Consider the following 55,297-nt stretch of genomic DNA (forward strand, 5'->3'; position numbering starts at 1 on the left):
CCGCCCGGGACGGCGGGTGTGTCTGGCCAGGCTGCAACGCACCACCGTCCTGGTGTGAGAGTCACCACGTCGACGGGTGGCTTTCCCCAACACACCCGGGCGGCCTGACGGATCTGGACAACGGGGCCCTGCTCTGCCACTTCCATCACTCAAACGTGCACAAAGCCCGCTGGAAACTGACCATCCGAAACGGCACCCCCCACGTCATCCCACCCCACTCCCTCGACTGGAACCAAACACCCCGACCCTGCCAACAAAACCGGGCCAGACAGATCAAACCCGGCCACCACCCACCAGACCCTTCATCGGCCGAGGGTCTGCAAAATGATCATCACAGCGACACCGGGTAGAACGACGCCCTCACCCGGCAGCCTCACCAGCGTCCTCGCAGGCGCCCTGAACCCGGCCAGCATAACCGGCCATCTATGTTTCGTAGCGCCGCCTGCCGTCCGCATCACCGATCCAGCCACGCGCATCCAGAACCCATCCATCCGAAGGCAAGCCCGCAGGGCGCGGCAGCGGCAGGGTGCACGCGGGCGTCAGCATCAGCAGCGCCAGCCGCGTTCGTCGACCGGAGTCAGGGCGCCGACCCGGCCACAGCCTTCGCGCGTTCGTGGTCGGCGCGCACCGTCAGATACAGCCGGTGCGCGGTGATCACGAGCGCGAGCCAGGCTGCGCCGAGGATCCAGCCGGCGAGCACATCGGTGAACCAGTGGTGGCCGAGGAAGACGCGGCTGAGACCGATGGTCAGCGAGAAGAGCACGGCGGCGGAAATGAGAAGCACACGGCTCCTCAGACGTTCCTGGCGGAGGATCAGGAGGTACGCGATGATGCCGGCCACGACAACAGCGTTCAGGGTGTGTCCGCTCGGGAACGAGGGGGAGTACTCGTACGGCGGCACCGCGTCGGCGAGCGGGGGCCGCACCCGCCCGATGAAGTCCTTGCCGGCGATCGTCATCAGCAGTGATCCGCCGCCGGCTGCGACGATCAGGATCACCGGGGTCCATGACCGGCGGTGGATGCCGAGCACCAGCAGGGTGCCGACGGCCACGATGGGCATCCCGATCGGCCCGGCTATGTCGGTGTACCCCGTGGCGATCGCGTCGAACCAGGGCGAGCGCAGGGTGATCGCGAAGTTCAGGAGGGGCTGGTCGAACCCGGCGACCCCGTCAGCGTCGGTGACGGCGTCGTACACCTGCACCGCTGCGGCGCTGAGAGCGATTGCGATGATGAGGCCGATCACCAGCGTCACGATGAGGGTCGCGTTAGGGCCGAGGCGGTCGTTCGCCCTCTCGGCCAGTCTCACCGTCTGTCGACCGAGAGGGGTGTACCAGTGCGTCAGGTCAGTGCTGCCGATGTGGCGGTCTTCGCGCAGTTCGCCCCGGGGCCCCTGCTCGCTCGGCTGCCCTCCGCGCGACTCTAGGGGCGTCGCCCGGGGCTGGTCGCCGTGGGCATTGCTGGAGCCGTGCCTGTGGCCGTGGCCGGCGCCCCTTTCGTTTCGGGTCATCGCTGGGAAACCTTTCTTCTACCGGAGTCTTCTACGTCAGGTTTGAGAGTGACCGCTCCGATGAGGCGCTGCACCACGGCGACGGGAGTCGGCACGAGGCCGGTGAGGCCTGTCATCCGGTGGGCCATAGTCCTCGACATTAGAGGCAGTGCACCCCTTCGAGCATCCTTCCGAGCGCCCGGCCGGGCTCCCGGGAACACGGTCGGGTTCGGGTGCGATACTTCAACGCATGAAAGATGAGACGGATCCCGGCGAGGCAGCCCGCCGCGAGTTCCCCGATCCACCGATCGTCGTGCATGCCGGCGGTCGCACCTCACTGGCGGTCTTCGTGGCGGCGTGGGGCCTGCTGATCGTTTCCGTTCCGCTCTATGCCGCGTTTCTACTCGGCACACTGCCTGACGTGCTCGTGATGGTCTCGAACCTCCAGGCCGCTGCAGCCCAGAAGAGGGCCGCCCGGCTGGAGCGCCGCGGCCTCTGAGCCGGTGGTCGGCACGAGGGCCGGATGTCGGGCTGGTCGGATGCCCGGCCGGCCGATCGCAGATCGTCATCGTTCAACCCCCGAGCGGGCCTGATCCGCCGGTTCGCGTATCGTGCGCCAGCCCGGCCACGATCGAGGCGAGGGCGTCGGTCGACGACACCTGAGGCTCCCAGCCGAGCACCTCCCGTGCCTTCTCTGTCGACATGATCGGAACGGTGGCTGCGATGTCCACCCAGCCCGGCGGGGTTGGCTGGATGCGCAACCGCCAGGTGAGCCAGACCAGGAACTTGGCCGCGACGAGCCGCACCGGCACGGCGCGACGTGCGCCGATCACCGAGGCGATGGTCTCGGGGTCGAGCACCGGCTCGGCCGCGATGTTGAACGCCCCGCCGGCCCGGCGTTCGACCGCGCGCCAGAAGGCCTCGCCGACGTCGCTGGCGTGGACGGCCTGGAAGACCATCTGCACCGGCAGCGGAACGACCGGAGGCCGCACGTACTTCAGCCAGCCCATCGGCAGGCCGCCGAGGAAGAGCCCCCGGATCTCGTGCCCGGCCCCCTCCTGGAACACCAGCCCGGGCCGGAACCGGGTGAGAACCACCTCCGGGTGCTCGAGCTCGAACCGGTCGAAGGCCCTCTCGTTCACTGCCTTGTGGCGCGCGTAGTGCGAGGTGTGGATGCCGCCGGTCGGCCAGCTCTCGTCGACGCGCCGGTGTTTCGGGCCCGGGCTGTAGGCACCCACCGATGACCCGACGAGCACGTGCCCCACACCGGCTGCGGATGCCGCGCCCAGCACGTTCGCCGTGCCGGTGACGTTGGTGCGCCACTGGCTCTTCTCGTCGTGACTGGGCTGCAGTGCCCAGGCGAGGTGGATGACCGCGTCGGCTCCGGCGAAGGCCGCTGTCAGGGCAGCCTTCGCATCGGGCGCCCCGACATCCACGCTGTGCCACTCGGCACCCTCGTAAGGTTCGGCACCCTCGTAAGGTTCGGCATGGTCGTCGGGCAGGCGGCGTGCCACCCCGACCAACGCCGTGACGCCCGGCGCGCGCTGCAACCGACGGAACGTCGCCGTACCGAGGTTTCCTGTGGCTCCGACGACGACGACCCTCATGCTGCACCTCACCTGCGCAGCACGTGTGGCCGCTCAGTCGATGTTCGCAGCCGCCGACGCGAGCGGCCAATCCGACCGTGGGGCTTGCGGCGCGGGGCCGCGTGGGTCAGGCGGGGCCGTGTGGGTCAGGCGCTGGCCGCAGCGGCAGAGGTTCCGAACAGTGTCGCAGCCTCGGCAGCTGCCCGGTGGGCCGCGGCCAACTCTGCGTTGCTGCGGTCGAGCTGCGGAGCGAGAGCAGCAACAGTGTCGGCGAGGGTCAGGCTGGTCTGGATGACGGTGATCCGCATTCCGAGGGCTGAGCCGAGGATCAGGCTGAGCGCGGGCACCTCGTGGTCCCAGTCGGCGGTGGGCGTGCCGGCGTCATAGGAGGCACCGCGGCTCGACAGGATGACCGCGGCCTTCCCCTTCATCGGCTGGGTTTCGACATCGAACGGCGCGGTCACGGCCGGCACGTGGATGTGGTCGATCCAGGCCTTCAGTGTCGACGGCAGGGAGTAGTTGTAGAGCGGTGCGCCCACCACGAGAACGTCTGCGGCGACCAGCTCGTCGATGAGCTCCGTCTGCAGTGCCTCGGCCTCTGCGGGCGGGTGGGATCCTGCCGGGCGGAGTCGCGCCGGCCAGTGCAGTGAAGCGTCGGCGAGGTGCGGCACGGGCCGGGCGTGGAGGTCCCGGTAGGTGATGGTGTTCGACGGGTTTGCCTTCAGCCAGGCGTCGGCGAAGGTGCGGCCGAGCGCCCGCGACCGGGAGCGCTCGGGATCGGCGGAGGAGTCGAGGTGCAGAAGATGGGCCACGCTCTCACGTTAGCTCTCGCCCCGCATCACGGCGAACACGACGCCCTGCGGATCGGCGAGCACGGCCATCCGCCCGATTCCGGGGATGTCGAACGCCGGTTCGAGCACGGTTCCGCCGAGCTCGGCAGCCTTCGTCGCCGTCTCATCGGGGTTGTCTGCTCCGAAGTAGACCAGCCAGGTGCTGGGCTGGTCAGCGTCCTGTTTCGGCATGATGCCGGCCGAGGACTTCCCGGAGGCGAAGAGCTCGGTGTAAGGGATGCCGCCGACGTCGGCGGTCTTCGGTTCGACTCCCAGCACCGCGCTGTAGAAGGCCGCGGCTGCGGCCGGATCCGGAGCCTGCAGCTCGTGCCAGATCGGAGCACCGTGCTGGTTGACGACGGCGGACCCGATGTGACCGGTCGTCTGCCACAGTCCGAATTTGGCGCCCACCGTGTCGAACGCGATCGTCATCCGCCCCGAACCCGGGATCTCGTCGACCGGGAACAGTACGGTGCCGCCCTCCTCGGTGACACGCTCAGCTGCGGCCTCCGCGTCGTCGACGGCGATGTAGGTCTGCCAGCTCGGTGCATCGCCGACCATCTCGGGAGCCTGCTGCATCAGACCGGCGACATTCCGCCCGTCGATCGTGCCCATGGAGTAGGTCATCTCGCCCGCACTGCTCGGCATCGGGTAGTCGTCATACGACCAGCCGAACAACCCGCTGTAGAAGGTTCGTGCCGAGTCGACGTCGGTCGTGACGAGGTCGATCCAGCAGGGCGCGCCCTGAACGTAGCTTTCGACAAATGACATGGTGGCTGCTCCACTTCTTCGACGACGCTCTGCGGTGAGTGCCGTTGCGTAGAAGCTACGCTGAATCAACCTCAGTTCACAATGTGATCGAAGACAATGCTCGTGCGCGTGGCGGCGACGGCCGGGTGGGCCGAGAGGTTCGACACCACGAATTCCCGGAGGTGGTCGCTGTCCCGGGTGGCGACGTGGATCACGAAGTCCTCCGCGCCGCCGAGGAAGAACAGCTCGACCACCTCGGTGCGGGTACGGATCTCGTCGCTGAACGACGAGAGGTTGTGCCGGGCACCCGACTTGATGCTCACGCTGATCAGTGCCTGCAGCGTGAAACCGAGGGCTGTGGGCGAGAGGCGCGCGGTGTAACCCGTGATCACACCGCGTTCTTCGAGCGACCTCACGCGCGCGATGCAGGTCGACTGCGCAATGCCGGCCAGCTCCGCGAGGCGGCTGTTGGGCATCCGTGCGTTCCCCTTCAGGAGGTCGACGAGGGTGCTGTCGACCTCGTCGAGCGGTCCCGGTGCCCGTGGATTGTTCATCGTCACCATCGGATTCAACCTCCTCAACCGAAGAATACCGAACGGGAGGGGATGGCCGCAGCAGTATCTGCGGAAGTAATGTGCTCGAAACGCGGGATTCGCAGAATAGAGGCACCCGTGCACGACGGGTGCACCATTTACGACTCTGCGAGAGAAGACGAACATGCGCGTAGGCATCCCGAGCGAGGTCAAGAACAATGAGGAACGCGTGGCGATCACTCCCGCCGGCGTGCACGAACTCTCCCGGCGCGGACACGACGTCGTCGTGCAGAGCGGCGCAGGCCTCGGATCGCGCATCACCGACGACGACTATATCGCCGCAGGCGCGAGCATCCTCGCCACCGCCGACGAGGTCTGGGAACAGGCCGACCTGTTGTTGAAGGTCAAGGAGCCGATCGCGAGCGAGTACGGCCGGCTGCGGAGCGGTCAGGTTCTCTTCACCTACCTCCACCTCGCTGCCAGTCGCGAGTGCACCGACGCACTGGTGCGCTCGGGCACCACGGCGATCGCCTACGAGACCGTGCAGTTGGAGAACCGCAGTCTCCCGTTGCTCTCGCCGATGAGCGAGGTGGCCGGCCGCCTGTCTGTTCAGGTGGGCGGGTACCACCTGATGAGTGCGGCCGGCGGTCGCGGTGTGCTGCTCGGCGGCGTGCCCGGCACGCGCAAGGCCAAGGTCGTCGTGATCGGCGGCGGCGTCGCGGGCGAGCACGCCGCGGCGAACGCGCTCGGCATGGGCGCGGATGTCACGGTCATCGACCTCTCCCTGCCCCGACTCCGCCAGCTCGAGGTGCAGTTCGGCGGGCGCATCCAGACCCGTGCGTCGAGCGCGTACGAGATTGCGGCCCAGGTGCGTGACGCCGACCTCGTGGTGGGTTCGGTGCTGATCCCGGGCGCCGCCGCGCCGAAGCTCGTCACCGACGAGATGGTCGCCGCGATGAAGCCCGGTTCGGTGCTCGTCGACATCGCAATCGACCAGGGCGGCTGCTTCGAGGGGTCGCACCCGACGACCCACGACGACCCCATCTTCCCGGTGCACAACAGCGTGTTCTACTGCGTGGCGAACATGCCGGGCGCGGTTCCGGAGACGTCGACCACGGCGCTCACCAACGCGACCCTGCCCTACGTGCTGACCCTCGCCGACAAGGGTTGGCAGCGCGCGATCGCCGACGATGCTGCCCTCGCGCGCGGTCTCAACGTGCACGACGGCCAGGTGACGAACGCGCTGGTCGCCTCGGCTCTCGGTCTGCCGTTCACGGCGCCCGAGACGTTCGCGGCCTGACGCGCGGGCGCTTGGTGAGACGCCGGCGGGCAGGTGAGACGTGCACGCCGGTCTCACGTGTCCGCAGGTGTCTCACGTGGAGGGGCGGTCGGCGAACGGAAACCACGCGGGCAGCAGCTGGCCATAGAGCGCCAGGAACGCGTCGATGATCCGCGGTGCGGGCGTCCGCAGCCAGGCCAGGATCGCTCCGGCCGACCCGTCGGCGATCATCCGCACGGCCATCTCCATGCCGAGCATCTCCATGCCGAGCGCGGCCGAGGGGCCGCCGGCGTGCGCATCAACGCGGTCGGCCCCGGCTTCATTTACACCCCGCTGGTGGATGCGAACCTGGGTGATGAGATGCAGGCCGCTCTCGCCGCGAAGCACGCTCTCGGCCGCCTCGGCCAGCCGGAGGAAGTCGCTTCGCTCGTGGCATTCCTCGCCAGCGCCGCCGCCTCCTTCATCTCCGGCAGCTACTACCTCGTCGTCGGCGGCTACGCGGCCCAGTAGCAGCCGGGCCGCGGGCCGGGCTGCTGCACATCGGGGCGCCCGGCCTATGGTAGAGTCATCTCTTGTGTGATTTGCGCCCGTAGCTCAGCTGGATAGAGCGTCTGACTACGGATCAGAAGGCCGGGGGTTCGAATCCCTCCGGGCGCACCATCCGAAAACCCTCGCCTCGGCGGGGGTTTTCCTGGTTTACGGGGAGTGCTGAAAGACGGGCGAGAGTGCTCAGGACCAGGCGTCGGCGGTCGGCGAGTCGGCCGGGGCTGTGACGTTCATCACGAGGTCGGGCTCGCTCGGGAACACCACATCCCGGGATGCCCATCGCTCACGGAAGAGTTCGCTCTGGGTCGACAGCTCGCTGACGATCTGGATGAGGTCGGGGTCGTGCGGGTTCCGGCCGGCCTCGAGGCGGTGAGCATCGCCACCTCTTCGCGGCGGAGACCCGCGACCCGGCGGGGAGGGGGCAGGGTCAGGCGGCGCGGGTGCGGTAGGTGAGCACGGCGTTGCCTTTGCTCGTGACCACGGAGCGCACGAGTTCGAGGCGGGTGATGGGGTCGTCGGGTTCGAAGAGGTGCCTGCCCGCGCCGGCGACCACGGGGTGGATCATCAGGGTGAGCTCGTCGAGGAGGCCGGCGAAGAGCAGCTGGCGGGTGAGAGAGATGCTGGAGAAGAGCGAGATGTCGCCGCCGTCGGTCTGCTTGAGGGCCGCGAGGAACTCCAGCGCATCCCCCTCGATCAGGGTGGAGTTCTGCCAGTCGAGCGGACCCGTCAGCGTGCGGGAGGCGACCAGCTTCTCGATCGGGTTGATGAAGGCGCCGAAGGGATCGCCGTCGCCGGCGCCTGGCCAGTAGGCCGACCAGTCCTGGTAGCCGGAGCGACCGAGCACGGCGGTCTGCACCGCGCCCATCATCGCGCTCATCTGGGCGCCGAGTTCGTCGTCGAAACTGTCGAACTGCCAGAGGTTCGGAGATTCGACGACGCCGTCGATCGACATGAAGAGGCCGGCGGTGAGTGAACGCATCAGGTGTCTCCAGACATTTTTGCCATTCTGGCAGACGGATTCGGCAGAAATCCAGCAGAGGCGGCATGCTGAGGTCATGCCTGAAACCGATCCCGCGATGATCGCCCCCGACGAAACCGTGAGAGCAGCCGTCGAAGCGGTGTGGGACGAACGGTATTCGGGCCCGGACCAGCTCTGGAGCGGTGCGCCGAACGGCACGCTTCTCGCCGAGACGGAGGGGCTGGCGGTCGGCACCGTGCTCGACGTCGGCTGCGGGGAAGGTGCCGACGCGCTCTGGCTCGCCGAACAGGGTTGGCGAGTGACCGCGCTCGATGTGTCGCGGGTCGCGCTCGAGCGCGCCGAGGCCGAGGGGCATCGACGGGGAGTCGACGTGCACTGGCTGCACTCCGGGCTCGTCGAGGCTGATCTCCCGGCGCGGAGCTTCGACCTGGTCTCGGCTCAGTACCCCGCCCTGTTCCGCACTCCCGGCAACGTCGCCGAGCACGCGCTCCTCGAGGCGGTCGCGCCCGGCGGAACACTGCTGGTGGTGCATCACCCGGCCCCGACGCTCGAGGAGGCGGAGGCACACGGTTTCCATCCCGACGACTACGTGGGGCCGGCCAACGTGGCCGCCCTGCTCGACGATTCCTGGGCGATCGAGGTCGACGAGGTGCGCCCGCGGCACGTCGCCACCGGCGCGGGATCGCACCACACGCACGACGTCGTTCTGCGCGCCCGCCGCCTCGCCTGACGTTCAGGCCAGCGAAGGCCTCGGCACGGGCGCCAGGCGCGCGAAGGCAGCCGCGACGTCGTCCCCGAGGCCGGCATCGCGCCCCAGCAGGTCGGCGGCGACCATCCTGCCGAGTGCCGCCGAAGTCTGGATGCCGTACCCACCCTGCCCGGCCAGCCAGTAGAACGTCGGGTCGCCGGGTTCGCGGCCCACGATCGGCAGGCCGGAGGGGCTGAGCGTGCGGAGCCCTGTCCACGAGCGGGACGATCCGCCGAGCGCGAGGTCGGTCACGGCGTTGATGCGCTGTGTGACGTCAGCCACGTCCGACGTGCGCGGCCGGGCGTCTTCGGCGACGCTCGGTGAGTCTTCGAGCGGGGAGGCGAGGATCTCGGTTCCCCGCGGCCGGAAGTAGAACGTGTTCCCCATGTCGCAGGCCATCGGCCACGACGGGTCGACGGCCCGGCCGGTGGCTGCCGCGACGGTGATGGTGCGCCGGTAGGGCTGCAACCCGCGGGGCGCCTTGCCGAAGAGTCCGGCGAGCGGATCCGCCCAGGCCCCGGCCGCGTTCACCACGATCCGGGAGCGGATCTCGTTCGAACCCGCCGTCACCCTCCAGCCGTCGGCGAGGGGCTGGGCATCCGACACCGCCGACCCCTGCAGCACAGTCACCCCGCCGGCGTGCATGCGCTCGCGGTAGTAGCCGAGCAGGGCGGTGACGTCGACCTCCTGGGCGTTCTCGTCGAAGGCGATCGATTCGAGGGCGCTGGCGCGGAGCGCGGGCAGCCGGGAGACGGCCTCGGCGATCGAGCCCTCCCGGGCATCCGGAACCGAGGCGAGCACCGAATCGGCCTGCGCCTCGGAGCCGCGGAGGCCGCACCAGATGAGGGGGCGGGGGCTCAGGATGCTCGTTTCGAGCGCTCGCTCGATACCGGGCATGAGGCCGAGCGTGGCAGCGGTGAGCGCCCGGATCTCGGGCGGGCCGTACGACGGCTGCATCTGCGATGCGGAACGACTGCTGGTGTGGTGGCCGAGCGTGTTCTCGCTCTCCACGACGACGATGCGCGGAGCATCGCTGCCGGCACCACCGGCCGCGTCCACGCCGGCGCCCGCGGCCGCGTCGACCAGCGCCGCGTCGACCAGCGCCGCGGCGAGGGACTGGCCGGCGATGCCACCGCCGACGATGACGATGTCCGTCTCGTACACGCTCATGCCAGCGTGGTCAGCTCCGAAGCGGCGATGCTGCGGTCGGCGATTCCCGCTGCGACGACCTGGAGTCGGAGGTTGTTGCGGCGTGCGTAGTCGCGGAGCAGCTGGAAGGCTTCGTTCATCGAGACCGAGTAGGTCTGGGCGAGCGCGCCCTTGGCCTGTTCGATGAAGATCCGGCTCTCCAGAGCATGGTTCAGCTGCTCGGTCACGATCGTCGTCTCCCGCAGCAGACGTTCCTGCAGGATGGCGATGGTCGCGGCGTCGGCGAGCGCCCGCGCGGCGCTCGCGTCGCGTTCGGCCACCGCGCCGATGGTGGTGCCGAGGAGGTTCAGGGTGCCGATCACGCGCCCCCGGAGCTTCATCGGCGTGGCGTAGACCGACTGGAATCCCTGGTTGAGGGCGGCGGTGCTGAAGGCCGGCCACCGGGTGCTCTCGGCGGCGATGTCGGGGACGGCGATCGGATCTCCGCTCGTGTAGGCGTCGACGCAGGGCCCGGCGCCCGCGTTGATCTGCATGATCTCGACCAGATCGGCCTGCTCGCTGGTCGACGCGACGAGCTCGAGCTGTTCGTTCTGGTTCGTCAGCATGAGACCGGCGGCCTCGATGTTCAGGATGCGCTTGCACTCCTCGACGAGGGTCTGCAGCAGGTCGACGATGTCGAAATCGTCGACGAGGGTGTCGGCGAGTTTCACAAAGGCTGCGCTGAGGAGCATTTCGCGTGACGTATCACTCACAGGGCTGCTCTCATCGTGCTGTTCGACGGTTGTGGTCTCATTGTCTGTCATTACTCCAGCTCCCGGAAATCCAACGTGCGGGCGATCACGCCGGCCGCGACCGACTGGATGGAACGGCCGGTCGAGAAGGCGTGCATCCTCAGTCGGTAGAACGCATCGGTGGCCGACACATCCAGTTGCGCGAAGATCATCCCCGTCGCCTGCTGCACCTCGCGCCGGGTCTCGGGCACCGGGCTCGACGAGAGCGTTTCGTCGTCGTTCGCAGGCGAAGATCGCTCCCACGGGGAGGCCTGCAAGGGCTTCGCTGAACAGGGGCCACTCGCTGGCGGAGGTCGAGACATCCGGAACCAGCACGGGGCGACCCGTCTTGAGTGCCTCCCAGTGCGGGCCCTGGCCCCTCGCGAACTGCAGTTCGCTGAGCGTCGTCGCGGTGGCGTCGGACTCGAAGAGCGTCGACTCCTGCCCCGAATAGCCGGTGACCGAGAGCGAGGCCGGTGATCGGCAGTGCCTTGAGGAAGGGGCTGAGGAGCTGGTGCTGCCAGTCGGGGGGCGGGGCGGGAGTAGCGGCGGCGTCGCGCGGCCCGCCTGGGCCACGCGTGCTCGGATGCCACACAGCCCCCACCGTACGCGATCGGGCCGGTGTGTGTGGAACGGGGGGGCGATTCGCGTTAACAACCCGGCGGCTACGCGCCCACCACCGCTGCGATCATCAACCGCAGCAGCTCCTCGCCGGCCAGGATGCCGCGGCTGCCCGTGATCGTCAGGTTGCCGTGCACGAAGCCGGCCTCGTCGAGTTCCCCGTGGGCCGGCCGGAAGGCGAGGTCGGCCTCCTCGAGCATCCGCTGATCGAGCAGGGAGTCGCCCGCGGCGAGCACCAGCGATGCCCCGGCCCGTTGCCGCACCTCGGCGACCGCGTCGCTCTTCGTCACCGCGTGCGGCACACAGTAAAGCTTCCGTCCCTGCACCGAGACCGACCAGCCGAGCGCGCGGCAGGTCGCCTCGAGCTGCTCGGCCCAGGGCAACGGCATCGCAGCACGGTCGACGATGGCGTAAACGAAAAGGTCTTCGGCGTTGTTGACCTTCTCGATCCACGCCGCGGCCGCAGGGTCTGTGAGCAGGGCGGTCACCTCTGCGAGGGGGGCCGCCTCCTCGGCCAGGCGGCGACGCACCGAGGCCGCCCACGCGGCATCCGGAACCCCGTCGACAAGCAGAACCCCGCCGTTGCTGGTGATGGCGTAGGCAGGTGTCGGCCCGGGCAGTTGCACCCGCCGGTACTGGATGACCGTGCGGGTCGTCACCGGCACGAACACGCTTGCGGCGCGCAGTTCTGCGAGCAGCGCCTCGGCCCGGCGCGTCATGAACGAGATCGGCGTGCCTCCGTAGAGCTCGGAGACGACCATTCCGGGGGCGTCGGCGTCGGCGGATTCGAGCCAGAAGGCGCGCGGGGAGTATATGAGCGTGCGGTCGAGGTCGCAGGCGGCGAGGGTGGTGGCGGGGGTGGCTTTGGGGGCGGGGGTCGTGGCGGGGGTGGCGGAGGCCGGGGTGGGGGTACTCACCGGTCGGCTGCCGCGCTCGTCACGAGCGGATTGATCAGGCCGACGCAGCTGTACGCCAGGTCATCCACCTCCTCGATCGGCACTCCGCGCTGCTCGGCGAGCAGCAGCACATGGGCGATGTCTTCGCGGGCACCGGGGCGCACCAGGATCTTCCACGGCACCCGCCGCAGCAGCACCCGGGTGGTCTCGCCGACGCCGGGTTTGACGAGGTTCACGTTGTCGATGCCGTAGTCGGCGCTGATGCGTTCGACAGCATGCCAGCCCGACCAGGTGGGCGCGCGCTCACCGGCGCGGGTCTCAGCGGCCGCCTCTCTGACGCCTTCCGCGACCTCGGCTCTCACCGTCTCGTCGTCGAAATGCGCGCAGACGGCGTCGAGGAAGACCGCTGAGACGTCGTCATCCCGAAGGCCGGCGTAGAACTTGGCCCCGTGGAAGTCGCCTGCGCCGATCAGTTCCCGGTTGAAGACGGTGCGGGAGACGAGCCCCGAGACGGTCGAGTTCAGGCACGCCGACGGGATGAGGTAGTCGTCGCGCGTGCCGAAGATGCTCACGCAGTGCCCCGGGTCGGCGAGCACCGCGAGGTCGTCGCCGAAGACGGTCCCGTCGGTGTCGGCGAACAGCGCGAGTGCGGCGGTGAGTTCGCGGGCGATGGCGCCCTTGCCGGTCCAGCCGTCGACGAAGACGATGCGATCGGGGTCGTAGGTCGCGGCCACGTAGCGCAGGGCGGTCTGGTCGAGCCCGACCCCCCGCACGATGCTCATCGTGAGGTGCGGAACGTCGGTGCCGTGCATCCGTTCGGTCCACCGCTTCATGAGGATGCCGATAGGCGTGCCCGCCCGGGCGAGAGACACCAGCACGGGCTGGCCCGCGCGCGCGGCGTGCACCAGTTCGGAGACGATGCCCACGGCGACAGCGACGCGACGGCTCGAGCGTTCGAGAGCCTCGGCGAACAGCTGCTGGTACTCCGGGCTCGGCACGTACTCGACGGGCAGTGTCTCGGCGTAGTTCGCTCGCCCGCTCTGGATGTCGCGCTCACGCTGGGCGGCGGGAGCCTCGAGTTCGGCGTCGCCGAGGTCCTTCAGCAGCCACAGGACGTCGGCGGCCGAGTACGAGCCGAAGGCGGGGCCGGTGAGCGGCGCGGGGAACCGGTTGGTGCCGGGGTTGATGAGCGGTGGGGCGGGGGTTCCGGTTGCGCCGGGGGTGGGGTTGCTGGGGCGGAGGTTGCTGGGGCTGGGGGTCACGGGGTGGCCGGCTCCTCGGGGTGGGTGCGTGCGGCGGGTGCGGTGGGTGCGGTGAGTACGACGAACACGTGGTCGGTCACGCGGCGGAGGGCCTCGGCCACACCGTCGGCGGCGAGAATCCGGTCGCGATCCGCATCGGGTTCGGGAAGGAAGACGATCGCGTCGAAACGTCGGCCGCCGCGCGTGAGGTTGTAGGCGAACCGGGGTCCGAACCCGTCACTTGTGAGGTCGTGGCTCGGGAACGTGATGGCGCTCGCGATGGCGTAGTCGGGGCGGTCGATCGGCGTGATGGGGGAACGTGTGGTGGTGGAGAAGCGCACGGAGCGCTCGCGGAGCGGGTCGGAGTGGCTGAGCTGGTCCGCGACCGAGAGCGGCAGCGCGATGTGCTCCTCGGAGCCGAGCACGAGGATCGAGCCATCCGGCAGCTTCGGGTCGAGCGCTGCGACGATGCGGGCGGCCGCGCGGTCGTCGTCACCCGGGCGAGCGTCGACGCCGAACCGCGCGCTAGCCGCGCAACCGCCCTCGACCTCGACGAGTGTGAGCGCGCCTGCCGCGGCTGCCCGCTCCGTCTCCTGCGTCCCCGCGCCTCCTACCCGCGATTCCGGCGCCCAAGGGACGCAAAGTGCGCTTGGCGGAGCGGTTTGGAGCGATTTGGGTCCCTTCGGCGCGAGGGCGGGGGCGGGCGGGAGGGCGGCGAGGGGCCCGGGCGGGAGGGCGCGCGCGGCTCGGGCCAGCACGTCGGAGGGCAGGTCGATCGAGCCGGAGCCCAGCGCGACGACTGCTATCGAGGTGCCGAGCGTCTGGGCGAGGATGTCGAAGCGGGCGCGGTCGGCTTCTGAGCGCAGGTCGATGAGCGAGGCCACGATCCAGCGCGACTGCGGCACCACGGAGTGCAGGGCGCGGATCGTGTTCACGATCGTGGTTCCGGTGCTCAGTTCGTCGTCGACAAGCACGACTGTGCCGCCCGGTCGCAGCCAGTCGGACCGGGCCGGGTAGAGCTGGTGGCTGGTGGCGTGGGAGTGCTCCTCCTCGAAACCCGCGAAGGGTGCGCGGCCGACCGGAGCGTGCCTGGTCGAGTGGATGTAGTACGAGCCGATCGTCGAGGCGACGAGCTGCCCGAGCCCGGTGGCGGTCTCGGCGTAACCGACGGTGACGACCTCCGGATGCCGCGACCGAAGCCCGGCGACCTCAGCCCTGAGCTCCGCCACCTCGGCGAGGGACGCATCCGGAGCCCCGCCGGCCGCCGCCCCGCCTGCCCCGGCTGCTGCCGCCGTCTGCTGCAGGATGCGCGCGAGCCGCTCGAACAGGCCGGCCGGTGGGTGCCTCCCGTCGAGTTCGCCCCCGACGAGCAGACCGAGCAGCTCGGCGGCCACGATCACGATCCCGGGCGCGGTGGGCACGTGCTTGGCCAGCACCGTCGAGACCAGCAGCTGCGCGCGGCGGGGGTTTCGCCGGAGGGCGACCCCGACGAGGAGTTCGACGGGCACGAGGCTCCGCCGGTCATCCGTCCGTACCCGGATGCCGACCTCGCGTTCCGCAAAACCGCCGGTCCAGCTGGCGACAGCCACCCCGGGGCCCGCACCGCTCACCGCATGCTCGCTTCGAGCAGGTCGACGAACGTCGTGGCCTCGGCGGCCACACCGAACGCCTCCGAGCGCAGCAGTGTCTTCTCGGCCCAGGACTGGTGCGGCTTCATCTCGTTCATCTTGTTGCGGTACGGCGACGCACTCGCGCCGCCACCCACGTTGCCGACGATCGCCAGGGCATCGAGGTACTCCTCGTGGCTGACCACCGAAAGCGCGTGTACAACCGGAACATGCGTCGGGTGGATGACCGTCTTTCCGAGCAGCCCGTTCGCCTGGTCGAGCGAGATCTCCTTGATCAGGCCGTCGAGTCCGCCGAGCATGAGGCGCTGCCTCAGCTCGGGCTCGTTGGCGTCGGTGAACGGTGTGAGGCGCAGCTGTGGCCGGAGGATCCGCTCCGACGTGTCGAAGTGCTCCCAGACTGGCCCGGTGATGACGAAGTTGTCGGAGGGGCGGCCGAGCACGTTCACGATGTCGGCGATCACCGCGGCCACGACCTTCACGTCGTAGACCGTGAGTTCCCGCGACCGCCGCAGCCCGAACACGCTCGACAGGTCGGTGGCGCCGATCCGCACGGCGAGGATGTCGTCACGGTGCGCCTGCAACACGTCGACGATCGCGGAGAGGGCTCCGGTGCGCGTCTCGGTGTGCACCATCGAGGGCGATTCGAGGATCGGCATCACGCGGAGGTGCCGACCGCTGGCGTTGCCTGCACTGCCAGCATGCCCGAACCGCTCGTGGATCTGCTCCAGCGCCTCGAAGAACCGATCGGCATAGCCGGTGTCGTTCTCGAACTTCGGGATCACGAAACCGCTCAGCAGAGCGAGCCCCGAGCCGCAGAGCTCGGCCATCCGGAGCATCTGTTCCGGTGTGCGCACGCGGATGAACAGCAGCGGCAGCTCGCCCGGCTCCCCGTCGCCCGGTCTTTTGTCTCCGAGTGGCCGTTCCCAGAGGCTCTGGATCGCGCCGGCGACATTCGCCTCGGCGAACGCCACCGACGAGTCCGCGATCGAGTCTTCGAGGCACAGCACCATGCTGATGCAGCCCCGCGCCGCCTGCTTGGTGACATCCCGGGCGATCTCGGGCCGGTCTCCCGGAACGTAGAGGGTCGCGCCGAGCGCCGCCGCCAGCAGGTCGGGCGGCGAATCGATGTTGAGTTCGCGGGGCAGCCGATGGAACAGCGTGCCCGCCTCGGCGTCGCTGACGGATCGGAAGTGACGCATCGGCTACCTCGTGCGGGGCTGGCGCGCGTCGAAACGGGCGGTCAGCTGGAAACCGAACTCGCGGTGGAGTTCCGCGGGGGAGAGGGCACGGGCGACCGGCTCGGCGCGCAGTTCGATGAGGGCGCCGATCCGCAGCAGGGTGAGCACGAACATCCGGTCGCCGGATGCCGCGCCAGCACCGGGGTCGGAGGCGACGGTGACGGCGACGGTGACGTGCGAGCCGTCGAACAGCTGCACGCCGATCGGTTCCGGCCCGTTGCCGATGAACAGCGCGCGGCGGAGGGTCCGCAGGTGGCGGAGCGCCACGATCGCGTCGCCGTCGTCGAAGCCGACGAGAGCCCTGTTGCCGGGCGTCATCACGGGTGTGCCGGCGGTGTCGACGCCGCCCGACGTGAGGGTCAGGGCGCCGGTCACGAGGTTGGTGCTCTCCCAGGCGATGGCGTGCACCCCGGAGACGATGAGGCTGCCGATGGCGGAGCGGCGGGCATCCAGTCGCAGCACCGGATGCTCGGGGCCGAGCTCCCGCACCTCGTCGATCGCGGGGGCGGGGAACGGCTGCGGGAGGGTGGGCCGTGCGGGGCGGGTTGGATCCGCTGGACGGGCACCGCTGGGGGCCGCCGCGGATGTCGGGCGGGAGCCGGACGCCGCAGCCGGCTTGGCGGTCGGTGTGGAGGCGGCTGCGGGCCGGAGACTGAGCCCGCCAGAGGTGGCAGGTGGCGTGGCGGGAGCAGCTGCGGGGGCAGTGGCCGGGGCAGCTGCGATTGCGGGCCGGAGGCTCAGCCCGCCAGAGGCGGAGGGTGTGGAGGGTGCGGACGGTGCTGCCGCGACGACCGCAGCCGCGACATCCACCGACACCGGCTTGACGCGCCGCCGCAGGTAGGGCAGGTCGCGGCGCACCGCCGCCCGGTTCAGCGCCACGGGTTACAGCTCGATCCGGAAGTCGCGCGCCACCCCGGCGAGACCGTTCGCGTAGCCCTGGCCGATGGCACGGAACTTCCAGTCCGCGCGGTGCCGGTACAGCTCGCCGAAGAGCATCGCGTGAACGTTCCGGTCGTTGTCGGCGAGGGGCACGTCGAATCGCACGAGCTCCCGGCCGTCTTTCGTGGCGACGCGCACGTACGCTGAGCGCACCGCCGAGAAGTCGGCTGCTCCGCGCACGTCGGGGTCGACGTAGACGAGGAACGCGATCTTCTCGACGACGGCGGGCACCGCCGAGAGGTCCACGTCGATCTCCTCGGCGTCGGCCGTGTCGACGAACTGCACCGATCCGTCCTGGCTCTCGAGCTGGTTGAAGAAGACGAGGTGGTCGTTCGAGATCGCCTTGTCGTCGGCGTCGCACAAGATCGCGAGCGGCACCAGTTCGGCGCGCGGCCCGCGGCTCGGGATGACCTCCCAGCCGAACCCGACGAGAACCTCCGTGAGGCCGGGGTTCTCTGCGGTGAGGGCGGCGTTGGCCCCCGGGATGAGCGTGGCCATCAGCGACCGCCCAGCGTGAGGCCCGGATCCGGCGCCTGGAACTTGTCGGCCAGAAAACGGCCGTGCGTCGAGAGCTCCTCGATGGCGCCGATCCGCACCTGGTTCAGCATGTCGCGCACGGTCCCTTCGAGAAGTTCCAGCTGGTCGGCGAACAGCGCGGTCGCCGCCGAGTCGTCGGTGCGGTCCCGTTCGGGCAGGGCCAGGAACGCGTGCAGCGGGGTGGGGATGTAGTCGCGCACCATCGCCTCCAACAGCACCCGCTGCTCGGTCGAGGCGCCCTGCGCGGCAATCGTGGCGACCACGTCCCTCAGCACATCGTCGATCTGGCCGAGGCGCGACGAGAGCAGGGTCGGCAGCTCACGGCCGGCGCGCCGCACCGTGCTCCGCAGGTCATCCAGAGCCTGCGCGGTCTGCTCGTCCTCACTCAGCGTGGCCGCGGCGGGCACGTCGTCGACCACTGTCGGCGTGGCCTCGGGTGCGGGCCCGCCGAACAGCGAGTTCACGAAACGGCCGAACGTCACCGTGTCACCTCAGTGTCACCGGCTGACCTCGCCCTGGTCGCCCTGGCGGCTGCGCTCGAGGTACGGCTTAGCCTTCTGGATGCCCGTCTCGAGTGCCGCGACGGTGCCCTCCATATTCTTGGCAGCCGAGGCGCGGAAGGTGTCGATCGCATCCATTGTCTGGAACACGTTGTCGAACGCCTTCTGCAGCGTCTCGACGCTCACGCCCGAACTGCCGGCCTGCTCCTGGATGCGCACGGTCTGATCCTTCAGCATCTCGCTGGTCTTCAGGATCATGTTGTTCGTGGTGGTGTTGATGGCGTCGATCTGGTCGAGCACCATCTTCTGGTTCGCGAGCGCCTGCGCCACGATGACTGCCGTGCGGAGCGCCGCGATCGTGGTGGTGCGGGCCCGGTCGACACCCTTGATCAGCTCGAGGTTGTTCTTGCGGATCAGGTCCATCGCGAGATAGCCCTGAACCGAGACGGCGAGCTGGGTCAGGATGTCCTGGTGGCGCTGGCGGATCGGGAAGAGCACGTCGGCCTCGAGCTTCTGCGCCTCCTCGATCTGGCCGGAGGCGCGGCTGGAAGCGATCTTCTCGACGGTCGCGGCATCCAGGGCCTTCGCGAAGACCGCGTACTCGCTGAGCGCCTGCATCGTCTCCCAGAGCTGCACCTTCTCGCCGGCGAGCGCGGCGTTGTCCTTCAGCAGCTCGTCCTGGCCGGCCATCAGCGACTTGATGATCTTGTCGAGTTGCGTCTGAGCGCTCTCGTACTTCTGGAAGTAGCGCGCCAGCTTGTTGCCGCCCGGGATGAATCCCAGGATCTTGCGGCCGACCCCGAGGTCTGCCGCGTTCGGCGTCAGGTCTTCGACCGTCGTGCGGAGGTCGCCGAGGGTGTTGGCCACGGTGATCTGCGCACTGTTGCCGGTCTTCTTCGCGCCCGCCACAGAGGTGGATGAGCGTTCGAGCATCCGCGTCGAGTATCCGCCCGACTGCACCATTTCGGCCCCGCCGATCTGCGAGATGCCCTCGACCTTGGTCTGGAACTCGGGGCTCCGCGGATCGAGCGAGCTGACCTCCGCCACGAACTCCCGCGCCTGGCGAGAGATCTCGGTCTGGCGCTCGGACGGCACCGGAACCATGCCCGGCGCCGCGTCGGCCACGACGATGTCGGGGGCATCCGGTGCGCGGAGCACCAGCGATGACGCCTGGGCGACGTCACTGCTGTCGGGGGGAGTGAGCGGTGTACTCATGGAGGGAGCCTTTCTAGCCCAGTTGGACGCCGAAGTCGCCGGCGATTCCTGCGAGGCCGGTGATATAGCCCTGGCCCACGGCCTTGAACTTCCATTCGGCGCCGTTGCGGTACACCTCGGCGAAGACCATCGCGGTCTCGGGGGCGGCGTCTTCGCTGAGGTCGAAGCGCACGATCTCCTGGCCGTCCTGGTCGACGACGCGGCAGTACGCTGCGCGCACCTGGCCGAAGTTCTGGCGACGCTCGTCGGCCTTGTCGATCGACACGGCGATGACGATGCGCTGCACGTCGGAGCCGACCTTCTGCAGGTCGATGTTGATCTGCTCGTCGTCACCGTCGCCTTCACCCGTGCGGTTGTCGCCCATGTGCTTGACCGACTCGTCGGGGCTCGCAGGTTGGTTGTAGAAGATGAAGTCCGCGCTCGAGCGCACCTTGCCGTCTGCGCCCAGAAGAAGCGCTGACGCGTCGAGGTCGAACTGTTCGCCGCTGGTGGTACGCGGATCCCAGCCGAGGCCGACCGTTGCCACGGTGAGCCCGGGGCTGGTCTTGGTGAGCGAGAGGTTGTTGCCCTTCGCGAGGGTGAGTCCTGCCATGTGAATCAGTGCTCCTTGTTGGATTGTGCGGGTTCGTCTTTGTCTAGAGTGTCTGCGCGGCGGGGGTCAACAGATCCATCACGGAGCGGCCGTTCGCGCGGTTGCCGATCGCCTTGAAGCTCCACCCGGCGCCATCCCGGGAGACCTTCGACATGATCATCGCGGTGTGGGTGCCGGAGTCGGTCAGCTGGTAGCGGGCCACCTCGGGTGCTCCGGGGGCGGAGTCGTCGACGACGCGGCTGAAGGCGTTCTCGACCATGTCGAACGACTGCTGCGTGTAGCTCGAGATCACGAAGACGATCTGCGACACCGCCGGGGAGACCTTCGAGAGGTCGACCAGGATGGTCTCGTCGTCACCGTCACCGGCGCCGGTGAGGTTGTCGCCGGTGTGGGTGGCCGACCCGTCCTTGCTGGCCAACTGCTGGAACCAGACGGTGTCGAGCACCTTGCCCGACGCGTCGAAGAAGATCGCCGACGCGTCGAGGTCGATCTCATCCGCAGGTTTCGCCCGGCCGAAGAGGCCGCGCTTCACGGGGGCGGCGCTGTCCCAGCCGAGCCCCAGGCGGATCTTCGTGAGAGCCCCGCCGTTTTTCTTCGTCAGTGAGAGCGACTGGCCCTTTTCCAAGCTGAGACCCATGGTGTTTTCTCCTTGTGTAGTGCATTCGGAGCGGGGGGATGCTCTCCCCACGCTAGAGGATACGGCGTTACCCTGCGCTCTGGGTTACTGCGTGCTCTGAGATATTGCGCGCTCTGGGTTACTTTGCGCTCTGGCTGTGAAGTTCGTGAGCCTGGGCCAGCAGGGCGACGAGTTCTTCGTCGTCTGCGGCCTTCGCACGCTGCTTGTCGGAGAGGGCCTGGATGGCCTTCTCGCGGGCCACCATACGCTCGTAGGTCGCGGTGCGCTCGGCCTCGTCGCCCTTCAAGTCGTGTTCGACGAACTTCTTGGCCTGGATGCGGGAGTCGCTGATGACGGTGTTCGCCTTGCCCGCCGGGCTGAACAGCGAGGCGAGAACGGTGATGGTGAGAACACCGATGATGACGATCAGCGAGAGCTCGGTACTGATCTCGAACACCGGGATCGGCTGCCCACCGTTCAGGAACGGGAGGTTGTTCTCGTGGAGGGCGTGCAGCACCAGCTTCACGCCGATGAAGGCGAGGATCGCTGCGAGACCATAGCTGAGGAAGATGAGGCGATCCAGCAGGCCGTCGATCAGGAAGAACAGCTGGCGGAGACCCATCAGGGAGAACGCGGTGGCGGTGAACACGATGTAGGTGTTCTGCGTGAGACCGAAGATCGCGGGCACGGAGTCGAGCGCGAAGAGCAGGTCGGTTCCACCGATGGCGACCATCACGAGCAGCATCGGCGTGAGGACCTTCTTGCCGTTCTCGATCGTGAAGAACTTGTCGCCGTCGTAGCGCTCGGTGGTGTTGAAGATGCGCTTCGCCAGGCGGATGATCACGTTGTCGGCGTCGTCGCCCTCTGACTCGGGGCGCAGCAGCTTGATGGCGGTGAAGATGAGGAACCCGCCGAAAAGGTAGAACAGCCACGCGAAGGAGTTGATCGCGGCGGCACCGATGAAGATGAACCCGGTGCGGGCGATCAGCGCGAAGACGATGCCGAAGAGCAGCACCTTCTGCTGGTCGGCACGCGGCACCCGGAAGCTCGCGATGATGATCAGGAACACGAAGAGGTTGTCGACGCTCAGCGCCTTCTCCGTGATGTAGCCGGCGAAGTATTCGGTGCCGAGCGTCTGCCCGCCGAAGACCAGAACGCCGATGCCGAACGCGACAGCGATGCCCACGTAGATGGCCGACCACTTGGCGGCCTCCATCAGGGTGGGCTCGTGGGCTTTGCGCACGTGGAAGAAGAAGTCGAAGGCGAGGAGGGCCAGGATGCCGACGATTGTCAGCAGCCAGACGTAGCCGGGGATTTCCATGGGTGAAGTGCTCCTGGGTGCTTGGAGGGTGCGTAGAGAGTGAGTGGAGGTTGGAGGTGTAATTTAGTTGGTGTGCTCCCACTATATTTGGTTGGATCGCACCAACCAAATTCGATCCCCGATTAGTCAGGAAACCTTCAGCTATGGATCCAGACACTCCAGAACCCGTCAACGTCGGCGAGTCGATCGAGTCGACCCTCGCTCTCATCCAGCGCTGGTCGACCCGCGCCGAGAACCGTCGGAACCTCCACGACGCCGAGGGTGCGGCACTCTCCAGCACGGACTCCTGGTTGCTTGAACGCCTCGTCGCCTCGAAGCCGATCCGGATGTCGCGGCTCGCCGAGTGGCTCGAGGTCGACAAGTCGACGATGACAACCGAGGTGCGGCGGCTCGAGCTGGGCGGTCTCGCCCGGCGCGAGCCCGACCCCGCCGACCGTCGCGCCGTGCTGGTGAGCGCGACGGAGGCCGGGGTGGTGGCGATCGAACGGCACCGACGCATCGCGCAGGACGTCTACAACACCCTCGTCGGCAAGTGGAACGAGGAGGACCGCGCCGACTTCTCCCGTCTGCTGCAGCGCTTCAGCCGTGAACTCTCCTGGGTGACCGACGCGGTCTGGCGCCACAACGAGTCCCGCTGACCCCTGAGTGTCGGCGGGGTGGCTTAGCGTCGAGGCATGAGCCGGGAATCCTGTTGCAGCGTCGAGAGTGCGGGGGGCGGAGGCCGGGACGGGGGCGGCGGCGACGCGGGCGGGCGGGCCTGCGGTGAGCCGGTGGAGGTGGATGCGCCGGTGGCGCTCTGCGCGCACCATCTGCTGCTCGCGCACGACTTTGTCGCCCGGGAGGTGGGCATGACGGATGTGCTTCCGTCGCCGTGCCGCGCCTGCGGGTCGAGGCTCGGCGTACGGTACCCGTCGGGCTGGCTCTGCGCGGTGTGCGAGTGGAAAGTGGGAGAGTTGCCGGACTCCGACCCGGGTTCCGGGGTCTCGCGGGTCGAGGTGGTCTACTACATCCGCTCGGGCCAGCGCATCAAGATCGGTACGTCCGCCAACCCGCGGCAGCGACTCGGGAGCCTGCACTACGAGGAGTTGCTGGCGTTCGAGCCGGGCGGTCGGATGACCGAACAGCGCCGTCACGCGCAGTTCGCGGCGCAGCGGGTTCCGCGGAGCGAGTGGTTCGCCGTGCATCCGGAGCTCGAGGCGCACATCGGGGTGCTCGCGCGGGGCGTTGACGACCCGTTGTCGCTGTATGCCCGCTGGCTGAGCGAGCGCCGCGCCCTCGGCGGGTGAGGGGAGCGGGTGAGGGGGTCGGGCGACTCGGCGACCGGCCGGGCGGGTGTCTACGCTGGGGGCATGACGACAGACCAGCTCGCAGACCTCGGCCAGCTCGAACAGCTCGCACCCGGCCGGGCGCTGACCGACGCGGAATCTCTCGACCGCTACAGCCACGACGACGCCGAGTGGGCCGACTTCGTGCCGCCGCTCGCCGTGGTGCTCGCACGCTCGACCGAAGAGGTCGCGAGTGTGGTTCGCTGGGCGGCCGAACGAGGCGTGCGCGTCGTACCGCGCGGCGCGGGAACCGGCCTCTCGGGCGGCGCCAACAGCATCGCGAATTCGATCGTCGTCTCGCTCGAACTCATGAGCGAGGTGCTGAGCGTCAACGTCGACGAGCGCTATGCCATCGCCCAGCCCGGTGTCATCAACGATGCCCTCCGCGCGCACGTCGCCGCATTCGGGCTCTGGTATCCGCCCGACCCGGCCAGTTCGGCGATCTCCACGATCGGCGGCAACGCAGCGACGAACGCGGGCGGCATCTGCTGTGTGAAGTACGGAGTCACCCGCGACTACGTACTGCGGATGACCGTGGTGCTCGCGAGCGGCGAGATCGTGTCGCTCGGCCACTCGACTGCCAAAGGAGTCACGGGCTACGACCTCGCCGGGCTCATGGTGGGCTCGGAGGGCACGCTCGGCATCATCACCGAACTGACCGTGCGGCTGCTGCCGCTCGCGGGCCGCGACGAGCGTGCGGTCATCGGGTACTTCCCCTCTCTCGAAGCGGCGGGCGTCGCCGTTGCCGCCATCTCGCGGGCCGGCATCATCCCGGCCGCGCTCGAACTCATCGACCACACCTGCCTGGTTGCCGTCGACGAGTGGCAGCACCTCGCCCTGCCGTCGAATGCGAAGGCGCTGCTGCTGGCGAAGGTCGACGAGGCCGGGCCGGCAGGGGAGGCGCTTACCGACCGGGTCGCGGACGTCTTCGTCGATGCAGGCGGCTCGAACGTCGAGCGGGCCACGGACGCGGCGGAGATCGCGCGCCTCTTCCTGGCCCGCCGACTCGCCTACCCCGCGCTCGAGCGTCTCGGGCCGGTGCTCACGGAGGACATCTGCGTGCCGCGATCCGCCGTGCCGGAGATGCTGCAGCGCATCCAGCAGGCGGCCGCCGAGAACGACGTGGTCATCGCGAACATCGCGCATGCGGGTGACGGCAACCTCCACCCGCTGATCATCGCTCCCGTGGGCGACGACGCGGCGAAGGATCGGGCCAAGACAGCGTTCGACCGCATCGTGGCCGACTGCCTGGACCTCGGCGGAACCGTCACCGGCGAGCACGGGGTCGGGCTGTTGAAGCTCGAGGGGGCCCGGTTGGAGCTGGGGGAGCCGGTCATCCGGATGCACGAGGCGATCAAGCACGGGCTCGATCCGCTCGGCACGCTGAACCCGGGTAAGGGGTTCTGAGGAGGGTCGCCCCGGGCGAGGCCGCGGTGCGCGGAAGTATTTGCATTGCGCACAATTCAGTTGCGCACAATGTGTTAGGGTCGGGTCATGCCTTCGAGCCCCGCCTCCGCACCCCTGCTGGATGACCAGATCTGCTTTGCGCTCTACAACGCGTCGCGGGCGCTGACCGCGCGCTACCGTGTGCTGCTCGAGCCGCTCGGGCTCACCTACCCGCAGTACCTCGTTCTGCTGGTGCTGTGGGAGCAGGGGCCGTCGACGGTCGCTCACCTCAGTGAGCGCCTCCTGCTCGACTCAGGCACGCTGTCGCCGCTGCTGCGACGGCTCGACTCGGCCGGGCTCGTCGCACGCGGCAGGTTGCCCCGCGACGAGCGCTCGGTACTCGTCTCGCTCACGGCAGACGGCGAGGCGCTCCGGGCCAGCACGGTGGGCATCCAGGAGCAGATCTGCGGGGCGACCGGCCTGGCCCTGCCCGAGATCCACGCGCTCCGCGACCGGGTGGCCGACGTTGCCGAGCACATCAGGGCGTCCGCCTAGCACCCCTTTCACCTCACCGACCCGACCGGCTCCCCCCGGTCATCCACCGCAGGAAACCAGAGAAAAGAGAGCACAATGCCCACACGTACCGCCCGCACTGCCTGGAACGGAAGCCTCGAGACCGGTCAAGGCCAAGTCGAACTCTCGAGCTCGAAGCTCGGCACCTACGACGTGTCGTTCCCGAAGCGCGCAGCCGACGACGCCAACGGCGCCACCAGCCCCGAAGAGCTGCTCGCCGCGGCGCACTCGGCCTGTTACGCGATGCAGTTCTCGGCGGTGCTCGGTGCCGCCGGCGGAACCGTCGAGGCGCTCGACGTGCGCGCCGACGTCTCGCTCGGGCCGGACCCCGAGGGCGGCTTCCGCCTCACCGGCATCGCGCTGCGTGTTCGTGGCGAGGTGACCGGCATCGACGCCGCGACCTTCCTGCTGGCCGCGACCGACGCCAAGAACACCTGCCCCGTGTCGAAGGCGCTGACCGGGGTGGAGATCACGCTCGACGCTGCCCTCGAGGAGTAGCCCGCAGCGTCTCACTCGGCGCACCCCGCCCTGCGCCAATCGAAACCCTGAAAACTGTCGGTATCCGTGATCCGGAGCGACAGTTTTCGGGGTTTCGAATTTCGTGGCGATCGGGTCGGGAGTTTCGGTCGGTATCGGGGCGCCGAAGCGACCGGAACTCCCCAGTCGATTCTGTTGCCGGGGGGGGGTGGGGGAGGCGGGGTCAGCGGAGGGGGAGGGTCAGCGGAGGAGTCGGTTCGCGCCGAGGTCACGTTGCGCGAGGATGACCGAGCGGTTCGCGATCGCAGTGCGGCGGAGGTGGTGCGTCTCGCGGAGGGAGTCCGCGTGAGATCGGGGGGCCGCGCGGGCTGACGACACGCTGAGGTGGTCCGGGGTGGACACGGGGGCGACCGGATGCGCCGCACCGCGGCGTTCGGCGCGGTGGCTCCACGCAACGAGCGCAGTGCCGAGGGCGAGTACCGCGCGGTCGATGGGCGCGAGGGCGGCCGGCGCGGCGGCCGGCGAAGTGGCGGGTGCAGCGGCTGCGGGCGCAGCGGCGTGGGCGCCGGCCGGGCGGCGCGGCAGGGTGGGTGTGGCGTTCATGAGTCTGTCCCTCCGGGGATCTCTTCCGCGTCCATGACGGGGAAGGCGTTCAGTTGCAGTTGCACGGGGCGCGTGCCGGGTGCCGGTTGGTTGCGGTAGCGCTGGATGAAACGGTCGCTGACCGCCTGTAGCTCGGCCACGAAGGCGGCGAGCTGTGACGAGGTGAGGCGCAGGTTGACGGTGTCGATGGTGGATGCCTCGTACCAGCGCGGTTCGAGTTGGTCGGCTCCCTGCATGAGGAAGTCGTTGAACAGCGCGTCACGGGTGACCTGCCATTCGCGCTGCACCAGGTCGCTGGCCGCCCGCTCCGCACTCCGCGGCGGGTAGACGCTGTCGACCTCGATACCGCCGGGCACGCGCTCCCACCACCGTTCACGCGACGATCCGCGCGAGGCGTCTTCACGCACGAAACCATGCTTCTCGAGCTGGCGGAGGTGGTAGCTCATCGATCCGCTCGACTCGCCGAACCGCTCGGCGAGTCCGCTCGACGTGTTCGGCCCGTAGGTCGAGAGTGCGTCGAGAATGCGCACGCGGAGCGGATGCGCCAGCCCTTTGAGGCTGGTCATGTCGATCGAGCGGTTCGGTGCGACGACCGGGTGTTCATCCATGATCCAAAGATACCTTTGCAAAGACTTCTTTGCAAGCAAAGTGTTGCAAAGGGTTCTTTGGCTGCGAATGCAGGGATTCGCCGAATGCGCAACGCCTCACCCGAGGGCACAGAACTCCGTACGGTGAGGGGATGAGCGACACCAGCACGGGCATCCAGCACCACACCGTCGTGATCATCGGCGGAGGCAACGCGGGCCTGTCGGTCGCGGGGCGGCTGCGCCGCTACGGGGTGCAGGATGTCGCGGTCATCGAACCCCGCGAGACGCACCTCTACCAGCCGATGTTCTCGCACATCGCGGGAGGAACCGCCCCGGCCGGCCTCGCCACGCGCCCGCAGGAGTCGGTCATCCCTCGGGGCGTCAGCTGGATCAGGGCCCGGGTGGGCAGCATCGACCCCGAGGCGAAGACGGTGACCCTGGCATCCGGGCGGAGCATCAGCTACGGGCAGCTCGTGGTGTGCCCGGGCATCCAGAAGGACTGGGATGCCGTGCCCGGCCTCGTGGAGGCCATGGAGTCACCCGCCGGTATCTCCAACTATGAGTTCGGGTACGCCCAGAAGGCCTGGAAGGTGCTGAGCAGCACCCGCACGGGCACTGTGGTCTTCACGCAGCCCGCCGGGCCCGCCACCTGCGCCGGCGCCTCGCAGAAGCCGATGTACCTCGCCTGCGATCACTGGCGGGAGACCGGCGTGCTGAAGGACATCAGAGTCGTGCTCGTCGTGCCCACGCCGACCCTCTTCGGCATGTCGATGATCGACAGGGAGCTCGAACGGAAGGTCGCCGAGTACGGAATCGACGTCAGGTACAGCAGCGAGCTGGCGGCGGTGGATGCCGCGCAGAAGTCGGTCGTCGTGAGCGGGCCCGGCGGCAGTGCCGAGCGACTCGCCTACGACGTGCTCCATGCCGTACCGCCGCAGTCGGCGCCCGACTGGCTGGCCCAGACGGGGCTGGCCGACCCCGCCAGCCCCGGCGGATTCATCGAGGTCGATGCACTGACGCTCCGGCACGCGCGGTATCCCGACGTCTGGGCGCTCGGCGACGCAGCCGCCACGATCAACTCGAAGTCGGGCGGGGCGCTTCGCCAGCAGACCCTGGTGCTGGCGAAGAACCTCGCGGCCGCGCTGAAGGGCAAGCCCTTGCCCCAGGTCTACAACGGCTACTCGGTGTGCCCGTTCACGGTTTCGCGGACGACAGTGGTGTTCTCGGAGTTCGACGACCGCTACCGGCCGAAGCCGACCATCCCGTTCTGGAAGGGCCTGGCGAAGGAGCGGAGGGCCACCTTCATCGCCGACCGGTACGTTCTGCCCTGGGTGTACTGGAACCTGATCCTCAAGGGCCGAGCCTGACGGGGCTGCGCCTCACGCGGCTGTACCTCACGCGGCTGTACCTGACGCGGCTGTGCGTCAGCCCATCATCTTCGCGAGCAGCCCGGCGGGTGTCGCGTCGCGGGTGAGGAGCTCGGCGGTGGCGCGTCCGCCGGCGAGTGTGTAGACGCGCGAGGTCAGCATGAGCAGTTCGTCGAGGTCGTCAGACGCGAGGAGCACGGCCGTCCCCCCGGCGGCCAGCTCGACGATGAGGTCACGCACCACAGCCACCCGTGCGGCGTCGAGCGCGGCGGTCGGATGATCGAGCACGACCACGACGGGTCGCTGGCCGAGTGGCAGGTCGAGCCAGGTGCGCAGTGCGTCGAGGTGGCGCCGGGCTCCTGCCGGCCATCCGGCACCGTCTGCCAGATCGCCGGCCCCGGTGGATCGCGCGGCGCCGGCGCCTCGTGCTGCCCCGGCCCCGGCCGATCCCGCTGCCAAACCCGCCGCGCCCCGCCGGCCCACGAGCGCCGAGATGCCGCCGAGCCCGAACGCGGGCGCATCCGTCGTGCGGTAGTCGCGATCCCGGTCGACGAGACCGAGGCGAGCCAGGCGGGCCAGCATCCCCGAGGAGATGCGCGACGGGATGCCGCCGATGAGGTTCAGGTCGTATTTGATGTTCGCCGCCGTCGAGAGCCCCACGCCTCCCGCGACCGACTCCTGGGGCGTCGCGGCATCGAGCGGCCGGCCGTCGACCAGCATCGTTCCGCTCACCCGGGAGCTGAACGTGCGCCCGAAGAGGCTCAGGGCCAGCTCGCTGATGCCCGACCCCTCGAGCCCGGCCAGCCCGACGATCTCCCCGCGCCGGGCTGTGAGCGAGACATCCTGCACCACGCTGCGCTCGGTGTCGACAGGGTGCTGGGCGGTCCACGACGCGAGTTCGAACACCACCGGGCCGGACTCCAGCTCCTCGTGCTGGGGCCGCGGGGTGACCGTGATGTTCGCCGTCATGTGACGCACGAGCTGTTCGGTCGAGGGCGTGTTCGCTGTGAGTGCGACCGTCTCCACGGCGGCACCCCGCGAGAGCACCGTGACGCCCGACGCCACCTGGCGCAGCAGATCGAGACGGTGGGAGGCGATGACCACGGTGACCCCCTCGGCGGAGAGCCGCCGGATGCCGCCCGCGACGAGGGCGAGGCCTGGGGCATCCAGACCGGTGAACGGCTCGTCGAGCAGCACGACCGAGCGTTCAGCGATCAGGCAGCGGCAGAACTCGACGATCCAGCGCTCGGCCCGGCCGAGGTCGCCCGCGCGGCCGGCCGGGTCGACCGCTCCGCCCAGGCCGAATCGGGTGAGCAGGTCGGCGGTGTTGGCGTTCATGCGGCCGAACCGCACGAAGCCGCCGGCCGATGTCTCGTGCCCGAGGTAGATGTTCTCGGCGACCGAACTGTGCGGCACGACGGCGGGCTCGCCGCGGATCACTCGCACGCCAGCCGCCGCGGCCTCAGCAGAACTCCCGAATCGGCGCGGTATTCCGCCGATCGTGAGTGTTCCGTCGGCGACCGGCAGAAAGCCGCTGATCACGGCGAGCACTTCGGATGCCCCCGACAGGTTCTCGCCGAGGATGCCGTGCACGCTGCCGCCCGACACCCCGAACGACACAGAACGGATGCCCGTGCCGGCCGCCGACCTCGCTGAGACGGAACTCAGGAGGAGGGACGGGCCGTGCACGGGCATCCGTTTCAGACTACGTGTTGAGGAGTTGGCCGACTCAGGCGCGGCGGATCAACGACCGCCCGAGCGACGCTTGTTGTAGACGTCGAAGGCGACGGCGAGCAGCAGCACGAGGCCCTTGACGGCCTGCTGCCACTCGATGCCGATACCCATGATCGACATGCCGTTGTTCAGCACACCGATGATGAGACCACCGATGATGGCGCCGCCGATGGTGCCGACGCCGCCGGTGACTGCCGCGCCACCGATGAAGGCGGCGGAGATGGCCTCGAGCTCGAAGCCGTCACCGGCTTTCGGGCCGGCGAGGTTCAGGCGGGCGGTGAAGACGAGACCGGCGAGGGCAGCGAGCACGCCCATGTTCACGAACAGCCAGAACGTCACGTTGCGGGTCTTGATGCCCGACAGCTCGGCGGCGTGCAGATTGCCACCAATCGCGTAGATGTGACGGCCGAAGACCGAGCGGCCCATGACCAGGCCATAGATCAGGATGAGCACCGCGAGGATGATCAGCGTGACCGGGATGCCCTTGAAGGTGGCGAGCGCGTAGGCGAAGAGCAGGATGACGATCGAGACCAGCACGAGCTTGCCGACGTACCAGCCGATGGGCTCCACGGCCTGGCCGTAGCTCTGGCGGCCGCGGCGGGTGCGCACCGACTGGACGATCAGGGCGATGATCGCGATCACCGCGACACCCATGGTCAGCGGGTCGACGTCGAGGTTGCCGAAGACGTTCGTCAGGAACCCGTTGCCGATGGCGCGGTACTCCTCGGGGAACGAGCCGATGTTGGCGTTGCCGAGCACGACGAGCGCGAGACCACGGAAGATGAGCATGCCGGCCAGCGTCACGATGAACGCCGGTATGCCCACGTAGGCGATCCAGAAGCCCTGCCACGCTCCCACGGCCGCACCGATCAGCAGCGACAGGATGATGGAGAGCCACCACGGCAGGCCCATGTTCACGGCGAAGACACCGGAGACGGCGCCGACGAAGGCGGCGACGGATCCGACCGACAGGTCGATGTGGCCCGCGACGATGACCATCACCATACCGATCGCGAGAATCAGGATGTACCCGTTCTGAACGATCAGGTTCGAGACGTTCTGCGGGCGGAGCAGCACGCCGTTGGTCAGGATCTGGAACACCACGACCACGAGCACGAGGGCGATGAAGATGCCGTTCTTGCCCAGGTCGCTCAGAACGTGGCTGAGAGCGGTGGTGAACTTGTTCTCGACCGGGTTGACCCGGCCACCGGCGGCCGTGTCGTCTGACGGCTTCGTTTCGAGGTTGGACATCAGGCGCGTTCCTTTTCCATGGTCATGTACTTGATCAGTGTTTCGGGGGTGGCTTCTGCGATGGGCAGTTCACCGGTGATGCGGCCTTCGGCGATGGCGTAGATCCGGTCGCAGATGCCGAGGAGTTCTGGCAGCTCGCTCGAGATGACGATGATGCCCTTGCCCTCGGCGGCGAGCTTGTTGATGATCGTGTAGATCTCGTACTTCGCGCCCACGTCGATTCCGCGGGTCGGCTCGTCGAGGATGAGCACGTCAGGGTCGGAGTAGATCCACTTGCTCAGCACGACCTTCTGCTGGTTGCCACCGGACAGCTTGCCGACCTTCGAGAGCACCGAGGGTGCCTTGATGTTCATCGACTTGCGGTAGCCGTCGGCGACCTCGTACTCCTTGTTGTCGTCGACGAGCCCGGCGCGTTCGAGCTTCTTAAGCGAGGCCATCGAGATGTTGCGCTGGATGTCCTCGATGAGGTTGAGCCCGTAGAACTTGCGGTCCTCTGTGGCGTACGCGAGGCCGTTGTCGATGGCCTCCGACACGGTGCGGGTCTTGATCTCGACGCCGTGCTTGTAGACCTGGCCGGAGATCTTCGTGCCGTACGAGCGGCCGAACAGGCTCATCGCGAACTCGGTGCGCCCGGCGCCCATGAGGCCGGCGATACCGACGATCTCGCCGCGCTTCACGTTCAGGTTCACGTTGTCGACCATGATGCGGTTCGGGTCTTGCGGGTGGTACGCGGTCCAGTTCTCGACGCGCAGGATCTCCTCGCCGATGTGCGGGGTGTGGTCGGGGTAGCGGTGTTCGAGGTCGCGGCCCACCATGTCCTTGATGATGCGTTCCTCGGTCACGTCGGTCTTGGCGATCGTCTCGATCGCCTTGCCGTCGCGGATGACTGTGACCGTGTCCGAGATCTTCTTGATCTCGTTGAGCTTGTGGCTGATGATGATCGACGTGATGTTCTGGCCCTTGAGCGAGAGGATCAGGTCGAGGAGGTGGTCGCTGTCCTCGTCGTTGAGGGCTGCGGTCGGCTCATCCAGGATCAAGAGCTTCACCCGCTTGGAGAGCGCCTTCGCGATCTCGACGAGCTGCTGTTTGCCGACGCCGAGCTCACGCACCTTCGTGGTGGGGTTCTCGCGGAGGCCCACCCGGGCGAGGAGTTTGGATGCTTCGGTGTTGGTCTTGTTCCAGTCGATCAGGCCGAAGGCGCCCTTGATCTCGTTGTTGAGGAAGATGTTCTCGGCGATCGAGAGGAACGGGCTGAGAGCCAGCTCCTGGTGGATGATGACGATGCCCTTGGCCTCGCTGTCCCGGATGTCGCGGAACTCCATCGTCTCGTTCTCGAACACGATGTCGCCCTCGTAGGTTCCGAAGGGGTAGACCCCGCTCAGCACCTTCATCAGCGTCGACTTGCCGGCCCCGTTCTCGCCGCAGATCGCGTGCACTTCGCCGCGAGCCACGGCGAGCGTGACGTTCTGCAGCGCCTTGACGCCGGGGAACGTCTTCGTGATGCTGCGCATTTCCAGGATATTGGTGGTCACAACATCTCTTCCTCTAAAAGTGTGGGGGTGGTGCGGGTGTGGCCCGGCGCAGGGCCGAGCCAGGGTACGTGCTCAAACTGCCGAGCCAAAACCGGCCCGGCGTTCTGTCACGGCTCGCGGATCGAGCCGTGACAGAACTGCCTCATTGGAACTAGCCGTTGATCTGCGCGTCGGTGTAGTAACCGCCGTCGATCAGGACCTTCTTGATGTCACCCTTGGTGACGACGACGGGCTGCAGCAGCTCGGCCGGAACGACCTTCTTGCCGTTGTCGTACGTCTTGTCGTCGTTCGTCTCAGGCGTCTTGCCCTCGAGCACAGCGCTGGCCATGGCCACAGCGACCTTCGCGAGCTCGCGAGTGTCCTTGTAGATGGTCGAGTACTGCTCGCCGCCGTTGATGGCCTTGACCGAGTCGAGCTCAGCGTCCTGGCCGGTGATGATCGGGAACGAGGCGCCGACGGTGTAGCCCGCCGAGGTGACGGCGGAGATCAGGCCGCGCGAGATTCCGTCGTAGGGCGACAGGATGCCGTTGACCTTCGTGGTGCCGTCGGAGTACGTCGACGTGAGGATGTTCTCCATGCGGGACTGGGCGGTTGCCGGGTCCCAACGGAGGGTGGCGACCGTGTTGAAGTCGGTCTGGCCGCTCTTCACGACAAGGGTGCCCTTGTCGATGTAGGGCTGCAGGACAGCCATCGCGCCCTTGAAGAAGAACGTGGCGTTGTTGTCGTCGGGGCTACCGGCGAACAGCTCGATGTTGAACGGACCGGCGACTCCGGTGTCCTTGCCACTGGCGTCGAGGATGCCGAGACCGGTGAGGAGCGAGGTGCCCTGCTCGGTGCCGACCTTCTCGTTGTCGAACGTGGCGTAGTAGTCGACGTTCTCCGAGTCACGGATCAGGCGGTCGTAGGCAATGACAGGAATGTTGTTGTCTTTGGCGTTCTGGAGCGTGTTGGTCAGCGTGGTGCCGTCGATCGAGGCAACGATCAGGGCCTTGGCGCCCTTGGTGATCATGTTCTCGAGCTGGCTGACCTGGGTGGGGATGTCGTCTTCGGCGTACTCGAGGTCGACGGTGTAGCCGGCCGATTCGAGCTGCTGCTTGATGCTGTTGCCGTCGGCGATCCAGCGCTCCGACGACTTCGTCGGCATCGCGACACCGATGAGGCCACTGGCACCGGCGGCAGCGCCGTCGGTGGAGGAGCCTGATGAGCTGCCCGAGGAGCAGGCTGCGAGTGAAACCACCATGGCCGCGGAGGCCAGGAGGGAAAGTACAACTTTCTTCTTCACTGTGTTTCCTTTCGATTTGTGCATGTGGACTTCGTTGTCAGCAGGTGCTGGGTGAAGGTGATGCGGTGATCAGAGGCCCTGCGAGGTGCTGTGGTGGGCCTTGTTCCGGCGCGTTTCCCGTGGGGGAGTCACGCAGGTCTGGTGTCTCGCCGGAGGCGAGAAATCGTGGGGTGCGCGTGGCACGTGGGGTGCGCTGCGCGCGGTCGTGGTCACTGGAGAGCACCTTCCGGTGCCTGTCCGTAGACGTTCTGGTAGCGGGCGAAGAGTGCGTCGATGCTCTGCTGGGGCAGAGGGATGGGGTCACCGAGCTGGCGGGCGACGTGCACGGTACGCGCGACATCCTCGACCATGACGGCGGCCTTGACCGCATCGTTCGCGTCACGGCCGATCGTGAAGACACCGTGGTTCTGCATCAGCACGGCGCGGGAGCGGTGGCCCGTCAGCGTCTCGACGACGCCCACGCCGATCGAGTCGTTGCCGATGACGGCGAACGGACCGACCGGGATCGGGCCGCCGAACTCGTCGGCCATCGCGGTGATGACACAGGGGATCTCCTCGCCCCGCGCGGCCCAGGCCGTGGCGTAGGTCGAGTGGGTGTGCACGACGCCGCCCACTTGGGGCATGTTGCGGTAGATGTAGGCGTGCGCTGCGGTGTCGCTCGAGGGCTGCCGGTGGCTGCCGGGCGTCTCGGAGATCACGTCGCCGTCGAAGTCGCACAGGATCATGTTCTCGGGGGCGAGGTCGTCGTAGCGCATGCCGGACGGCTTGATGACGAACAGTTCGCGGCCCGGGATGCGGGCGGAGACGTTGCCGCTCGTCCAGGCGATGAGGCCGTAGCGGGTGAGCTCGGAGTGCAGCCGGGCGACGTCTTCACGGAGGCCTGCGATGAGCACTTCGGTCTCAGGGCCGTAATTCATGTCACGGACTCCTTCGTCTCGGATGTGGCTCACACGGGGTGTGTTCGTCAGGCTGGTGATCTGATGTGACGCCGTATGTGAACGGTCACATCGGGCTGGACTCATGTTAGCCACAAGCAGACAACGCCTGTCAAGCGCAAGTTGTCACAGTTCGGTAACTGCCGATGTGCAAGCTCGGTGGCATGCACTCCGGCAGGGTGAATCAGTTCAGAAACGGCTGGGCCCGGTGCTCTCGCGCACGATGAGCTCCGGGATGATCCCGCTCGGCGACTCACCGCCGAGCGGGCCGCCGCCGTTCAGCAGCAGCTCGATGGCGCGGCGGCCGAGCTCGCCGAAGTCCTGGCGCACCGTCGTGAGCGGAGGCCAGAAGTGCCGCGCCTCGGGGATGTCGTCGAACCCGACGATGCTGATGTCGCCGGGGATGTCGAGCCCAGCATCCCGGATCGCGTGCATCAGGCCGAGGGCCATCTGGTCGTTCGAGGAGAAGATCGCCGTGAAATCGCGCACCCGCAGCAGCTCCCGGCCGGCGAAGTAGCCGAACTCGGCGGTCCAGTCGCCGAGGATCGGCGCGGTAGCCGCCACATCGTGCTCGCTCATCTCCGTGAGGAAGCCGTGCATCCGGGCCTCGGCCTCGATCCAGTCCTGGGGGCCGGCGAGGTGGTAGATGTTGCGGTGCCCGAGTTCGATCAGGTGCCTCGTCGCCAGCCTCGCGCCCGCGATCTGGTCGACCGAGAGCGCGTGATCGGAGGTGCCCGTCGACTGCAGCGTCACGAACGGCACCGAGAGGTTCATCTGGGTGAAGGTGTCGAAGACACGCACCTGGGGTGCGATCACGACGAGCCCCTCGATGGCCTGGTCGAGCAGGTGGTTCAGGGCGCGCTCGATCGACTCGCGGTCGCTGCCGTCGAGGTTGACCGTGTTCACGAAGTAGCCCTCCGCCCGGGCCGCCTGCTCGATGGCGGTGATGCTCGAGGCGGGGCCGTACTGGAAGCTCGACGCCGAGATGATGCCGATGGTGCGCGAGCGGCTGGTGACCAGCATCCGTGCGGCCCGGTTGGGGCGGTACTGCAGGTCGTCCATGACCTGCTGGACGCGGAGTTTGGTCTCCTCGCGGAGGTTCGGGGAGTCGTTCAGCACCCGGGACACCGTCTGGTAGGACACCCCGGCAAGCCGCGCGACATCGCGGATGCTCGGGGCGCGGTTGCGGGTCGGGTCGGATGGCACGGGTTCATTATGCCCCCGCCCGCTCGGAGCCCGGCGCCCCGTGTGACAGTCACATACTCACCATCCGGGCCGGAATGTGTGAGACGATGCTGTTTTCGCCGACGAGACTGGTCCCCCACCGTGAGCTACACCCCCGCACCCGAAGAGCCGACGGATCCGAAGAATCCGAAGCGGCCCACGAACACGCGCATCGCGATCTGGATCGGCGTCGCGGCGGTGGGCCTCTACTTCCTCGGCACCGGCATCTTCGGCATTCTCACCGGCGGCAACTGACCCGCGCGCGCCGCGCGCGTACCCCGCCTGAACGGTTCCGCGGTGGTTTGTCGCTTCCGCGCCTGCGCGCGCACCCGCGGATGCGACAAACGGTAGCGCTTCCCCTAGGCCTGCTGGGACTGGCGGCGGGGGAGCTTCCAGCCGGGGCGCACGAAGTGGCAGGTGTAGCCGTTCGGGTAGACGTCGAGGTAGTCCTGGTGCTCGGGTTCTGCCTCCCAGAAGTCGCCTGCCGCGTCGACTTCGGTGACGACCTTTCCGGGCCAGAGGCCAGATGCGTCGACGTCCTCGATCGTGTCGAGCGCGGTGTTCAGCTGGGCGTCGTCGGTGTAGTAGATCGCCGAACGGTAGCTCGTACCGCGGTCGCCGCCCTGGCGGTTCTTCGTCGACGGGTCGTGGATCTGGAAGAAGAACTCCAGCAGGTCGCGGTAGCTCGTCTTCGCCGGGTCGAAGGTGATCTCGATCGCCTCGGCGTGCAGGCCGTGGTGCCGATACGTAGCGTTCTTTACGTCGCCACCGGTGTACCCGACGCGCGTCGTCACGACGCCCGGACGCTTGCGGATCAGATCCTGCATGCCCCAGAAGCAGCCGCCCGCGAGGATCGCCTTTTCGAATGTAGCCATGGTGTTGTCTCCTTTGCGTTCAACCTTTGGTACAACAGTCGGTTCGGCGCCGGTGTTCCGGCCGATGGCGCGCTTGCGGGGGCTCCCAGCGCGCACTCAGCCTGCGCTGCACCAGTCGGGTTGCGAGCCGGTGACGGTTCGGGGTGCCGCGGGGTCGTCGAGCGGGATGTAGGTTGTGGTTGTGGTTGTGGTTGTGGTTGTGGTTGTGGTTGTGGTTGTGGTTGTGGTTGTGGTTGTGGTTGTGGTTGTGGTTGTGGTTGTGGTTGTGGTTGTGGTTGTGGTGGCTGAGGTCGCTGCCGTTGCCGCCGTGGCATCCGCTGCCGTCGACGGGGACGTTTCCGTCGTGGCTGCCGTCTCCGCCACGGCGTAGCGGCCGTTGGCCGAGAGGCAGTACCGGATGATCGTGGTGCCCGCGGGCGCTGTGAACAGTGTCTGGGAGTCGGTGCCGTCGACCTTCTGCAGGCTCGTGTCGCCGGGGCCGGGTGCAACCACCGCGCCGGTGCTGTCGAGGGGCTCGGGCAGGAGGGCGCTGGCCCCGTCGGCGGCTCCGGCGAGCGCGAACGGCGCCGTCACGGGGGTGCCCGGCTGGGCGAAGTCGATCGTGGCTGCCGAGCCGCCCGACGCGGTCACGAGCGACTTCGTGTGCGGGAGGAAGCCCAGCAGGGCATCCGCCGTTCCGACCTGGACGGCGGCCGACGAGCCGTCGAGCAGGCCCAGGGCGTCGACGAGGAACAGAGCTCCGTCGGGGCGCTGCACCACGAGCGACGTGGTTCCGGGCAGGAAGGCCCACGACTTCACGTCGAGCAGCTCGTGATCCGGTCCGGTGACGGGGATCGAATAGACCTGGCCGAGTGTGGTGTCATAGATGTACAGCTGGTCTGCGGAGGTCGGGTAGAACGGCGACGGCGCGGCGCGGTAGGTGTAGCCGAAGAGGTTGCTCTTCACCGAGGAGGCGAGCCCGGTCACGGTTCCGGGGCCCGCCAGCTGCACGGGGATGGGGGCTGCTGATCCGTCGGGCGACACGATGTCGAGCAGGTCGTAGCCGTCGGTGTCCGGCGTCGCCACGACGAGTTTCGAGCCGATCGTGGTGAAGAGGCGGATGTCGGGTGCGCTGAAGACGGTCTCGCTGGCATCGCCGGTGAGGGAGGAGCGCACGATGCGGTCGTCGGTCGCCGCTGCGCCCGGCTTCGTACCCGGCACGAGGTACGACACCACGGCATCCGGAGTGGTGAAGGAGTAGGTGAACGTGGAGGTTGCATCCTGGGACGCGCTCCGCACGCCGGTCGCCGTCACGGTGTAGGTGGTGTTGTAGGCGAGCACGCTGCCGAACTCGACCTGGATGCTCGTCTGGTTCGTGGTCGTCTTCACCATCGCCGCGGGGCTCACGCTCACCTGCGCGTCGGTGATCGGCGCGATGACCTCGTTCGCCTGCAGGAGCAGCCGCTGGCCTGCGCGCTCGACGCTGGTCTGCACGTTCATCTGCGCGGTGGTCAGCCGCGGGCCCTGCGTGAGGTTCAGCAGGGCGAGGCCGGCCGCGAGCAGGGTGAAGACGGCGATGCTGCCGTAGAGGAGCATCCGGAACCGGCGTGCGGACGGCCTGCCGACGGGTACCGTTCCGGCCGCCCCTGCCTGGGTGGACGGCTGAGTGGACGGCTCAGTAGACATAGGGGTCTGAGGGCTGGGCGATGGCGGCGATCCGGTCGGGCTGCAACACGATCGATGCCGCGCTGAGCACGCTCGGGTCGGCGCCGAACGTGCCGTCGACGCTCACCCAGCTGTCGACAGGGTACGAACTCTGCCAGCCCGGCTGGTAGACGGCCACGCCGACGGGCTGGGCGTCTACCGCGCAGCAGGTCACCACGAAGCGGGCGACGAAGAAGACAGCGTCGGGGTCGTCGGCGTCGGGCGTCACGAACCCGGTGATACTCGCGGCCCGACCGCCGAAGTAGTCGAGCCCCACGCCCTGCCGCATGAGCAGCGACCAGTTCTTGACCGTGTAGGCGGAGGTGTCATCGGTGGTGCTGGCGGCCTGGGCGCTGGTGTTCCCGAGGGTGGCGGAGGAGCTGTTGAGGCTGCGCTGCTCGACCGTCGAGGAGGTCAGCGTCGACGGCGGAACCACGAGCAGGGTGGCCACGGCGGCCGCCACGACGGCGAGGCTCGCCGCGCTGCCGGCGAGCATCCAGAACCGTCTGCGGCGGCGGGGTCGGCCGCTCGGTGCGTTGCCGTTCAGCAGGCCGTCGTGGGTGACCGCATACGCGTGGCCGTCGTGGTCGTGCGCATCCGCGCGGTCGTGCCCGTGCCCGTCGTGCCCGTGCCCGTCGTCATCGGACGCCGGGACAACCGCGAACGCACCCACGATCAGCACCACGGCGATGGCCGCCATGATCAGGGTGAACACGTAGTAGCGCGGGTGGATGTACAGCCCGAGCTGCCCGGCGAAACCGAGCCGCACCGTGGCGACGACACCGATGAGGCTCAGGGCGAGACCCTGCCAGCGGGAGACGAGGCGGCTAAAAGACAAAGTTCACGGCCAATCCCAGAGTCGCAGCACACATCGCGATCAGGATACTCACCTGCACGAGGGTCTTTGCTGTGAACGTGGTGCGGAGCAGTGCGAGCATCTTCACGTCGATCATCGGGCCGAAGACCAGAAAGGCGACGATCCCGCCGGGTAGGAAGGTAGATCCGAACGACAGGATGAAGAACGCGTCCACGTTCGAACAGATGGCCACGACGAACGCGAGCAGCATGAGTGCCAGCACAGACCAGAGCGGGTTGCTGCCGAGCGCGACCAGCAGGTTGCGCGAGACGGCGACCTGGATGAGCCCGGCGATCCCGGCCCCGATGAACAGGGCGGGCATCATCGCGCTGGTCTCCGTGGAGAACTGCAGGAACGTGCGGCGCACGCGGCCGGTGCGGGGTGCGGCGGCATCTACAGCGCACGCCTCCTGGAACCCGGGCGTCAGCAAGGTCTCGGGCTGCGGGTGGCGGCTGAAGATCCAGCCGACCAGGTTGGCGATGAGAAGGCCGCCGACGATACGGGAGACGAGGATGCCGTCGTTCCAGCCGAATGCCTGGTAGGTCGTGATGATGGTGATCGGGTTGATGATCGGGGCCGCGAACAGGAACGTCATCGAATCCGCGACGGTGAGCCCGCTCATGATGAGGCCGCGGGAGAGTGGCACGTTCCCGCACTCGCAGACCGGCAGCAGCACCCCCAGTAGCGAGATGCTGAGCCGTCTCGCTGCGGGGTTCTTGGGCAGCCGCCTGAGCAGGAAGCCCTCCGGGAGCCACACCTGCACCAGGCTCGAGAGCACGATTCCGAGAAAGACGAACGGCAGCGACTCGATGATCACGCTGATCGAGAGAGTGACGAAGTCGCGGGCCGGGTCGGTCATCCATGCGGTCAGCTCAGGCGGTGCCAGCCACCGGATGCCGACCAGAACCAGCACCGCGGCGATGCCGATCAGCGGGGCGGGGTTGAACTCGGAACGGGTGAGATCACGAAGCGACGGGTTCGCCCCGTCGAACCGCAGCCCGTTCGGCGTTCTCGGCGCGCGGATGTCTCGGCGCGACGATTCGCTCGTGGGCAGACGTGACAGGGGACCCTCCCGAGGTTCGCCTCCATTGTAGGCAGGGCGTCGTAGGCAGGGCGCCGTAGGCAGGGCCGTCCTGGCCCCGCCGCCTGGCGTCAACAGGGCCGCCGCACACCTGTACGGAGTACAGTGGAGGCATGAGTGCGTCCACGGAAACCAAGACACGAGGGAAGTCCCGCGAGCGGCTGAGCCGCGGGGTGTTGACGGCCAGCGCGCTCGAGATCGCCGATCGCGAGGGGCTCGAGGCGGTCACGATCCGGCGGGTGGCGACTGACAATTCGGTCACGCCGATGGCGCTCTACTGGCACTTCGCCGACAAGGAGGCGCTCTTCGACGGTATCGCCGAGCGCATCTACGGGGAGGTGGCGCTTCCGGATCGCGTCGCCCCGTGGGATGTCGATCTGCACGCGGTGCTGGTTGCGGTGCTCGAGGCCCTGCGCGGGCATCCGCTGGTCGCGGAGATGGTGCCGTCGCGCATCATGAAGTCCGAGGCGGGCCTGGGGATCGCCGAGCGCGTGATCGGACTGCTGCGATCGGCTCGGTTCTCGCCGGCGGAGGCCGCTCAGACCGGGATGTTCCTGCTCTGCTCGCTGGTGGAGCTCGTGGCGATGGAGCCCGGGCAGGATGCCCAGGGGGATCCGGAGGCGCGGGACGCGCATCTGCGGAGCAAGCGCGCTGCACTCGAGTCGATGGACCCGAAGAAGTTTCCCGCCCTGCTCGATTCTGCGGAGTTCTTCCTGGTCTGCCCGAGCGAGGATGCCTACTTCGGCCGGGGCGTCGACTTTCTCGTGGCAGGCACCCGCGGCATCCAACCCGCCTGAGCGGCGGCGATGCCAGCCCCGCGGCATCCAGACCCGTCTTGCGCTCCTATACGTCGTAGATGTACGTTGTAAATGTACGACGTAGATGCGCGTCGTACGGGAGCGGAAGCAGGAACAGACAATGAGACAGAGCCCCTGGAGCACCCTCGTCGTGCTCGCGATAGCGCAGTTCATGGTGGTGCTCGACGTGACCATCGTGAACGTGGCGCTGCCGAACATGCAGAACGACCTCGGATTCGCTCCGGATGACCTGCAGTGGGTGATCAGCGCGTACACGTTGATCTTCGGCGGTTTCCTGCTGCTCGGCGGAAGGTCTGCCGACCTGATCGGGCGCCGGCGCGTCTTCGTGATCGGGCTCGTCGTCTTCGCGCTGTCATCGCTCGCGGCCGGACTCGCGACCTCGCCGTTCGAGCTGATCCTCTTCCGCGGGGTGCAGGGGCTCGGCGGCGCGATGCTCTCTGCGAGTGCTCTGACCCTCCTCACCGTGACCTTCGAGCACGGCCGCCGGCGGAACATTGCGCTCGGCATCTGGGGTGGACTCGCGGGTCTCGGTGGCACTCTCGGCGCGATCGTGGGCGGCGTTCTCGTCGACAGTCTCAGCTGGCGCTGGGTGTTCCTCGTGAACGTGCCGATCGGTGTCATCGTGATCGTCGCGGCGTTCCTCATCGTGCGGGAGAGCCGCGCGGAGATCACCGGCAGGCGCACCTTCGACATCGCGGGAGCGGTGCTCAGCACGACCGGGCTGCTCGCGATCATGCTCGGCGTGATCCGCGCAGAACCGCTCGGCTGGGGCTCGCCCGAGGTGATCGGGCTGCTCGCCGGGGGAGTGCTGCTGCTCGGCGCGTTCGTGCTGGTCGAATCGCGTTCGGCGGCACCGCTGATCCCGCTCCGGCTGTTCCGCACGCGGAGCCTGTCGTTCTCGGTGGTCGCGCTCGGCCTGAACAGCGCAGGGTTCCTCGCGATGTTCTTTTTGACGGCGATCTTCCTGCAGCAGGTGCGGGGGCTCTCGGCGCTCGACACGGGGATCGCGTTCCTGCCAATGGGTGTCGCGGCCATCGTGGGCGCGGTGGTCGCCTCCCGATTCGTGACCACCTTCGGCACCCGGCCGGTGCAGATCGTCGCCGCGCTCATCAGCGTGGTGGGGCTGGTGCTGCTGTCGGGGGCGGATGCGCAGAACGACTATGCGACGAACCTGCTGCCCGGGCTGGTGCTGTTCGGGCTCGGCATCACGGCGATGGGGGTTCCGGCGCAGGTGGCGGCGCAGTCGAAGGTGCACCGGAACGACGCCGGTGCGGCATCCGGAGTGCTGAATGCGGGGTACCAGGTCGGCGGTGCGCTGGGGCTGGCCGTGATCACCACGCTGGCGACGTCGCACATCGCGGATGCGCTGGCCGGAGGCACGGCGCCGGTGGCTGCGGCGGTGGGCGGGTTCCAGTTCGGGCTGCTGGTGGCGGCGGTCTTCGCTGCCGCGAACATCGTGATCGCGGTGCTGTCGCCGTCGGTGAAGGTGACGGAGGCCGAGGCGACGGAGGCCGCGGAGCTCGAACCCGTCGCGATCTAGCGCGGCGCCCGCCGGGCGGGCGGCGTGCGTGCGCATCGCGACGAAGGGACGCAAAGTGTCGGAAAGCGCGGGCTTTGGAGCGCTTTGCGTCCCTTCGGTGATGTGGGGGCGTGGGGCGCGGTGCGCGGACTGGAGCGAGGGGCGGGGCGCAGCGCGTCAGGCGGCGGCCAGCGCGACGGTCGGCGAGACGCGGGTCGCGCGGCGGGCGGGCGCGAGCGACGCGAGCAGCGTGAGGAGCGCCGCCGCGACGGCGACAGTCGCCACGAGCTCGAGGGGCAGGGTCGGCGCCACGAGACCGGGACTTCCGGCGATGCCGCCGAGGAGCGACTGGGCGCCGGCCCAGCCGTAGAAGGTTCCGAGCGCCACGCCGAGCACGACCGCCGACAGGGTGAGGGCCGTGCTCTCGGCCACGATCATCCGCCGCAGCTGGCCGCGGGTGAATCCGAGGGCGCGGAGCAGTCCGAGCTCGCGGGTGCGCTGCAGCACACTCAGCGACAGCGTGTTCACGAGACCGACGGCCGCAAGGAGGGCGCTGAAACCCATCAGGGCCGAGAAGACGACGACCGTGCTGACGAGCATCCTGTCGACCCCCTCGTACACCTCGGGCTGGGCGGCCTGGGCCCTGCGGATCATCTGCTGGAAGCCGGCCGTCGCCACCGCGAACGTGGTGATCAGGGTCACACCGATCAGCACTCCGACGGTTGAGCGGGCGCTCCGTTCGGGGTTCCGAACCGCGTTCCGGGCGGCGAGCAGGGCTGTCGGCCCGCGCCCGAAGAGCCGGCCGACGGCGCTCAGGATGACCGGCAGCACCCGGTTCGCGCCCACGATCACTCCCAGGAACGACACGATGCCGCCGACCAGCGCCACGAGCACTCCCCGCGGGTCGCCGAGGCCGACGAAGACGCCTGCCGCGAGCAGGATGTCGCCCCCGAGGAAGAGCGCGAGAGCAACGGCGGCCCGGGCCGGCCCGCCCGCGGCTTCGCGCTGGTCGGAGGGCAGGGCGGCGGCGATCGCCTGGATCGGCGTCACGGCCAACACCCCGCGGGAACCCACCCACGATGCAGCCCAGGTCGTGAGCGCCACGGCGACCACGGGAATGCCGGCCACCGGGGTGAGGGGAGCGTAGGGCAGGTCGGGGAGCAACCCCGCAGCGACAGAGGTCCCGATCAGGAGGACCGTCACGACGGTGCCTCCCAGGGCCCCGAGTATCGACCCGGCCAGGCCGACGAGCAGCCCCTCGCGGGTGATGGATGCCCGTTCCGAGCGCGCGTGGGAACCGAGCAGTCGGCGCAGCGCAATCGCCCGGGTGCGACCGGCGATGATCGTCTGGAAGCTGTTGGCCGTGACGACGGCGCCCACGTACACCGCGATGCTGAGGAAGATGACGGCCGCGATCGACAGGATGGAGGCCACCGTCGCGCTGGCGCCGGTGACGTCGTCGGCGGCGATGGCGGTGGTCAGCACCGACACGGTCTCGAGGAGCGAGACACCGAACGCCGCGCTGAGGGCGGCGACGAGGATGCTCGGGGCGTGCTCGCGGAGCGGGCGGGCGGCGGTGGGGCGGGCGGCGGTGGTGCGGGCGGTGCCGGTGCGGACAGCGCCCGGTCGCGGGGAGGCGGCGCGGGGGTGGGCGGCGCCGCGGCGGGCGGCGCTCACGCGGCGACCTCGAGGTCGAGCATGAGGCGGCTGATCTCGTGCGCCGACGACGGCCCCCGGTCATCCACCACGCGCCCATCGGCGAGGAAGATGATGCGGTCCGCAAAACTCGCAGCGATCGGGTCGTGGGTCACCATCGCGATGCTCTGCCCGTGTTCCCGGCTCGCGCTCGTGAGCAGCCCGAGCACATCGCGGCTCGTCTTCGAGTCGAGGTTGCCTGTGGGCTCGTCGGCGAAGATCAGTTCCGGTCGGGTGACCAGCGCGCGGGCGATCGCTACCCGCTGCTGCTGCCCGCCCGACAGCTCGTGCGGGCGGTGGCCGAGCCGCGCGGTGAGCCCGAGGGAGTCGACCAGCGCGAGCATCCGCGCCGTCTCGGCAGCGTCGGGCCGGTGACCGTCGAGCTCGTACGGCAACAGGATGTTCTGCTGCACGTCGAGCGTCGGTACCAGGTTGAACGACTGGAAGACGAACCCGATCCGGCGTCGGCGCAGCAGGGTGAGCGCACGATCGTCGAGCCGGGTGATGTCGGTTCCGCCGAGGAAGACGGTTCCGGATGTCGCGCCGTCGAGCCCGGCCATGATGTGCATCAGCGTCGATTTGCCCGATCCGCTCGGTCCCATGATCGCCGTGAAGCTGCCGGACTCGAGCCGGAGGGTGACGTTGCGGAGTGCGCTGACCGCGGCGGAGTCGGCTCCGTACGACTTGCTCAGGTTCAGAGTCTCGGCGATCGGCGCCCGGAGCGCGGCGTTCAGGTGCTGGCGGGCCGGAACGGGCGGGGTGAGGGTTTCTGGGGTCATTCTCCGACCATAGGAAAGGGACTCATGCGCCGAATCGCTCGAAGGGATGACCGGGGTCAGCCAGAGGGATGATTCGGAGGTTCAGCCGGCCAGGCCGTGCTCGTAGGCGAAGACCACGAGCTGCACGCGGTCGCGGAGCCCCAGCTTGCCGAGCACGCGGCTGAGATGCGTCTTCACGGTGGCCTCGCTCACGAACTCGTCGGACGCGATCTCGGCGTTGCTGAGTCCGCGCGCGACCTGGCTGAAGATGGCGCGCTCCCGCACGGTCAGCGAATCGAAGGCCGACGGCGGTGGGGTCTTCGCCGAGCCGGCCGTGAAGTGGTCGAAGAGTTCGCGCGTCGCCGAGGGGGCGATCACGGCGCTGCCGCTGTGCACCATCCGGATCGCCGAGAGCAGAAAGGCGGGCTCGGCGTCCTTCAGCACGAAGCCGCTCGCCCCACTCCGGATGGCGCGCGCGGCGGCCTCGTCGAGGTCGAAAGTGGTCAGCACGATGATGCGCGGCCGTGCAGCACCCCGGGCATCCGCTGCGGCCAGGATGTGCTGGGTCGCCTCGATGCCGTTCATTCCGGGCATCCGCACGTCCATGAGGATCACGTTGGGGTGAACCACGGCCGCAAGCTCGACACTCGAGGCTCCGTCGGCGGCCTCACCCACAAGCAGCAGGTCGGGCTGGCTGGCCACGAGCATCCGGAGCCCGGAGCGGAAGAGCGCCTGGTCGTCGACGAGCGCGACGCGGATGACCACGGGGTCGCTCACGCGGTGACCGCCCGACTCGGTGTCGGCTGGAGTCCTGTCGTGGCTGCGGGAATCGGCAGCTGGGCTGAGACCACGAAGAGCGTGCCCCGTGGTGCGGCGGCGAGCACGCCGCCGGCGAGGGTCGCGCGCTCGATCATGCCGGGGATGCCGTGGCCTGGGCCGGCGGCCGGTTCGGGCGCTGCGCCGGTGGAGGGGGTCGCCAACGCCGAATCGGCGCCCACGCCTACGCCTGCGAGCGGGTTCGTGCTCGTCACGGTCACCCACAGCTCCTCCCGGCCCCAGTCGAGCGCGACGACCACGGGTTTCGCCCGGTCGGCGTGCCGGAGCGCGTTCGTCAGCGCCTCCTGCACGATGCGGTAGACGGCGAGCTCGCGGGGGGAACCGAGGGGCGCGGAGACACCGCTCGTGCGGAGCTCGACCGTGAGCCCCGTCGACCCGAACTGGCGGGCCAGGTCATCCAGCTCGCCGAGTCCCGGTTGCGGTCCGCTCGGCTCGTTGTGCCGGAGCTCGCCGAGCAGCACCCGGAAGTCGGCGAGCGCCCCGCGTGCGGTGCTCGCTATCGTGCTCAGTGACTCGTCGACGAGGTTGTGCCCATCCCGCGGGTTCGCGATCTGATCGTGATGTATGCCTGATGAGGCATGCAGGTAGCGGGCGCCGTCGGCCTGGGCGATCACCACGGCAAGCGAGTGCGCGACGATGTCGTGCATGTCCCGGGCGATGCGGTTGCGCTCCTGCTCGACGATGACCGCCTGTTCGGCGAGGAGCCGGTCGTTCTCTGCCGCCTGCTGGGCCGTGCGGCTCGCCTCCGAGCGGGAGAACGCTCGCGTCAGCACCCCCAGTACCCAGCTCAGGATGAACACCGCCACCGCACCGGTGAAGACGATCAGAGTGCTCTCCGCCACCGTCGCGAGTTCGCCGTTCAGACCGGCACGGAGGCCCTGGTAGATGACCGAGGGCGTCGCATAGGTGAGCAGTGCGGGAATCGTCACTGTGTAGAGCGTCGCGAGTGCGGCCCCGACGAACGTCGACGCGAAGCCGAGCCAGCGCAGCACGCTGGGACCGTAGGCGGCGCTCGAGTAGAGCACCGGGAGGATGGCGAGGTCGGCGAGGCCCGGATCCTGCCGCAGCAGCATCTGGAGCACGGCGACCAGCCACGCGAGGATGAGCGCGAGCGGCGGACTGAACCGGCGGAGCGCGAGAGCGACGCCCATCCCGAGGGCCACCCCGGCGTCAGCGAAACCCACGTAGCCGGACTGGGCCGTGTAGGCGAGCGCCACAACGACGAGAAGTGCGGCCACGCCGATGTCTGTTCCCAGCTGGCGGGAGGTGAGGGCGCGGATCATAAGAACACCGTAGGCGGCGCGCGGGGGCGCGGGGCGGCCACGCGGGGGATTCCGCATTATGGGCGGGCCGAAATCGTCCTTCCGATGGAGGAATCCCACCCGGCTGTGGGAGGTTGGAGGAAGCGTGCGCGGGTGACCGCGCCACGCACTGACACGCCATGCACTGACGAAGGAGAACCATGATCACCGCCACGCTCGAACTGCGACTGAAGCCCGAAGCCGTCTCCGGATCGGAGGGCCTCATCCGCACGGTGCTCACCCAGACTCGCGCTCGCGAGGGCAACCTCGGCGTCGACGTCCTCATCGACCGCGACGACTCCACGCATGTGACGGTCGTCGAGCGCTGGGAGTCGATCGAGGCCGACACCGCGTACCGCGCCTGGCGCCAGACCGACGAGGGAAAGAGCGAGCTCGGCACGATCCTGGCGGGGCCGCCCGTGCTGTCGATCTACGAGACGTCGTTCTCGCTCTAGGTACCGGTACGGTACCGGCGCCGGCTCCAACTCGGCACGGGCGCGTCAGCCGATGCGCGGGGCCGCCTCGAGCAGGCGGCGGGTGTACTCGTGCGCCGGGCGGGCGAACACGTCGGCGCTCGGGCCCGTCTCGACGATGCGTCCGTCGAACATCACCGCCACCGTATCGCTCATGTGCTGCACTACGCCGAGGTCGTGCGAGATGAAGAGGTAGCTCAGGCCGCGCTCTTGTTGCAGTTCGTCGAGCAGGTCGAGCACCTGTGCCTGCACCGACACGTCGAGGGCGGAGACGGGTTCGTCGCAGACCAGGATCTGCGGATCAGGCGCCAGCGCCCGCGCGATCGCCACGCGCTGGCGTTGCCCACCCGACAGGTGCAGCGGCCTGCGGTCGGCGAGGGCGGTCGCCAGCCCGACGGAGTCGAGGAGCTCGGCGATCGACCGGGCGAGAGCGGCCCGCCCCCCGGCTCCGCTGGCGCTCCGGCCTGACGTGAGCGCGTCGGCGAGGATCTCCCGCACGTTCCTGCGAGGGTCGAACGAGCCCAGCGGATCCTGGTAGATCGCCCCGATCCTCCTCCGCTCGGGGCGGCGCAGGCGTTCGTTCAGGATGCTCCACGGAGCGCCTCCGAGGGTGACTGTTCCGGCATCCGGAGCCGTCAGCCCGAGCGCGAGGCGGGCGGTCGTCGTCTTGCCCGAGCCGGACTCACCGACGAGCCCGAGGGTGCGCCCGCGCTCCAGCACGAACGAGACGTCGTCGACGACGACGCGTCGCGACCCGTCAGGACTTCGGTAGCTCTTCGACAGCCCCCGGGCCTCGAGCGCGGCACTCCCTGCGGGCATCGTGTCTCCCGCACCTCCCAGACCGCGCGAAGGGGCCGAAATCGTTCCACCCCGGGTGTCATCCGACGATTCGGGTCCCTTCGGTGACGAGCCCACGCTGCGATCGTGTTGGGCGGTCGGCGCGGTGGCCGCGGGGGTGGGGGTAGGGGCCAGACGCGTGCCGCGTGGGCGCCCGGCCGGCACGGCGCGGATGAGAAGCCGGGTGTACTCGTGCTGCGGGTCGCCGAGAACCTGCGTAGCGGGCCCCTGCTCCACGATGCGCCCGTCTGTCATCACGGCGATCGTGTCGGCGATACGACCGACCACCGCCAGGTCGTGGCTGATCAGCAGGATGCCCGTGCCCTCGCTCTTCAGTCGCTCGAGCAGCCGCAGGATCTGCTCCTGCACCGTGGTGTCGAGGGCCGTCGTCGGTTCGTCCGCGATCAGGAGCGGCGGTTCGAGGGCGATCGCCGACGCGATGAGCGCCCGCTGCCGGAGTCCGCCCGAGAGTTCGCCGGACCGTTGCCGCGCGCGCAGGTGCGGTTCGGGAACACCCACATCGGCGAGCACCCGCAGCACGCGTGCGCTCCGCTCCGACGGCGTGAGGCGGGTGTGCAGGCGCAGGGCATCCGCGATCTCCCGCCCCACCGTGCGGAGCGGGTCGAGGGAGACGAGGGCATCCTGCAGCACGAGCCCCACGTCGGCACCCCGCATCGCCCGCAGCTGGCGGTTCCCGAGGGTGAGCACGTCACGGGAGCCGACCCTGAGGCGATCGGCGGACACGTGTGCGCTGTCGCCTGCGAGGCCCAGGATGCTGCGTGCCGTCACGCTCTTGCCCGACCCCGATTCGCCCACCAGCGCGAGGCACTGCCCGGGTTCGATGCGGAAGCCGACCCCGTCGACGACCTGGGTGCTCGCGCGCCCGGTGCGGAACGCGACGCGAAGGTTCTGCACGTCGAGCACGGCGGCACGCTCGCTCATCGCCACGGCATCCTGCTCGCTCATCACCGCTCCCGGTTCCGGCGCTGGAGGCCCCGCCCGAGTACCGTCGCCGACGCCGCTGCCAGCACCACGAACGCCCCCGGGAAGAACGTCAGCCACCACGCAACACTGATGTACGTTCGCCCCGCCGACAGCATCGCGCCCCATTCCGCCGCGGGCGGCACCGCCCCGAGCCCGAGGAAGCTGAGCGCCGCCGCCCACACGATCGCCTGCCCGACCCCGAGCGTCGCGAGCGCGAACAGCCCGGCTGCCACGTTCGGCAGGATGTGCCGGCGGAAGATCTGCGCCGGGCTCCGCCCGAGCACCGTCGCGGCCTCGATGTACCCCGATCCACGGATCGAACGGATCTCGGACCGGACGATCCGCGCGTAGCCGGGCGCCGTGGCGAGCCCCACGGCGATCGTCGACGTCGCCACTCCCGGCCCGAAGATCGTGATGAACAGCAGCGCGAGCAGCAGCCCCGGGAACGCGAACAGCACCTCGAGCAGCCGGTTCACGCCGAAGTCGACGGCGCGTGGGCCGAGGCCGGCGAGGGAGCCGAGGATGACCGCCAGCACCAGCCCGATCCCGGTCGCTGCCACGCCGATGAGGAGCGACGACCGCGCTCCGTAGACCACCCGGGTGAAGATGTCGCGCCCGGACTCGTCGGTGCCGAACCAGTGCCGGGGCGACGGCGGGGTGAAGGCGTCGGCCGGGGCGATTCCGAGCGGATCGGTCGCGGTGAGCAGGCTCGGGGCGAGAGCGGCGACGAGCAGGAAGATCAGTACGAGAGCGGCGACGATCTCCCCGCCGTGCAGGTGGCCGAGGATCAGGCGGAGGTGGCGGGTTCCGGATGCACGACCATCCGTTTCGCGCCGGCCGGGGCCGGGTTTCCCACCGGTCCCCGCCGTTGACGGCAGCAGCGGCGCGCCCGCTGAGCCGCTCACCGGTCGCCGCCCTGCTGGCGCAGCCGTGGGTCGGCGATCCGATCGGCCAGATCCGTCGCGATCGTCACGACGATGTACACCAGCGCGACCACCATCACCACGCCGATGACGACAGGAATGTCCCTGATCAGCACGGCATTCAGTAGCGTGCGGCCGAGCCCGGGGCGGGCGAAGACGGTCTCCACGACGACAGCACCGCTGATGAGCGATCCGAACGCCCAGCCCGAGAGGCTGATCGCGGGCAGGGCGGCATGCCGGAGCGCGTGGATGAGCCGCACCCCGGTCTCGCTCTCACCCCGGGCTCTCGCCGAGACGGTGAACGGGGCATCCAGAGCGTTCAGCACCGACTCGCGCATGAGCTGCCCCAGGAACCCGGCCAGCGGGATCGCCAGCGTGAGCACGGGCAGCACGAGGCCCGGGATGCCCGGCGTGCTGATCGCCGGAAGCCAGCCCAGCCCCACGCTGAACGGCAGGATGAGGATCGTGCCGAGCCAGAAGTTCGGCACAGCGGCGGCGACGATCTCGAGCACGGTGGAGACGGCGGCAGCGACGCGCCCGCCCCGGGTCGCCCACAGTGCGAGCGCGATGGCGAGCAGCCAGGCGACCGCGAGCGAGATCACGGTGAGCACCAGTGTGCTGCCGAGGCCGTCGAGGATGACCTGCCCCACCGGCACCTTCAGCGCGTACGACGTGCCGAAGTCGCCGGTCGCGAGCCGCCCCAGCTCGTGCAAGTACTGGGTGAACAGGGGCTGGTCGAGCCCGAACTCGGCGCGCGCCTGCGCGAGCGCTTCGGGTGTGGCCCGGGAGCCTGGCCCGCCGAGGATCGCCTCCGCCGGGTCCCCCGGGATCAGCCTGATGCCGAAGAAGATCAGCGTGGCCACGGCCCACAGCACGAACACGGCCCCCGCGACGCGTGTCGCGGCCCACCGCACCGCGCGCCAGACCCCGCCGCCGCGCTCGTGCGGGCGCGAGTGCAGCGCTTCCGCTCCGCCCGCACTGCCGGGGCCCGGCGAACCGGCGGCGTCGGCGAGGAAAGTCACCCTCCGAGCCTAGGCGCTCGCCACGGCCCGGCGGCTACCCGCGCGGATGTCTGGGCTCCCTCCGGAATGCGCTGGGCCAGACCCGCGCCGTTGTGGCCGCGGTTCGGCCCCGCGCATTCCCTATTCGACCGTTCGCGCGTGCGCGTGCGGGTGCGCGAGCGTGTGCGTGGGCTCAGCGGGAGCGGCGGCTGCCGACGGGGCCCTCGACGATGGCGGCGATCTCTGAGGTGGTGACCTTATCGTGGGCCGCGTCCGCGGGCGTGCCCGCGGCATCCAGCACCGGCTCGGCGTCCTCCGCGCTCATCGTCGCCTCATCGAAGGGGAGCTGGCGGGAGAGCACCGCGCGCACGCGCTCGTGGTCGATCTGCTTCGTCCAGGTGCCGATCAGGATGGTCGCCACCGCGTTCCCGGTGAAGTTCGTCAGCGCGCGGGCCTCCGACATGAAGCGGTCGATGCCGACGATCACGCCGACGCCGTTCACGAGGTCGGGGCGGTGCGCCTGGAGGCCGCCGGCGAGGGTGGCGATTCCGGCACCGGACACCCCGGCGGCACCCTTCGAGGCGATCATCATGAACAGCAGCAGCGAGATCTGCTCCCCGATGCTCAGCGGCGTGCCCATGGCGTTTGCGATGAACAGCGACGACATCGTGAGGTAGATCGCCGTGCCGTCGAGGTTGAACGAGTATCCGGTGGGAACCGTGATGCCCACGACCGACCTGGTGACGCCCACGTGCTCCATCTTCGCGATGAGGCGCGGTAGCGCGACCTCGCTCGACGACGTCGACACGATCAGCAGGTACTCCCGGCCGAGGTAGCGCATCAGCTGGAAGATGTTGGTGCGGGCCGCGATCCAGAGCAGACCGCCCAGGATGACCACGATGAAGAGCGCGCAGGTGATGTAGAAGGCGATCATCAGCGTGCCGAGGCTCACCAGTGCGGCCGCGCCGCTCGAGCCGACGACCGCCGCGATCGCACCGAACGCACCGATCGGCGCGACCCACATGATCATCGACAGGATGCGGAACACCAGCACCTGGATCTGCCCGATCGCGTTCAGGATCGGCTTGCCTTTCGCCCCGAGGTGCTGCAGGGCGAAGCCGACCAGCAGCGCCACGAACAGCACCTGCAGGATGTTGCCCGCGGTGAGCGAGGAGAGGAGCGAGGTCGGGATGATCCCCAGCACGAACTGCGTCGAATCCGCCGGGGCCAGCGCCGAGGTGTCATAGGTCGCGTTGGCGATGTTCAGCCCGTCGCCGGGGTGGATGACGTTGCCGACGACCAGTCCGATGCCGAGTGCGAACGTCGACATGATGATGAAGTAGCCGAGCGCCAGCCCGCCGATCTTGCCGACGGTGGCTGCCTTGGCGATGGATCCGACACCCAGCACGATGGTGCAGAAGATGACGGGCGCGATCATCATCTTGATCAGCGCGACGAACCCGTCGCCGAGCGGCTTCAGTCCCTTGGCGAACTCGGGGGCGAGGAGCCCGACCGCGATGCCCGCCGCGACGGCGACGATGACGAACAGGTAGAGGTAGTGCGCGCGGTCGAGGCGTTTCCTGGGGCGGCCGGAGCCGGAGCCGGAGCCGGAGCCGGAGCCGGGCGTTCGGGCCGTGCCGGCGGGGCCGGCCGTGTGAGGCGTCTTTGCCATGAGTGTTCCCTTTCGGATGGCGCCGCACGACTCCGTGGGCGCTGTTCAGTCGGGCAAGCATCCGCCAGAACCGCGAAGGGTGGCGGGTTCTGTTCATAGTGTTCGCGAGCATCCTCTGCCCGCGGCGTCTACCCTGAGGGTGACCGAACGTTTCGCACCGTTGCGAGAGCAGAACAGGGCAGGTGGGCACGCCGCATGATCGCCTGGATCCGTCGCTGGAGCATCTCCCGGCGACTCTTCGCGCTGCAGTTCGTGTTCATCCTGCTGCTCACGGCCGCGGCGCTGGTCTGGCTCTGGAACGACGCCCGCGGAATCGTCGAGACGAGCGCCACCGACCACAGCCTGTCGGTGGCGACCTCGATCGCCGACAATCCGTTCGTGCTCGAGGCGATCCAGGCGGCGGGTCCGGATGCCGCAGGGTCGGCCGGCAGCGGAATCCCCGGTGCCGATCCGAGCGTTCTGCTCGAGCCGTACGCCGAGAACCTGATGGCCGACACCGCGACCGATTTCATCACGATCATGGCGCCCGACCGCACGCGCTTCACGCACCCGAACGTGGACCAGATCGGCCGGCCGTTCGTCGGCACCATCGAGCCGGCGCTCACGGGCCGCACCTTCACCGAGACGTACACCGGCACTCTGGGGCCGTCGGTGCGCGCGGTGGTGCCCATCCTGAACCCGCAGGGAACCGTCGTCGCGCTGGTGGCGGCCGGGGTGACGGTCTCGAAGGTGTCGGGTGCGCTGGCCGAACGGCTGCCGCTCGTGTTCGGATTCGCCGGCCTCACGCTGCTCTTCGGCGCCCTCGCGTCGTGGCTGCTGAGCCGGTATCTGCAGCGGGTGACCTGGGGCCGGGGGCCCGAGGAGATGAGCCGCATGTTCTCGTACTACGAGGGTGTGCTGCACTCCGTTCGGGAGGGTCTCGTGCTCGTCGACTCACGCGGACGACTGGTGCTGCACAACGACCAGGCGGCCGAGTTGCTCGGTCTTCCGCCGTCGGGGAGTGTTCCGGTGGCGGTCTCCGAGCTGCAGATCCCGGATGCTCTGCAGAGCCTGCTCGCAGGCGGAGACCGTGCCGTCGACGAGATCTTCGTCACCGAGAACCGGGTGCTGGTGGTGAACCAGGAGCCCGCGGTCGCGGTGGCGCCGGGGCGTGGCACCAGGCGTCGCGTGACCTCCCGGCGCGTGATGGGCACGGTGACGACCCTCCGCGACCACACCGACCTGCTGCGCATCTCGGGCGAGCTGCAGAACATGCGGACGCTCTCCGACGCGCTCCGCTCGCAGACGCACGAGCACGCGAACCGGTTGCACACCATCGTCGCGCTGATCGAGCTGGGTCGCGGCGAGGAGGCGATCGCGCTGGCGGCCGGTGAGCTCGATCGCGGTCAGAACCTCGCCGACCAACTCATCGAGGCTGTCGAGGAGCCGGTGCTCGCCGCGCTCCTCGTAGGCAAGTCGGCTGAGGCCCGGGAGAGAGGGGCGGAGCTCGAGCTGGTGATCACACCGGGGCTGGGACAGCTGGGGGTGCCCCCCGACGACCTCATCACGATCGTGGGCAACCTCGTCGACAACGCCCTCGACGCGGCGATCGACGGCGGCACGGGTCATCCGCGGGTCGTCGTGGCTGTCAGCGGGGGCGCTGGCGGGCGCGGGGGCGGTGGCGCTCGGGGTGAGCGCTCGGGGAGGGAGCCCGTGGTCATCCGCGTCT

General features: G+C 68.9%; 55 protein-coding genes, 1 tRNA gene and 2 pseudogenes (1 of these 58 cut by a window edge). 16 read left to right on the top strand and 42 right to left on the bottom strand.

The features are described from left to right. Nucleotides 1-577: 577 nt before the first annotated feature. Nucleotides 578-1,507, bottom strand: coding sequence for a phosphatase PAP2 family protein (locus B7R22_RS01105; protein WP_116409989.1), 930 nt, complete (start codon nucleotides 1,505-1,507; stop codon nucleotides 578-580). A 229-nt stretch (nucleotides 1,508-1,736) separates the two neighbouring features. Here B7R22_RS01105 and B7R22_RS01110 point away from each other — a divergent pair, with 229 nt between their 5' ends. Further along, on the top strand, nucleotides 1,737-1,985 hold the full coding sequence (locus tag B7R22_RS01110; RefSeq protein WP_116409990.1) for a hypothetical protein: 249 nt from the start codon (nucleotides 1,737-1,739) through the stop codon (nucleotides 1,983-1,985). Between the two features lie 73 nt (nucleotides 1,986-2,058). Here B7R22_RS01110 and B7R22_RS01115 read toward each other — a convergent pair whose 3' ends face one another. The 4 genes from B7R22_RS01115 to B7R22_RS01130 form a co-directional block, all read right to left on the bottom strand. After that, entirely contained in the window at nucleotides 2,059-3,093 is a 1,035-nt protein-coding gene (locus B7R22_RS01115; RefSeq protein WP_116409991.1) for an NAD-dependent epimerase/dehydratase family protein, read from the bottom strand. A 125-nt stretch (nucleotides 3,094-3,218) separates the two neighbouring features. Continuing rightward, the gene (locus B7R22_RS01120) at nucleotides 3,219-3,884 is read right to left on the bottom strand and encodes an FMN-dependent NADH-azoreductase (RefSeq protein WP_116409992.1); all 666 of its coding nucleotides are present in this window, start codon (nucleotides 3,882-3,884) and stop codon (nucleotides 3,219-3,221) included. Between the two features lie 9 nt (nucleotides 3,885-3,893). Then, nucleotides 3,894-4,673: a VOC family protein gene (locus B7R22_RS01125; RefSeq protein WP_116409993.1), complete on the bottom strand. Its 780-nt coding sequence runs from the start codon at nucleotides 4,671-4,673 to the stop codon at nucleotides 3,894-3,896. A 71-nt stretch (nucleotides 4,674-4,744) separates the two neighbouring features. After that, complete coding sequence (locus tag B7R22_RS01130; protein WP_253258809.1) at nucleotides 4,745-5,206, bottom strand: Lrp/AsnC family transcriptional regulator; 462 nt, start codon at nucleotides 5,204-5,206, stop codon at nucleotides 4,745-4,747. Between the two features lie 163 nt (nucleotides 5,207-5,369). Here B7R22_RS01130 and ald point away from each other — a divergent pair, with 163 nt between their 5' ends. After that, a complete protein-coding gene (gene ald / locus B7R22_RS01135) occupies nucleotides 5,370-6,485 on the top strand; it encodes an alanine dehydrogenase (RefSeq protein ID WP_116409995.1) in 1,116 nt (371 codons plus the stop codon). 72 nt (nucleotides 6,486-6,557) lie between these two features. On the opposite strand, the gene B7R22_RS19640 is transcribed toward ald, so the two are convergent. Further along, nucleotides 6,558-6,713 (bottom strand): hypothetical protein, encoded by a 156-nt coding sequence (locus B7R22_RS19640; RefSeq protein WP_253258810.1) that lies wholly within the window; start codon nucleotides 6,711-6,713, stop codon nucleotides 6,558-6,560. Between the two features lie 33 nt (nucleotides 6,714-6,746). On the opposite strand from B7R22_RS19640, the pseudogene B7R22_RS19645 reads away from it, so the two are divergent. Continuing rightward, nucleotides 6,747-6,974, top strand: a pseudogene (locus B7R22_RS19645) (SDR family oxidoreductase); the annotation flags it as partial. A gap of 73 nt (nucleotides 6,975-7,047) precedes the next feature. Then, nucleotides 7,048-7,124 (top strand) — tRNA-Arg (locus B7R22_RS01145). Between the two features lie 69 nt (nucleotides 7,125-7,193). Here B7R22_RS01145 and B7R22_RS01150 read toward each other — a convergent pair. Together B7R22_RS01150 and B7R22_RS01155 are read right to left on the bottom strand one after the other, a co-directional pair. Continuing rightward, a pseudogene (locus tag B7R22_RS01150) lies at nucleotides 7,194-7,367 on the bottom strand (MmyB family transcriptional regulator); the annotation flags it as partial. A 70-nt stretch (nucleotides 7,368-7,437) separates the two neighbouring features. Further along, on the bottom strand, nucleotides 7,438-7,989 hold the full coding sequence (locus tag B7R22_RS01155) for a dihydrofolate reductase family protein (protein ID WP_116409996.1): 552 nt from the start codon (nucleotides 7,987-7,989) through the stop codon (nucleotides 7,438-7,440). A gap of 76 nt (nucleotides 7,990-8,065) precedes the next feature. Here B7R22_RS01155 and B7R22_RS01160 point away from each other — a divergent pair, with 76 nt between their 5' ends. Next, nucleotides 8,066-8,719, top strand: coding sequence for a class I SAM-dependent methyltransferase (locus B7R22_RS01160; RefSeq protein WP_116409997.1), 654 nt, complete (start codon nucleotides 8,066-8,068; stop codon nucleotides 8,717-8,719). 3 nt (nucleotides 8,720-8,722) lie between these two features. Here B7R22_RS01160 and B7R22_RS01165 read toward each other — a convergent pair whose 3' ends face one another. The 14 genes from B7R22_RS01165 to B7R22_RS01235 all read right to left on the bottom strand — a co-directional run bounded on the left by B7R22_RS01165 (nucleotide 8,723) and on the right by B7R22_RS01235 (nucleotide 22,000). Continuing rightward, entirely contained in the window at nucleotides 8,723-9,907 is a 1,185-nt protein-coding gene (locus tag B7R22_RS01165) for an NAD(P)/FAD-dependent oxidoreductase (protein ID WP_116409998.1), read from the bottom strand. Beyond that, the gene (locus B7R22_RS01170) at nucleotides 9,904-10,689 is read right to left on the bottom strand and encodes a GAF and ANTAR domain-containing protein (RefSeq protein ID WP_116409999.1); all 786 of its coding nucleotides are present in this window, start codon (nucleotides 10,687-10,689) and stop codon (nucleotides 9,904-9,906) included. Before B7R22_RS01170 ends, B7R22_RS01165 begins: the two co-directional genes overlap by 4 nt. Continuing rightward, complete coding sequence (locus B7R22_RS01175) at nucleotides 10,689-10,934, bottom strand: ANTAR domain-containing protein (protein WP_172582135.1); 246 nt, start codon at nucleotides 10,932-10,934, stop codon at nucleotides 10,689-10,691. Before B7R22_RS01175 ends, B7R22_RS01170 begins: the two co-directional genes overlap by 1 nt. A gap of 387 nt (nucleotides 10,935-11,321) precedes the next feature. Next, nucleotides 11,322-12,194 (bottom strand): HAD family hydrolase, encoded by an 873-nt coding sequence (locus B7R22_RS01180; RefSeq protein ID WP_253258812.1) that lies wholly within the window; start codon nucleotides 12,192-12,194, stop codon nucleotides 11,322-11,324. After that, nucleotides 12,191-13,435: a cysteine protease StiP family protein gene (locus B7R22_RS01190; RefSeq protein ID WP_116410001.1), complete on the bottom strand. Its 1,245-nt coding sequence runs from the start codon at nucleotides 13,433-13,435 to the stop codon at nucleotides 12,191-12,193. The genes B7R22_RS01180 and B7R22_RS01190 overlap by 4 nt, the downstream gene beginning before the upstream one ends. Further along, a complete protein-coding gene (locus tag B7R22_RS01195) occupies nucleotides 13,432-15,024 on the bottom strand; it encodes a phosphoribosyltransferase domain-containing protein (protein WP_116410002.1) in 1,593 nt (530 codons plus the stop codon). The genes B7R22_RS01190 and B7R22_RS01195 overlap by 4 nt, the downstream gene beginning before the upstream one ends. Further along, complete coding sequence (locus B7R22_RS01200) at nucleotides 15,021-16,241, bottom strand: HpcH/HpaI aldolase/citrate lyase family protein (RefSeq protein WP_116410003.1); 1,221 nt, start codon at nucleotides 16,239-16,241, stop codon at nucleotides 15,021-15,023. The genes B7R22_RS01195 and B7R22_RS01200 overlap by 4 nt, the downstream gene beginning before the upstream one ends. Before the next feature lie 3 nt (nucleotides 16,242-16,244). Further along, a complete protein-coding gene (locus tag B7R22_RS01205; RefSeq protein ID WP_116410004.1) occupies nucleotides 16,245-17,159 on the bottom strand; it encodes a hypothetical protein in 915 nt (304 codons plus the stop codon). Nucleotides 17,160-17,162: 3 nt separating this feature from the next. Then, entirely contained in the window at nucleotides 17,163-17,717 is a 555-nt protein-coding gene (locus B7R22_RS01210; protein ID WP_216363344.1) for a TerD family protein, read from the bottom strand. Then, on the bottom strand, nucleotides 17,717-18,238 hold the full coding sequence (locus B7R22_RS01215; protein ID WP_116410006.1) for a hypothetical protein: 522 nt from the start codon (nucleotides 18,236-18,238) through the stop codon (nucleotides 17,717-17,719). The genes B7R22_RS01210 and B7R22_RS01215 overlap by 1 nt, the downstream gene beginning before the upstream one ends. 15 nt (nucleotides 18,239-18,253) lie before the next feature. Further along, the gene (locus B7R22_RS01220) at nucleotides 18,254-19,471 is read right to left on the bottom strand and encodes a toxic anion resistance protein (protein WP_116281436.1); all 1,218 of its coding nucleotides are present in this window, start codon (nucleotides 19,469-19,471) and stop codon (nucleotides 18,254-18,256) included. Between the two features lie 13 nt (nucleotides 19,472-19,484). Continuing rightward, complete coding sequence (locus tag B7R22_RS01225) at nucleotides 19,485-20,063, bottom strand: TerD family protein (protein WP_116410007.1); 579 nt, start codon at nucleotides 20,061-20,063, stop codon at nucleotides 19,485-19,487. A 43-nt stretch (nucleotides 20,064-20,106) separates the two neighbouring features. After that, entirely contained in the window at nucleotides 20,107-20,700 is a 594-nt protein-coding gene (locus B7R22_RS01230; protein WP_116410008.1) for a TerD family protein, read from the bottom strand. Between the two features lie 118 nt (nucleotides 20,701-20,818). Then, a complete protein-coding gene (locus B7R22_RS01235) occupies nucleotides 20,819-22,000 on the bottom strand; it encodes a TerC family protein (protein ID WP_116410009.1) in 1,182 nt (393 codons plus the stop codon). A 143-nt stretch (nucleotides 22,001-22,143) separates the two neighbouring features. Here B7R22_RS01235 and B7R22_RS01240 point away from each other — a divergent pair, with 143 nt between their 5' ends. From B7R22_RS01240 to B7R22_RS01260, 5 genes are all read left to right on the top strand, one after another. Continuing rightward, complete coding sequence (locus B7R22_RS01240; RefSeq protein ID WP_116410010.1) at nucleotides 22,144-22,638, top strand: MarR family winged helix-turn-helix transcriptional regulator; 495 nt, start codon at nucleotides 22,144-22,146, stop codon at nucleotides 22,636-22,638. A 36-nt stretch (nucleotides 22,639-22,674) separates the two neighbouring features. Beyond that, a complete protein-coding gene (locus B7R22_RS01245) occupies nucleotides 22,675-23,286 on the top strand; it encodes a GIY-YIG nuclease family protein (RefSeq protein ID WP_116410011.1) in 612 nt (203 codons plus the stop codon). Between the two features lie 63 nt (nucleotides 23,287-23,349). Next, the gene (locus B7R22_RS01250; protein WP_116410129.1) at nucleotides 23,350-24,732 is read left to right on the top strand and encodes an FAD-binding oxidoreductase; all 1,383 of its coding nucleotides are present in this window, start codon (nucleotides 23,350-23,352) and stop codon (nucleotides 24,730-24,732) included. Between the two features lie 87 nt (nucleotides 24,733-24,819). Beyond that, complete coding sequence (locus B7R22_RS01255) at nucleotides 24,820-25,266, top strand: MarR family winged helix-turn-helix transcriptional regulator (protein ID WP_116410012.1); 447 nt, start codon at nucleotides 24,820-24,822, stop codon at nucleotides 25,264-25,266. A 75-nt stretch (nucleotides 25,267-25,341) separates the two neighbouring features. Continuing rightward, nucleotides 25,342-25,782 (top strand): OsmC family peroxiredoxin, encoded by a 441-nt coding sequence (locus tag B7R22_RS01260; protein WP_116410013.1) that lies wholly within the window; start codon nucleotides 25,342-25,344, stop codon nucleotides 25,780-25,782. Between the two features lie 219 nt (nucleotides 25,783-26,001). Here B7R22_RS01260 and B7R22_RS01265 read toward each other — a convergent pair whose 3' ends face one another. Then, entirely contained in the window at nucleotides 26,002-26,364 is a 363-nt protein-coding gene (locus B7R22_RS01265; protein ID WP_116410014.1) for a hypothetical protein, read from the bottom strand. After that, nucleotides 26,361-26,972 (bottom strand): ArsR/SmtB family transcription factor, encoded by a 612-nt coding sequence (locus tag B7R22_RS01270; protein WP_116410015.1) that lies wholly within the window; start codon nucleotides 26,970-26,972, stop codon nucleotides 26,361-26,363. Before B7R22_RS01270 ends, B7R22_RS01265 begins: the two co-directional genes overlap by 4 nt. Before the next feature lie 131 nt (nucleotides 26,973-27,103). Here B7R22_RS01270 and B7R22_RS01275 point away from each other — a divergent pair, with 131 nt between their 5' ends. Further along, nucleotides 27,104-28,318, top strand: coding sequence for an NAD(P)/FAD-dependent oxidoreductase (locus B7R22_RS01275; protein ID WP_116410016.1), 1,215 nt, complete (start codon nucleotides 27,104-27,106; stop codon nucleotides 28,316-28,318). A gap of 57 nt (nucleotides 28,319-28,375) precedes the next feature. Here B7R22_RS01275 and B7R22_RS01280 read toward each other — a convergent pair whose 3' ends face one another. The 6 genes from B7R22_RS01280 to B7R22_RS01305 form a co-directional block, all read right to left on the bottom strand. Then, nucleotides 28,376-30,013 (bottom strand): ATP-binding cassette domain-containing protein, encoded by a 1,638-nt coding sequence (locus B7R22_RS01280; RefSeq protein ID WP_116410017.1) that lies wholly within the window; start codon nucleotides 30,011-30,013, stop codon nucleotides 28,376-28,378. A gap of 48 nt (nucleotides 30,014-30,061) precedes the next feature. Next, nucleotides 30,062-31,303 carry a multiple monosaccharide ABC transporter permease gene (mmsB, locus tag B7R22_RS01285; protein WP_116410018.1) on the bottom strand — a complete coding sequence of 414 codons (1,242 nt, stop codon included), beginning with the start codon at nucleotides 31,301-31,303 and terminating at the stop codon, nucleotides 30,062-30,064. Further along, nucleotides 31,303-32,835 (bottom strand): multiple monosaccharide ABC transporter ATP-binding protein, encoded by a 1,533-nt coding sequence (gene mmsA, locus B7R22_RS01290; RefSeq protein WP_116410019.1) that lies wholly within the window; start codon nucleotides 32,833-32,835, stop codon nucleotides 31,303-31,305. Before mmsA ends, mmsB begins: the two co-directional genes overlap by 1 nt. Nucleotides 32,836-32,986: 151 nt before the next feature. Further along, entirely contained in the window at nucleotides 32,987-34,117 is a 1,131-nt protein-coding gene (gene chvE / locus B7R22_RS01295; RefSeq protein WP_116410130.1) for a multiple monosaccharide ABC transporter substrate-binding protein, read from the bottom strand. Between the two features lie 209 nt (nucleotides 34,118-34,326). Further along, nucleotides 34,327-35,034: an L-ribulose-5-phosphate 4-epimerase gene (locus B7R22_RS01300; RefSeq protein WP_116410020.1), complete on the bottom strand. Its 708-nt coding sequence runs from the start codon at nucleotides 35,032-35,034 to the stop codon at nucleotides 34,327-34,329. A gap of 207 nt (nucleotides 35,035-35,241) precedes the next feature. Next, complete coding sequence (locus tag B7R22_RS01305; RefSeq protein ID WP_116410021.1) at nucleotides 35,242-36,258, bottom strand: LacI family DNA-binding transcriptional regulator; 1,017 nt, start codon at nucleotides 36,256-36,258, stop codon at nucleotides 35,242-35,244. A 120-nt stretch (nucleotides 36,259-36,378) separates the two neighbouring features. Here B7R22_RS01305 and B7R22_RS19000 point away from each other — a divergent pair, with 120 nt between their 5' ends. After that, nucleotides 36,379-36,531, top strand: coding sequence for a hypothetical protein (locus tag B7R22_RS19000; RefSeq protein WP_172582137.1), 153 nt, complete (start codon nucleotides 36,379-36,381; stop codon nucleotides 36,529-36,531). A 104-nt stretch (nucleotides 36,532-36,635) separates the two neighbouring features. Here the strand turns inward: B7R22_RS19000 and msrA are convergent, their stop codons facing one another. From msrA to B7R22_RS01325, 4 genes are all read right to left on the bottom strand, one after another. Beyond that, nucleotides 36,636-37,151 (bottom strand): peptide-methionine (S)-S-oxide reductase MsrA, encoded by a 516-nt coding sequence (msrA, locus tag B7R22_RS01310; protein WP_116410022.1) that lies wholly within the window; start codon nucleotides 37,149-37,151, stop codon nucleotides 36,636-36,638. 96 nt (nucleotides 37,152-37,247) lie between these two features. Then, nucleotides 37,248-38,816, bottom strand: a complete 1,569-nt coding sequence (locus B7R22_RS19005) for a hypothetical protein (protein ID WP_172582138.1) — start codon at nucleotides 38,814-38,816, stop codon at nucleotides 37,248-37,250. After that, the gene (locus B7R22_RS01320) at nucleotides 38,806-39,672 is read right to left on the bottom strand and encodes a TIGR03943 family putative permease subunit (protein ID WP_253258813.1); all 867 of its coding nucleotides are present in this window, start codon (nucleotides 39,670-39,672) and stop codon (nucleotides 38,806-38,808) included. The genes B7R22_RS19005 and B7R22_RS01320 overlap by 11 nt, the downstream gene beginning before the upstream one ends. After that, nucleotides 39,662-40,846, bottom strand: coding sequence for a permease (locus tag B7R22_RS01325; RefSeq protein ID WP_253258814.1), 1,185 nt, complete (start codon nucleotides 40,844-40,846; stop codon nucleotides 39,662-39,664). Before B7R22_RS01325 ends, B7R22_RS01320 begins: the two co-directional genes overlap by 11 nt. Before the next feature lie 38 nt (nucleotides 40,847-40,884). Here B7R22_RS01325 and B7R22_RS01330 point away from each other — a divergent pair, with 38 nt between their 5' ends. Beyond that, nucleotides 40,885-41,568: a TetR/AcrR family transcriptional regulator gene (locus tag B7R22_RS01330; RefSeq protein WP_116410023.1), complete on the top strand. Its 684-nt coding sequence runs from the start codon at nucleotides 40,885-40,887 to the stop codon at nucleotides 41,566-41,568. Nucleotides 41,569-41,689: 121 nt separating this feature from the next. After that, nucleotides 41,690-43,129: an MFS transporter gene (locus tag B7R22_RS01335; protein WP_116410024.1), complete on the top strand. Its 1,440-nt coding sequence runs from the start codon at nucleotides 41,690-41,692 to the stop codon at nucleotides 43,127-43,129. Nucleotides 43,130-43,285: 156 nt separating this feature from the next. On the opposite strand, the gene B7R22_RS01340 is transcribed toward B7R22_RS01335, so the two are convergent. From B7R22_RS01340 to B7R22_RS01355, 4 genes are all read right to left on the bottom strand, one after another. Next, the gene (locus tag B7R22_RS01340) at nucleotides 43,286-44,785 is read right to left on the bottom strand and encodes an ABC transporter permease (RefSeq protein ID WP_116410025.1); all 1,500 of its coding nucleotides are present in this window, start codon (nucleotides 44,783-44,785) and stop codon (nucleotides 43,286-43,288) included. After that, a complete protein-coding gene (locus tag B7R22_RS01345; RefSeq protein WP_116410026.1) occupies nucleotides 44,782-45,582 on the bottom strand; it encodes an ABC transporter ATP-binding protein in 801 nt (266 codons plus the stop codon). Before B7R22_RS01345 ends, B7R22_RS01340 begins: the two co-directional genes overlap by 4 nt. Before the next feature lie 81 nt (nucleotides 45,583-45,663). After that, a complete protein-coding gene (locus tag B7R22_RS01350; protein WP_116410027.1) occupies nucleotides 45,664-46,338 on the bottom strand; it encodes a response regulator in 675 nt (224 codons plus the stop codon). Then, nucleotides 46,335-47,681 (bottom strand): sensor histidine kinase, encoded by a 1,347-nt coding sequence (locus tag B7R22_RS01355; protein ID WP_116410028.1) that lies wholly within the window; start codon nucleotides 47,679-47,681, stop codon nucleotides 46,335-46,337. The genes B7R22_RS01350 and B7R22_RS01355 overlap by 4 nt, the downstream gene beginning before the upstream one ends. 179 nt (nucleotides 47,682-47,860) lie before the next feature. Here B7R22_RS01355 and B7R22_RS01360 point away from each other — a divergent pair, with 179 nt between their 5' ends. Next, nucleotides 47,861-48,154, top strand: a complete 294-nt coding sequence (locus tag B7R22_RS01360) for a putative quinol monooxygenase (protein WP_116410029.1) — start codon at nucleotides 47,861-47,863, stop codon at nucleotides 48,152-48,154. Nucleotides 48,155-48,199: 45 nt separating this feature from the next. Here B7R22_RS01360 and B7R22_RS01365 read toward each other — a convergent pair whose 3' ends face one another. The 4 genes from B7R22_RS01365 to B7R22_RS01380 all read right to left on the bottom strand — a co-directional run bounded on the left by B7R22_RS01365 (nucleotide 48,200) and on the right by B7R22_RS01380 (nucleotide 53,589). Beyond that, nucleotides 48,200-49,975 carry a dipeptide ABC transporter ATP-binding protein gene (locus tag B7R22_RS01365; RefSeq protein WP_253258815.1) on the bottom strand — a complete coding sequence of 592 codons (1,776 nt, stop codon included), beginning with the start codon at nucleotides 49,973-49,975 and terminating at the stop codon, nucleotides 48,200-48,202. Next, nucleotides 49,975-50,784, bottom strand: a complete 810-nt coding sequence (locus B7R22_RS01370) for an ABC transporter permease (protein WP_116410134.1) — start codon at nucleotides 50,782-50,784, stop codon at nucleotides 49,975-49,977. The genes B7R22_RS01365 and B7R22_RS01370 overlap by 1 nt, the downstream gene beginning before the upstream one ends. Before the next feature lie 110 nt (nucleotides 50,785-50,894). Continuing rightward, complete coding sequence (locus tag B7R22_RS01375; protein WP_437184123.1) at nucleotides 50,895-51,938, bottom strand: ABC transporter permease; 1,044 nt, start codon at nucleotides 51,936-51,938, stop codon at nucleotides 50,895-50,897. A 172-nt stretch (nucleotides 51,939-52,110) separates the two neighbouring features. After that, nucleotides 52,111-53,589, bottom strand: a complete 1,479-nt coding sequence (locus tag B7R22_RS01380; protein ID WP_116410030.1) for a cation:dicarboxylate symporter family transporter — start codon at nucleotides 53,587-53,589, stop codon at nucleotides 52,111-52,113. A gap of 195 nt (nucleotides 53,590-53,784) precedes the next feature. On the opposite strand from B7R22_RS01380, the gene B7R22_RS01385 reads away from it, so the two are divergent. Next, nucleotides 53,785-55,297, top strand: the 5' portion of a protein-coding gene (locus B7R22_RS01385) for a sensor histidine kinase (RefSeq protein ID WP_116410031.1). Its footprint extends 227 nt past the window's final position; 1,513 of the gene's 1,740 nt are visible here — the first part of the coding sequence; it begins with the start codon at nucleotides 53,785-53,787; its stop codon lies off the right edge, out of view.

It is taken from the genome of Subtercola boreus (assembly GCF_003399635.1).
GTDB lineage: Bacteria > Actinomycetota > Actinomycetes > Actinomycetales > Microbacteriaceae > Subtercola > Subtercola boreus_B.

Excerpts from the sequence above, each read along its gene's own strand:
- B7R22_RS01110 (WP_116409990.1), top strand. The coding sequence starts at position 1,737 with ATGAAAGATGAGACGGATCCCGGCGAGGCAGCCCGCCGCGAGTTCCCC.
- B7R22_RS01300 (WP_116410020.1), bottom strand. The coding sequence starts at position 35,034 with ATGAATTACGGCCCTGAGACCGAAGTGCTCATCGCAGGCCTCCGTGAA.
- B7R22_RS01240 (WP_116410010.1), top strand. The coding sequence starts at position 22,144 with ATGGATCCAGACACTCCAGAACCCGTCAACGTCGGCGAGTCGATCGAG.
- B7R22_RS01115 (WP_116409991.1), bottom strand. The coding sequence starts at position 3,093 with ATGAGGGTCGTCGTCGTCGGAGCCACAGGAAACCTCGGTACGGCGACG.
- B7R22_RS01365 (WP_253258815.1), bottom strand. The coding sequence starts at position 49,975 with ATGAGCGAGCAGGATGCCGTGGCGATGAGCGAGCGTGCCGCCGTGCTC.
- B7R22_RS01345 (WP_116410026.1), bottom strand. The coding sequence starts at position 45,582 with ATGACCCCAGAAACCCTCACCCCGCCCGTTCCGGCCCGCCAGCACCTG.
- B7R22_RS01130 (WP_253258809.1), bottom strand. The coding sequence starts at position 5,206 with ATGAACAATCCACGGGCACCGGGACCGCTCGACGAGGTCGACAGCACC.
- B7R22_RS01380 (WP_116410030.1), bottom strand. The coding sequence starts at position 53,589 with ATGGCAAAGACGCCTCACACGGCCGGCCCCGCCGGCACGGCCCGAACG.
- B7R22_RS01255 (WP_116410012.1), top strand. The coding sequence starts at position 24,820 with ATGCCTTCGAGCCCCGCCTCCGCACCCCTGCTGGATGACCAGATCTGC.
- B7R22_RS01265 (WP_116410014.1), bottom strand. The coding sequence starts at position 26,364 with ATGAACGCCACACCCACCCTGCCGCGCCGCCCGGCCGGCGCCCACGCC.
- B7R22_RS01230 (WP_116410008.1), bottom strand. The coding sequence starts at position 20,700 with ATGGGTCTCAGCTTGGAAAAGGGCCAGTCGCTCTCACTGACGAAGAAA.
- B7R22_RS01235 (WP_116410009.1), bottom strand. The coding sequence starts at position 22,000 with ATGGAAATCCCCGGCTACGTCTGGCTGCTGACAATCGTCGGCATCCTG.
- B7R22_RS01125 (WP_116409993.1), bottom strand. The coding sequence starts at position 4,673 with ATGTCATTTGTCGAAAGCTACGTTCAGGGCGCGCCCTGCTGGATCGAC.
- B7R22_RS01200 (WP_116410003.1), bottom strand. The coding sequence starts at position 16,241 with ATGCGTCACTTCCGATCCGTCAGCGACGCCGAGGCGGGCACGCTGTTC.
- B7R22_RS01220 (WP_116281436.1), bottom strand. The coding sequence starts at position 19,471 with ATGAGTACACCGCTCACTCCCCCCGACAGCAGTGACGTCGCCCAGGCG.
- B7R22_RS01170 (WP_116409999.1), bottom strand. The coding sequence starts at position 10,689 with ATGACAGACAATGAGACCACAACCGTCGAACAGCACGATGAGAGCAGC.
- B7R22_RS01210 (WP_216363344.1), bottom strand. The coding sequence starts at position 17,717 with ATGGCCACGCTCATCCCGGGGGCCAACGCCGCCCTCACCGCAGAGAAC.
- B7R22_RS01155 (WP_116409996.1), bottom strand. The coding sequence starts at position 7,989 with ATGCGTTCACTCACCGCCGGCCTCTTCATGTCGATCGACGGCGTCGTC.
- B7R22_RS01335 (WP_116410024.1), top strand. The coding sequence starts at position 41,690 with ATGAGACAGAGCCCCTGGAGCACCCTCGTCGTGCTCGCGATAGCGCAG.
- msrA (WP_116410022.1), bottom strand. The coding sequence starts at position 37,151 with ATGGCTACATTCGAAAAGGCGATCCTCGCGGGCGGCTGCTTCTGGGGC.
- B7R22_RS01165 (WP_116409998.1), bottom strand. The coding sequence starts at position 9,907 with ATGAGCGTGTACGAGACGGACATCGTCATCGTCGGCGGTGGCATCGCC.
- B7R22_RS01245 (WP_116410011.1), top strand. The coding sequence starts at position 22,675 with ATGAGCCGGGAATCCTGTTGCAGCGTCGAGAGTGCGGGGGGCGGAGGC.
- B7R22_RS19640 (WP_253258810.1), bottom strand. The coding sequence starts at position 6,713 with ATGGAGATGGCCGTGCGGATGATCGCCGACGGGTCGGCCGGAGCGATC.
- B7R22_RS01160 (WP_116409997.1), top strand. The coding sequence starts at position 8,066 with ATGCCTGAAACCGATCCCGCGATGATCGCCCCCGACGAAACCGTGAGA.
- B7R22_RS01355 (WP_116410028.1), bottom strand. The coding sequence starts at position 47,681 with ATGATCCGCGCCCTCACCTCCCGCCAGCTGGGAACAGACATCGGCGTG.
- B7R22_RS19005 (WP_172582138.1), bottom strand. The coding sequence starts at position 38,816 with ATGTCTACTGAGCCGTCCACTCAGCCGTCCACCCAGGCAGGGGCGGCC.
- mmsB (WP_116410018.1), bottom strand. The coding sequence starts at position 31,303 with ATGTCCAACCTCGAAACGAAGCCGTCAGACGACACGGCCGCCGGTGGC.
- B7R22_RS01330 (WP_116410023.1), top strand. The coding sequence starts at position 40,885 with ATGAGTGCGTCCACGGAAACCAAGACACGAGGGAAGTCCCGCGAGCGG.
- B7R22_RS01270 (WP_116410015.1), bottom strand. The coding sequence starts at position 26,972 with ATGGATGAACACCCGGTCGTCGCACCGAACCGCTCGATCGACATGACC.
- B7R22_RS01275 (WP_116410016.1), top strand. The coding sequence starts at position 27,104 with ATGAGCGACACCAGCACGGGCATCCAGCACCACACCGTCGTGATCATC.
- B7R22_RS01105 (WP_116409989.1), bottom strand. The coding sequence starts at position 1,507 with ATGACCCGAAACGAAAGGGGCGCCGGCCACGGCCACAGGCACGGCTCC.
- B7R22_RS01360 (WP_116410029.1), top strand. The coding sequence starts at position 47,861 with ATGATCACCGCCACGCTCGAACTGCGACTGAAGCCCGAAGCCGTCTCC.
- B7R22_RS01260 (WP_116410013.1), top strand. The coding sequence starts at position 25,342 with ATGCCCACACGTACCGCCCGCACTGCCTGGAACGGAAGCCTCGAGACC.
- B7R22_RS01225 (WP_116410007.1), bottom strand. The coding sequence starts at position 20,063 with ATGGCAGGACTCACCCTCGCGAAGGGCAACAACCTCTCGCTCACCAAG.
- B7R22_RS01280 (WP_116410017.1), bottom strand. The coding sequence starts at position 30,013 with ATGCCCGTGCACGGCCCGTCCCTCCTCCTGAGTTCCGTCTCAGCGAGG.
- B7R22_RS01250 (WP_116410129.1), top strand. The coding sequence starts at position 23,350 with ATGACGACAGACCAGCTCGCAGACCTCGGCCAGCTCGAACAGCTCGCA.
- ald (WP_116409995.1), top strand. The coding sequence starts at position 5,370 with ATGCGCGTAGGCATCCCGAGCGAGGTCAAGAACAATGAGGAACGCGTG.